General features: G+C 38.6%; 57 protein-coding genes, 1 tRNA gene, 3 pseudogenes, 1 riboswitch and 1 other annotated feature. Of the genes and pseudogenes, 46 read left to right on the forward strand and 15 right to left on the reverse strand.

Going from position 1 to position 56,548, the window contains the following annotated elements:
• Positions 1 to 518: pseudogene (locus tag BN2425_RS03950) on the forward strand (transposase); the annotation flags it as partial.
• 141 nt (positions 519 to 659) lie between these two features.
• On the opposite strand, the gene BN2425_RS03955 reads toward BN2425_RS03950, so the two are convergent.
• Positions 660 to 1,352 carry a Crp/Fnr family transcriptional regulator gene (locus BN2425_RS03955; RefSeq protein WP_042455254.1) on the reverse strand — a complete coding sequence of 231 codons (693 nt, stop codon included), beginning with the start codon at positions 1,350 to 1,352 and terminating at the stop codon, positions 660 to 662.
• A 260-nt stretch (positions 1,353 to 1,612) separates the two neighbouring features.
• Between BN2425_RS03955 and BN2425_RS03960 the strand changes: the two genes are divergently transcribed.
• A complete protein-coding gene (locus tag BN2425_RS03960; RefSeq protein ID WP_042455395.1) occupies positions 1,613 to 1,792 on the forward strand; it encodes a YjzC family protein in 180 nt (59 codons plus the stop codon).
• A 164-nt stretch (positions 1,793 to 1,956) separates the two neighbouring features.
• A complete protein-coding gene (gene clpB, locus BN2425_RS03965) occupies positions 1,957 to 4,554 on the forward strand; it encodes an ATP-dependent chaperone ClpB (RefSeq protein ID WP_042455256.1) in 2,598 nt (865 codons plus the stop codon).
• Positions 4,555 to 4,607: 53 nt separating this feature from the next.
• On the opposite strand, the gene BN2425_RS03970 is transcribed toward clpB, so the two are convergent.
• A complete protein-coding gene (locus BN2425_RS03970) occupies positions 4,608 to 4,790 on the reverse strand; it encodes a YjzD family protein (protein ID WP_042455259.1) in 183 nt (60 codons plus the stop codon).
• Between the two features lie 164 nt (positions 4,791 to 4,954).
• Here BN2425_RS03970 and BN2425_RS03975 point away from each other — a divergent pair, with 164 nt between their 5' ends.
• Positions 4,955 to 5,677 carry a lipase family protein gene (locus BN2425_RS03975; RefSeq protein ID WP_042455262.1) on the forward strand — a complete coding sequence of 241 codons (723 nt, stop codon included), beginning with the start codon at positions 4,955 to 4,957 and terminating at the stop codon, positions 5,675 to 5,677.
• Positions 5,678 to 5,755: 78 nt separating this feature from the next.
• Positions 5,756 to 6,571, forward strand: a complete 816-nt coding sequence (locus BN2425_RS03980; protein WP_042455264.1) for a Rossmann-fold NAD(P)-binding domain-containing protein — start codon at positions 5,756 to 5,758, stop codon at positions 6,569 to 6,571.
• A 60-nt stretch (positions 6,572 to 6,631) separates the two neighbouring features.
• Here the strand turns inward: BN2425_RS03980 and BN2425_RS03985 are convergent, their stop codons facing one another.
• The gene (locus BN2425_RS03985) at positions 6,632 to 6,949 is read right to left on the reverse strand and encodes a hypothetical protein (RefSeq protein ID WP_042455267.1); all 318 of its coding nucleotides are present in this window, start codon (positions 6,947 to 6,949) and stop codon (positions 6,632 to 6,634) included.
• Positions 6,950 to 7,145: 196 nt separating this feature from the next.
• On the opposite strand from BN2425_RS03985, the gene BN2425_RS03990 reads away from it, so the two are divergent.
• From BN2425_RS03990 to BN2425_RS04005, 4 genes are all read left to right on the forward strand, one after another.
• A complete protein-coding gene (locus BN2425_RS03990) occupies positions 7,146 to 8,078 on the forward strand; it encodes a beta-ketoacyl-ACP synthase III (protein ID WP_042455270.1) in 933 nt (310 codons plus the stop codon).
• Between the two features lie 61 nt (positions 8,079 to 8,139).
• Positions 8,140 to 9,378, forward strand: coding sequence for a beta-ketoacyl-ACP synthase II (fabF, locus tag BN2425_RS03995; RefSeq protein ID WP_042455272.1), 1,239 nt, complete (start codon positions 8,140 to 8,142; stop codon positions 9,376 to 9,378).
• 122 nt (positions 9,379 to 9,500) lie between these two features.
• On the forward strand, positions 9,501 to 10,280 hold the full coding sequence (locus BN2425_RS04000; RefSeq protein ID WP_042455275.1) for a DUF2268 domain-containing protein: 780 nt from the start codon (positions 9,501 to 9,503) through the stop codon (positions 10,278 to 10,280).
• Between the two features lie 173 nt (positions 10,281 to 10,453).
• Positions 10,454 to 11,200, forward strand: a complete 747-nt coding sequence (locus BN2425_RS04005; protein WP_042455278.1) for a YjbA family protein — start codon at positions 10,454 to 10,456, stop codon at positions 11,198 to 11,200.
• A gap of 58 nt (positions 11,201 to 11,258) precedes the next feature.
• Here BN2425_RS04005 and trpS read toward each other — a convergent pair whose 3' ends face one another.
• Both trpS and BN2425_RS04015 read right to left on the reverse strand, forming a co-directional pair.
• Complete coding sequence (trpS, locus tag BN2425_RS04010) at positions 11,259 to 12,248, reverse strand: tryptophan--tRNA ligase (protein WP_042455281.1); 990 nt, start codon at positions 12,246 to 12,248, stop codon at positions 11,259 to 11,261.
• Positions 12,249 to 12,380: 132 nt separating this feature from the next.
• Positions 12,381 to 12,635, reverse strand: a binding site (T-box leader).
• Between the two features lie 51 nt (positions 12,636 to 12,686).
• Entirely contained in the window at positions 12,687 to 13,043 is a 357-nt protein-coding gene (locus tag BN2425_RS04015; RefSeq protein ID WP_042455285.1) for a DUF3899 domain-containing protein, read from the reverse strand.
• A gap of 211 nt (positions 13,044 to 13,254) precedes the next feature.
• Between BN2425_RS04015 and BN2425_RS04020 the strand changes: the two genes are divergently transcribed.
• The 5 genes from BN2425_RS04020 to BN2425_RS04040 all read left to right on the forward strand — a co-directional run bounded on the left by BN2425_RS04020 (position 13,255) and on the right by BN2425_RS04040 (position 19,021).
• Entirely contained in the window at positions 13,255 to 14,949 is a 1,695-nt protein-coding gene (locus tag BN2425_RS04020) for a peptide ABC transporter substrate-binding protein (protein ID WP_042455287.1), read from the forward strand.
• 113 nt (positions 14,950 to 15,062) lie between these two features.
• Complete coding sequence (gene opp3b, locus BN2425_RS04025; RefSeq protein ID WP_042455289.1) at positions 15,063 to 15,992, forward strand: oligopeptide ABC transporter permease; 930 nt, start codon at positions 15,063 to 15,065, stop codon at positions 15,990 to 15,992.
• A complete protein-coding gene (opp3C, locus tag BN2425_RS04030) occupies positions 15,993 to 17,021 on the forward strand; it encodes an oligopeptide ABC transporter permease (protein ID WP_042455292.1) in 1,029 nt (342 codons plus the stop codon).
• Positions 17,022 to 17,038: 17 nt separating this feature from the next.
• Positions 17,039 to 18,082 carry an ABC transporter ATP-binding protein gene (locus tag BN2425_RS04035; protein ID WP_042455294.1) on the forward strand — a complete coding sequence of 348 codons (1,044 nt, stop codon included), beginning with the start codon at positions 17,039 to 17,041 and terminating at the stop codon, positions 18,080 to 18,082.
• Complete coding sequence (locus tag BN2425_RS04040; protein WP_042455295.1) at positions 18,083 to 19,021, forward strand: ABC transporter ATP-binding protein; 939 nt, start codon at positions 18,083 to 18,085, stop codon at positions 19,019 to 19,021.
• Positions 19,022 to 19,108: 87 nt separating this feature from the next.
• Here the strand turns inward: BN2425_RS04040 and BN2425_RS04045 are convergent, their stop codons facing one another.
• Complete coding sequence (locus tag BN2425_RS04045; protein ID WP_042455298.1) at positions 19,109 to 19,294, reverse strand: hypothetical protein; 186 nt, start codon at positions 19,292 to 19,294, stop codon at positions 19,109 to 19,111.
• Positions 19,295 to 19,843: 549 nt separating this feature from the next.
• Between BN2425_RS04045 and spxA the strand changes: the two genes are divergently transcribed.
• The 5 genes from spxA (at position 19,844) to pepF (ending at position 26,112) form a co-directional block, all read left to right on the forward strand.
• Entirely contained in the window at positions 19,844 to 20,239 is a 396-nt protein-coding gene (gene spxA, locus BN2425_RS04050) for a transcriptional regulator SpxA (RefSeq protein WP_042455300.1), read from the forward strand.
• A 349-nt stretch (positions 20,240 to 20,588) separates the two neighbouring features.
• Positions 20,589 to 21,257: an adaptor protein MecA gene (gene mecA / locus BN2425_RS04055; protein WP_042455303.1), complete on the forward strand. Its 669-nt coding sequence runs from the start codon at positions 20,589 to 20,591 to the stop codon at positions 21,255 to 21,257.
• 82 nt (positions 21,258 to 21,339) lie between these two features.
• Positions 21,340 to 22,851, forward strand: a complete 1,512-nt coding sequence (gene cls / locus BN2425_RS04060) for a cardiolipin synthase (protein WP_042455305.1) — start codon at positions 21,340 to 21,342, stop codon at positions 22,849 to 22,851.
• 106 nt (positions 22,852 to 22,957) lie between these two features.
• Positions 22,958 to 24,166, forward strand: coding sequence for a competence protein CoiA (locus BN2425_RS04065; RefSeq protein WP_042455308.1), 1,209 nt, complete (start codon positions 22,958 to 22,960; stop codon positions 24,164 to 24,166).
• 128 nt (positions 24,167 to 24,294) lie between these two features.
• Positions 24,295 to 26,112, forward strand: a complete 1,818-nt coding sequence (gene pepF / locus BN2425_RS04070; RefSeq protein WP_042455311.1) for an oligoendopeptidase F — start codon at positions 24,295 to 24,297, stop codon at positions 26,110 to 26,112.
• Between the two features lie 897 nt (positions 26,113 to 27,009).
• Here pepF and BN2425_RS04075 read toward each other — a convergent pair.
• From BN2425_RS04075 to BN2425_RS04085, 3 genes are all read right to left on the reverse strand, one after another.
• A complete protein-coding gene (locus BN2425_RS04075; protein WP_042455314.1) occupies positions 27,010 to 27,879 on the reverse strand; it encodes a ClpXP adapter SpxH family protein in 870 nt (289 codons plus the stop codon).
• A complete protein-coding gene (locus BN2425_RS04080; RefSeq protein WP_042455316.1) occupies positions 27,876 to 28,283 on the reverse strand; it encodes a globin domain-containing protein in 408 nt (135 codons plus the stop codon). Before BN2425_RS04080 ends, BN2425_RS04075 begins: the two co-directional genes overlap by 4 nt.
• A gap of 255 nt (positions 28,284 to 28,538) precedes the next feature.
• Complete coding sequence (locus tag BN2425_RS04085; RefSeq protein ID WP_042455319.1) at positions 28,539 to 29,147, reverse strand: CYTH domain-containing protein; 609 nt, start codon at positions 29,145 to 29,147, stop codon at positions 28,539 to 28,541.
• An 85-nt stretch (positions 29,148 to 29,232) separates the two neighbouring features.
• Here BN2425_RS04085 and BN2425_RS04090 point away from each other — a divergent pair, with 85 nt between their 5' ends.
• The 4 genes from BN2425_RS04090 to BN2425_RS04105 are packed head-to-tail and all read left to right on the forward strand — an operon-like array spanning position 29,233 to position 32,019.
• Positions 29,233 to 29,598, forward strand: coding sequence for a UPF0738 family protein (locus BN2425_RS04090; protein ID WP_042455322.1), 366 nt, complete (start codon positions 29,233 to 29,235; stop codon positions 29,596 to 29,598).
• A gap of 24 nt (positions 29,599 to 29,622) precedes the next feature.
• The gene (locus tag BN2425_RS04095) at positions 29,623 to 30,261 is read left to right on the forward strand and encodes a GTP pyrophosphokinase (protein WP_042455325.1); all 639 of its coding nucleotides are present in this window, start codon (positions 29,623 to 29,625) and stop codon (positions 30,259 to 30,261) included.
• A gap of 46 nt (positions 30,262 to 30,307) precedes the next feature.
• A complete protein-coding gene (locus BN2425_RS04100) occupies positions 30,308 to 31,102 on the forward strand; it encodes an NAD kinase (RefSeq protein ID WP_042455327.1) in 795 nt (264 codons plus the stop codon).
• 17 nt (positions 31,103 to 31,119) lie between these two features.
• Entirely contained in the window at positions 31,120 to 32,019 is a 900-nt protein-coding gene (locus BN2425_RS04105; protein ID WP_042455330.1) for an RluA family pseudouridine synthase, read from the forward strand.
• Between the two features lie 23 nt (positions 32,020 to 32,042).
• Here BN2425_RS04105 and prpE read toward each other — a convergent pair whose 3' ends face one another.
• Positions 32,043 to 32,783 carry a bis(5'-nucleosyl)-tetraphosphatase PrpE gene (gene prpE / locus BN2425_RS04110; protein WP_042455332.1) on the reverse strand — a complete coding sequence of 247 codons (741 nt, stop codon included), beginning with the start codon at positions 32,781 to 32,783 and terminating at the stop codon, positions 32,043 to 32,045.
• A 47-nt stretch (positions 32,784 to 32,830) separates the two neighbouring features.
• On the opposite strand from prpE, the gene BN2425_RS04115 reads away from it, so the two are divergent.
• From BN2425_RS04115 to BN2425_RS04125, 3 genes are all read left to right on the forward strand, one after another.
• Entirely contained in the window at positions 32,831 to 34,705 is a 1,875-nt protein-coding gene (locus tag BN2425_RS04115) for a monovalent cation:proton antiporter family protein (protein ID WP_042455336.1), read from the forward strand.
• Between the two features lie 86 nt (positions 34,706 to 34,791).
• Entirely contained in the window at positions 34,792 to 35,562 is a 771-nt protein-coding gene (gene fabI, locus BN2425_RS04120; protein WP_042455339.1) for an enoyl-ACP reductase FabI, read from the forward strand.
• A gap of 122 nt (positions 35,563 to 35,684) precedes the next feature.
• Complete coding sequence (locus BN2425_RS04125; RefSeq protein ID WP_042455341.1) at positions 35,685 to 36,284, forward strand: CotO family spore coat protein; 600 nt, start codon at positions 35,685 to 35,687, stop codon at positions 36,282 to 36,284.
• 65 nt (positions 36,285 to 36,349) lie between these two features.
• On the opposite strand, the gene BN2425_RS04130 is transcribed toward BN2425_RS04125, so the two are convergent.
• Positions 36,350 to 36,859 carry a CotY/CotZ family spore coat protein gene (locus tag BN2425_RS04130; protein WP_042455344.1) on the reverse strand — a complete coding sequence of 170 codons (510 nt, stop codon included), beginning with the start codon at positions 36,857 to 36,859 and terminating at the stop codon, positions 36,350 to 36,352.
• Between the two features lie 140 nt (positions 36,860 to 36,999).
• On the opposite strand from BN2425_RS04130, the gene BN2425_RS04135 reads away from it, so the two are divergent.
• From BN2425_RS04135 to BN2425_RS04165, 7 genes are all read left to right on the forward strand, one after another.
• Positions 37,000 to 37,356 carry a DUF1360 domain-containing protein gene (locus BN2425_RS04135; RefSeq protein WP_042455347.1) on the forward strand — a complete coding sequence of 119 codons (357 nt, stop codon included), beginning with the start codon at positions 37,000 to 37,002 and terminating at the stop codon, positions 37,354 to 37,356.
• Positions 37,357 to 37,670: 314 nt separating this feature from the next.
• The gene (locus BN2425_RS04140; protein WP_052352769.1) at positions 37,671 to 38,138 is read left to right on the forward strand and encodes a YhcN/YlaJ family sporulation lipoprotein; all 468 of its coding nucleotides are present in this window, start codon (positions 37,671 to 37,673) and stop codon (positions 38,136 to 38,138) included.
• A gap of 15 nt (positions 38,139 to 38,153) precedes the next feature.
• Positions 38,154 to 38,627 carry a stage V sporulation protein AC gene (spoVAC, locus tag BN2425_RS04145; protein WP_042455350.1) on the forward strand — a complete coding sequence of 158 codons (474 nt, stop codon included), beginning with the start codon at positions 38,154 to 38,156 and terminating at the stop codon, positions 38,625 to 38,627.
• Positions 38,628 to 39,644 (forward strand): stage V sporulation protein AD, encoded by a 1,017-nt coding sequence (gene spoVAD, locus BN2425_RS04150; RefSeq protein ID WP_042455353.1) that lies wholly within the window; start codon positions 38,628 to 38,630, stop codon positions 39,642 to 39,644.
• A gap of 14 nt (positions 39,645 to 39,658) precedes the next feature.
• Positions 39,659 to 40,015: a stage V sporulation protein AE gene (gene spoVAE / locus BN2425_RS04155; protein WP_042455356.1), complete on the forward strand. Its 357-nt coding sequence runs from the start codon at positions 39,659 to 39,661 to the stop codon at positions 40,013 to 40,015.
• A gap of 108 nt (positions 40,016 to 40,123) precedes the next feature.
• The gene (locus BN2425_RS04160; protein ID WP_074433003.1) at positions 40,124 to 40,246 is read left to right on the forward strand and encodes a YjcZ family sporulation protein; all 123 of its coding nucleotides are present in this window, start codon (positions 40,124 to 40,126) and stop codon (positions 40,244 to 40,246) included.
• 110 nt (positions 40,247 to 40,356) lie between these two features.
• A complete protein-coding gene (locus BN2425_RS04165; protein WP_042455358.1) occupies positions 40,357 to 40,611 on the forward strand; it encodes a stage VI sporulation protein F in 255 nt (84 codons plus the stop codon).
• Between the two features lie 96 nt (positions 40,612 to 40,707).
• On the opposite strand, the gene BN2425_RS04170 is transcribed toward BN2425_RS04165, so the two are convergent.
• From BN2425_RS04170 to BN2425_RS04185, 4 genes are all read right to left on the reverse strand, one after another.
• The gene (locus BN2425_RS04170) at positions 40,708 to 41,130 is read right to left on the reverse strand and encodes a GNAT family N-acetyltransferase (RefSeq protein WP_042455361.1); all 423 of its coding nucleotides are present in this window, start codon (positions 41,128 to 41,130) and stop codon (positions 40,708 to 40,710) included.
• Between the two features lie 6 nt (positions 41,131 to 41,136).
• Positions 41,137 to 41,649, reverse strand: coding sequence for a YjcG family protein (locus BN2425_RS04175; protein WP_042455364.1), 513 nt, complete (start codon positions 41,647 to 41,649; stop codon positions 41,137 to 41,139).
• Between the two features lie 108 nt (positions 41,650 to 41,757).
• Positions 41,758 to 42,486 carry an alpha/beta hydrolase gene (locus BN2425_RS04180; RefSeq protein WP_042455367.1) on the reverse strand — a complete coding sequence of 243 codons (729 nt, stop codon included), beginning with the start codon at positions 42,484 to 42,486 and terminating at the stop codon, positions 41,758 to 41,760.
• Positions 42,487 to 42,577: 91 nt separating this feature from the next.
• A complete protein-coding gene (locus BN2425_RS04185) occupies positions 42,578 to 42,802 on the reverse strand; it encodes a WYL domain-containing protein (protein WP_042455371.1) in 225 nt (74 codons plus the stop codon).
• A gap of 182 nt (positions 42,803 to 42,984) precedes the next feature.
• Between BN2425_RS04185 and BN2425_RS04190 the strand changes: the two genes are divergently transcribed.
• The 13 genes and pseudogenes from BN2425_RS04190 to BN2425_RS04250 all read left to right on the forward strand — a co-directional run bounded on the left by BN2425_RS04190 (position 42,985) and on the right by BN2425_RS04250 (position 56,448).
• Positions 42,985 to 43,057 (forward strand) — tRNA-Val (locus tag BN2425_RS04190).
• A 509-nt stretch (positions 43,058 to 43,566) separates the two neighbouring features.
• On the forward strand, positions 43,567 to 44,826 hold the full coding sequence (locus BN2425_RS04195; protein ID WP_042455373.1) for an L-lactate MFS transporter: 1,260 nt from the start codon (positions 43,567 to 43,569) through the stop codon (positions 44,824 to 44,826).
• Between the two features lie 68 nt (positions 44,827 to 44,894).
• A complete protein-coding gene (gene fdhD / locus BN2425_RS04200) occupies positions 44,895 to 45,689 on the forward strand; it encodes a formate dehydrogenase accessory sulfurtransferase FdhD (protein WP_042455375.1) in 795 nt (264 codons plus the stop codon).
• A 59-nt stretch (positions 45,690 to 45,748) separates the two neighbouring features.
• Positions 45,749 to 45,904 (forward strand): annotated as a pseudogene (locus tag BN2425_RS23495) (hypothetical protein); the annotation flags it as partial.
• Between the two features lie 3 nt (positions 45,905 to 45,907).
• Positions 45,908 to 47,818 (forward strand): formate dehydrogenase subunit alpha, encoded by a 1,911-nt coding sequence (gene fdhF / locus BN2425_RS23500; protein WP_406603184.1) that lies wholly within the window; start codon positions 45,908 to 45,910, stop codon positions 47,816 to 47,818.
• A gap of 147 nt (positions 47,819 to 47,965) precedes the next feature.
• Positions 47,966 to 48,562: pseudogene (locus BN2425_RS04215) on the forward strand (TetR family transcriptional regulator C-terminal domain-containing protein).
• Position 48,563: 1 nt separating this feature from the next.
• The gene (locus BN2425_RS04220; RefSeq protein WP_052352770.1) at positions 48,564 to 49,073 is read left to right on the forward strand and encodes an SDR family NAD(P)-dependent oxidoreductase; all 510 of its coding nucleotides are present in this window, start codon (positions 48,564 to 48,566) and stop codon (positions 49,071 to 49,073) included.
• Between the two features lie 142 nt (positions 49,074 to 49,215).
• Positions 49,216 to 50,142, forward strand: a complete 927-nt coding sequence (locus tag BN2425_RS04225) for an aldo/keto reductase (protein WP_042455406.1) — start codon at positions 49,216 to 49,218, stop codon at positions 50,140 to 50,142.
• A gap of 292 nt (positions 50,143 to 50,434) precedes the next feature.
• The gene (locus tag BN2425_RS04230; RefSeq protein ID WP_195891897.1) at positions 50,435 to 51,691 is read left to right on the forward strand and encodes an ABC transporter substrate-binding protein; all 1,257 of its coding nucleotides are present in this window, start codon (positions 50,435 to 50,437) and stop codon (positions 51,689 to 51,691) included.
• A gap of 154 nt (positions 51,692 to 51,845) precedes the next feature.
• Positions 51,846 to 52,808: a carbohydrate ABC transporter permease gene (locus BN2425_RS04235; RefSeq protein ID WP_081797997.1), complete on the forward strand. Its 963-nt coding sequence runs from the start codon at positions 51,846 to 51,848 to the stop codon at positions 52,806 to 52,808.
• An 11-nt stretch (positions 52,809 to 52,819) separates the two neighbouring features.
• Complete coding sequence (locus BN2425_RS04240) at positions 52,820 to 53,644, forward strand: carbohydrate ABC transporter permease (RefSeq protein ID WP_042455384.1); 825 nt, start codon at positions 52,820 to 52,822, stop codon at positions 53,642 to 53,644.
• A complete protein-coding gene (locus BN2425_RS04245; RefSeq protein ID WP_042455386.1) occupies positions 53,644 to 54,411 on the forward strand; it encodes an HAD family hydrolase in 768 nt (255 codons plus the stop codon). Before BN2425_RS04240 ends, BN2425_RS04245 begins: the two co-directional genes overlap by 1 nt.
• A 142-nt stretch (positions 54,412 to 54,553) precedes the next feature.
• Positions 54,554 to 54,658: riboswitch (SAM riboswitch) on the forward strand.
• Between the two features lie 161 nt (positions 54,659 to 54,819).
• On the forward strand, positions 54,820 to 56,448 hold the full coding sequence (locus BN2425_RS04250) for a peptide ABC transporter substrate-binding protein (protein WP_042455387.1): 1,629 nt from the start codon (positions 54,820 to 54,822) through the stop codon (positions 56,446 to 56,448).
• The last annotated feature ends 100 nt before the right edge of the window (positions 56,449 to 56,548 follow it).

The following is a 56,548-nucleotide window of genomic DNA, read 5'->3' on the forward strand; positions in this document are numbered from 1 at the left end:
GTCTTCGCGCCTTCCGCTCCAATGCTGCGGACGCTGGATACAAAACGCCTGCTATTGCTCAATACTTAATTGAAAAAGAGATTCGCCCCGCTTTACCTTATACACGCCTTGTACAAAGGATGGTTATCTAAGAAAACGGACAAGTTCTTGAATATAGGACAACTACTAAGGTAGGTTATCGGCAGTACTTTTCAAATCCTGCAAAGTGTAAGGATTGCCCACTTCTATCTCAATGTACTCAAAGCCAAAAGCATCAAAAGCTCATCCAACGGCATGTTTGGGAAGAGTATCTTGAAGAAGCAGATCACCTTCGCCATACAGATGAGAATAAATTGATATATGCACGTCGTAAAGAATCAATTGAACGTGTATTTGCAGATGCAAAAGAAAAGCATGGTATGCGATGGACAACTTTAAGGGGCCTTAAAAAATTGTCCATGCAGGCGATGCTTACTTTTGCTGCCATGAATTTAAAAAAGATGGCGACATGGATTTGGGATAAACCAAAAATGGCATAAAAATTGACCCCGGAGGGGTCAGTTTGAATACAAAACTATAGTAAAAAAGGTCATAATTAGAAAAAGGCACCCGAATGTGGAACCTCGTAATGCCTTTTGTCTATAATCTGAATCGGTTTTATTAACCGATTTTTTTATTAGCTAATTTACTTTGCATATTTCAATTGGACAGTCTTCACAATCAATTTCCCTGCGTAAAAAGTGGATATCATGAATGGTAATCATACCTTTATCAATCGAAATTATTTCAGATTTCCGAAGCTCACTTAGCAAACGGTTCACGACTTCTCGTGAAGTGCCGCAGAAATTAGCCAATTCTTGGTTTGTTAACGGCAAATCAATGATAATTCCTTTATTGGTTTTTATTCCGTAGCTGTTACTGATTCGGATTAAAGTGGAATACAACGCTCCTTTTTTACCATGTAATACTAGGTCACGAAATTTTGTCTGCGTTTTGAGATATTGTTGGTTCATCCATTGAATTAATTCAAAAGCAAGCGGAAGATTTAGCGAGAGTTTTTCCTCAAGTTCACTTTTCATAATGACAGCCACTTCACCGTTTTCAATTACTCGGCCGCTTAACAGGTATTTTGATGCAGGTGAAAATAGGTTGATTTCTCCCAAAAAGTCTCCACTTGAACACATTCTTAATGTCAATTCTCGTCCATCCGGAATGATTTTGCTTAGCTGAACTATTCCGTTTTGAACTATATATAGTTCATCCGCCGGCATCCCTTCCTGGAACAAAAAAGTACCTTTTTTCAATTTTCTTGTGTGGTGGACCGTTTCAAATAAATGGGATAATGTGACGGGAAGTTCTTTGGTTAATTGCATGTAAATGACCACCTTTAGGCATAATTGTCAGAGCTTAACAAGTTGTAGCATACTTTGGGATATCTCTAGAAATTACTATAATTATATTGATAATGAAGAATAATTCGCAATATATGTGAAATAAGTTCATATAATCGTCAAAATTATGGTTTTTATTTCTTAGGAAATAATTATTGTCGAATAATGAAAATGCAAGAACTTCCTTTTATGGACTGGGCACAAACGGAAATAATATGGATGTAAGCAAAGGAGGGAATGGAATGGGTCAAAATCGTCAATTTCGGTCGGGACAAAAAGCGCCTAATAATGGCATTTATGTTGAAATAGGTGACACTGGGAGCCCTGTTGTTAATCCAAAAAGGCTTAAGTTAAAAGCTGGTGACCGTTTTCCTGAAACATCTAATGACGAACGCCTTTGGACATACGCACGAAAACCATAAAGAAAAAGTCATCCATTTGGATGGCTTTTTATATGAATCAGTCCAATGAAAGAGTGTTGATCTTAAGATCTATGTTGATTAGGCAATAAACCAAAATTTACAAGTAATCTTTCATTGGTTTATAATAATAATAGGTCAAAATAGGTCAAAGCAGGTGATGAACATTGGATTTAAATCGAATGACAGAGCGGATGCAATCAGGGATATTGGAGGCTCAAGCATTAGCAATCAAAAATAATCATCAGGAAATTGACGAACCTCATTTATTCTTATCATTAATAAGGCAAGAGGATAGTTTGATCACAGCGATTTTACAAAGAATAGGCCTGTCTTCGACACAGGTGGAAGATAAATTGACTGAACTTCTTAAAAAGAAACCACAAGTAACAGGAGGGGGTGCTGAACAAGGAAAACTATATATAACCGGTAAACTCCAAAAGCTACTCGTCAAAGCAGAGGAAATCATGAAGAGTTTTTCCGATGAATATCTTTCGGTCGAACATACCCTCTTGGCAGCGACCCAAACGAATGAATCTGAAATGTACCAGATTATCAGGTCTTACGGGGTAACAACAGATGACGTATTAAAGGTGATAAAGGAAATAAGGGGGAATCAAAGGGTGACTACTCAAAACCCTGAAGCAGGATATGATGCTCTTAAAAAATATGGGAGAGACCTTGTGGCTGAAGTTAAACTTGGAAAAGTTGACCCTGTTATCGGCAGGGATGCGGAAATTCGCAATGTAATTAGGATCCTTTCCCGAAAAACAAAGAATAACCCAGTGTTAATCGGAGAACCTGGGGTAGGGAAAACAGCCATTGTGGAAGGGCTCGCCCAGCGGATTGTTCGAAAAGATGTTCCAGAAGGACTAAAGGATAAAACAATCTTTTCACTGGATATGAGCTCCTTGATTGCAGGAGCCAAATTTAGGGGAGAATTTGAAGAAAGATTAAAAGCAGTCCTCAATGAAATTAAAAAAAGTGAAGGACAAATCATATTATTCATTGATGAAATACACACGATTGTAGGTGCAGGAAGAACAGAGGGGGCTATGGATGCGGGGAATATGTTAAAGCCGATGCTAGCCCGGGGTGAACTCCACTGTATTGGTGCAACTACACTCGATGAGCATAGGAAGTATATTGAAAAGGACCCAGCATTAGAACGACGGTTTCAACAGGTCCTTGTGCAAGAGCCAAACGTAGAAGATACTATATCCATCTTACGTGGATTAAAAGAACGTTTTGAAGTTCATCACGGAGTAAAAATACATGATCAAGCATTGGTAGCAGCAGCAACTCTATCTGATAGATATATTACTGATCGGTTTTTACCAGATAAAGCAATTGATTTGGTGGACGAAGCTTGTGCGATGATCCGGACGGAAATTGATTCTATGCCGACTGAACTGGATGAAGTAACCAGAAAAGTTATGCAACTCGAAATTGAAGAGGCAGCACTGCTAAAAGAACAGGATGATGTTAGCAAGCAACGATTGGTAGTACTTCAAAAAGAGCTAGCTGACCTTAGGGAGCAGGCAAATGCCATGAAAGCTAAATGGCTTGGCGAGAAGCAAATGATTCAAAAATTGCAGGAAAAAAGAGAACAATTGGAAAAATTAAGACGTGAGCTTCAGCAAGCAGAAGATAAATATGATTTAAACAGAGCAGCTGAACTTCGGCATGGCTTGATTCCAGTCGCAGAAAAGGAAATGAAGGAACTTGAAAAAACTGCTGAACAAGATAATCGGCTTCTACGTGAGGAAGTTACCGGAGAAGAAATCTCAGCTATCGTCTCTAGGTGGACAGGAATTCCTCTCGCCAAACTTGTAGAAGGTGAGCGGCAGAAATTATTGCGTCTGGAGTCCATCCTCCATGAGAGAGTAATTGGTCAAAATGAAGCTGTCAATTTGGTTTCCGATGCCGTCCTTCGCGCCCGAGCCGGAATCAAAGATCCAAAACGCCCAATTGGCTCGTTCCTGTTTTTGGGACCAACGGGAGTTGGTAAGACCGAACTTGCCAAAGCATTAGCAGAGGCATTGTTTGACAGCGAAGATCATATCATTCGGATTGACATGTCGGAGTATATGGAAAAACACGCGGTTTCCCGGTTAATTGGTGCCCCTCCTGGTTATGTGGGGTATGAGGAGGGAGGACAACTGACAGAAGCTGTCAGACGACAGCCATATTCCGTCATTTTAATGGATGAAATTGAAAAGGCACATCCTGAAGTGTTCAATATCCTTCTTCAAGCGTTAGACGATGGAAGAATCACAGACTCTCAAGGCAGGGTTGTTGATTTTAAAAATACGGTTATTATTATGACGTCTAATATCGGGTCCCAATTCATGCTCGAGCACTTTGAAAATGGAGTAGATATTTCTGAGACAGCACGGGAAAAGGTGCTTAGTCAATTAAGAGCCCACTTTCGTCCTGAGTTTTTAAATCGAATCGATGAAACCATTTTGTTTAAACCATTATCATTAGATGAAATTAAAAACATTGTTGTAAAAATGTTAAAAGAATTGCAAAGTCGATTAAGCGAACAGCAAATTACGATAATGGTAGCTGAAGATGCAAAAGAATTTATCGCCGAGAATGGTTTTGATCCAATATATGGTGCAAGACCTCTGAAGCGTTATATTCAAAGAAATATTGAGACAAAGCTTGCCCGTGAAATCATTGCCGGTAAAGTGTATGACGGCTCAACCGTGTATATTGCTGTAGTGAACGGTCAATTAGATTTAACCATTCAATCCTGACCACAAGAAAAAGGTCTTCCCATTGACAATAGGGAAGACCTCTTTCAACACTTTTAATGTTTTTGTACTGGTTCGTTAGGAATAATTGCAGTGACAACGAAAATTAAGACGGTCACAACAACAGAAAGAATAGCGCCTGTAACTAGGTTAACTTCAACACCTGACATTGAACTAACTACATATGTAAGCATTTCCGTCAAAAGAAAAGTCCAAAAAAATGTCCAAAAAACCCGCATATGATTTCACCTGCCTATTATACTCCTTATAATATTACCATAAGAAGTTGAAATAATAAAACAATTAAATGCAGTATCTGAGGAAAAATAGGCAAATTCCCTTTCAACTTAACGGATTGCGCATACGATATATGGTGAGGAAATATGTAAAAGGAGATATACCAATGGAAAGTCGGAGTTTTCTGATCGGAAACCAATGGAATATAATCTATTATCCTGAAAAACCAACTGGGTTTGGGGTTTTGGTAATTGGCGATGAAAGGCATTTTGTGGACGAGAATAAATGTTTTTGGACTCAAAATGAAGGAAAACTGGCGATTATTAACGAGTTAAAGGAGAAAGGGTACACGATATTTTCCTCCAATTTATATGGGCGCAGTTGGGGAAGCGATGCAGCAGTGGAACTGGCGGAGCGATTATACCACCATGTCATAAGAAGCGAAATTCTGAATAATAAGATTCATATCTTAGCAGAAGGAATGGGAGCTTTAACCGCAGTAAGGTTAATGGAGAGACTAGAGGGAAATATCCGTTCCGTCATATTCCTTAATCCAATCCTTTCATTAAAATATCATCTTGAACAAGAAAAAGAGCATAAATTTTTTTATAAAAAGTTAATGCGCGAACTTGTGGAAGCTTATCAAACGGAAAAGTATACACTTGAAAGCACCATTCTTAATGCAGAGGATACAGTTTCCTTAGATGGAAAAATACCTATTCAAATCATACATGTATTATCAGGAGGCAGGTTGTATAACCAGTCTAAACAATATCAAAAGATTCTCAAAAATACTGATGTTAGCCCATACTTTATTTTGCCGGAAAAAAAACCGCATTTGGGAAATATCTGTACTAAATTTTTTTCCAGTCATGAGGCGATTTTATAACCTCCTTTCTTCTCCTAGAAATAATTCCTTCAAACAACGCATAGGATGGGTTTATGGAGGTACGGGGAGGAAATGCTTATGGACAAGGCAGTTATTATTGATGGATTTGACTTTTTGAGTTTTCATCTATGTAAAGCAATATTAGGTAAAGGCTTTGAAGTGGAAGGGATTAATATCCAGGCACATCATCGTACTCAATTCTTGGAGGAAAAAAGACTCGAAGTGGGAAGAAATGCAAACTTTAGTGATTATTCCTTTGCTGATTGGGGGAAGTCCTCCATTAATAACAGTAACACTACTATGATTATCTCTATCTATGATTTCTTTACTTTACGAAAAGAGTCCATTTTAGCTGAGTTAGACTTTCATTCTGTCTTGAAGGCTGTAGAGAAAAATAAAAACCCTTTAGTGATTTTGGCACCCATACAAATGGTAACAGATTCTGATAACAAGGGAATTTCCGCTTTTTCACATCAGGCAGAGGACCTGGTAAAGGATTTGAAAATCGTTTATCTGCCAACAGTATATGGTCCATGGCAGCCAGTCGATTTTTTATTTCAACGAGTCATCTCTGAACAAATCAAAAACAATATACAGCCATCTAATCGCGAATGGACGGGAGATGCGATATTCGTGGAGGATGCGGCAGAGTCAATTATGCATATAATTGAAGCTGAACAGCCCGGTCAGTATATTCTTGAAAGCGGAAGGGAAAATGCATGGGAAGAATGTGCCCGACAGTTAGGGGTAGAACAATCAAATTGGCAGTCTTCCATTTATGATGTACCAGAAACTGTAACTAGAATCCCATTGAAAAAACGTACTAACATAACAGAAGCTCTTGTCAGGCTAAGAGACCACACTAATCGAGTCTCATATACGAGCGATTATTAGTGAAACTCTCTATAAAAGTGAAAACATTAGTAAAAGAGCTGCGGCATTGGAAGCCCAGCTCTATTTTTTGCTCAATACCTTCTGAATATAGGGATAAGCTTTTTTAAATAATGGCTTTAACCCATTAACAGATTCCACTAGCGTATCAATGTGGTATATTAGCCTTTCCAGGTCAATTCCCGATTGATTATAGGACCTGTTTTGTAACGAATTTCTTACAGGGAATAAATTGATTTGCGGCCTTGTCGATCGATGCTGTTGGCCAAACATTAGTGCAGTAAAGGGATCTATGTTTTGCCCTTCTTCTATATCTCCGGATTCCTCGTTTTCGAAGATACCCTCTTGATCATTTTGTATTGGTGCTTCTGTCTCCTCCACTTCAATCAAACCTCCAAGGAACTATTTTCTAATTTAGCATATGAATATTTCCCTAAAAGGAATGGATATTAGCGGATAGTATGAATTGTTACAGTTGCTAAAAGTAGCTTGAATTTGATAAAATTAGTACCAAGTCATAATATTTGATATTAGTATTTGAATTAATATGCTGAGTCAATCTAAAGGAGATGGCATGATGAAAGCTGGTATTGTTGGTATTGGAAGGTATTTACCTGAAAAGGTACTTACAAACTTTGATTTAGAGAAAATGATGGATACATCAGATGAGTGGATTCGAACTAGGACGGGAATTGAAGAAAGACGGATTGCTGCAGATGATGTAGATACTTCTGATATGGCCTTTGCTGCAGCACAGAAAGCTATACAAGATGCTGGGATTACACCAGAGCAGATTGACTTAATACTAGTTGCAACCGTTACGCCAGACACACCATTCCCTTCGGTTTCCTGTAAAATTCAAGAACGATTAGGGGCATGGAAGGCAGCTGCAATGGATATTAGTGCTGCATGTGCTGGTTTTATGTATGGGGTAGTAACGGCTAAACAATTTATTGAGTCACAATGTTATAAATATGTCCTAGTGGTCGGAGTGGAAAAGCTGTCGAAAATTACTGACTGGAATGACCGAAATACCGCTGTTCTATTTGGTGATGGAGCTGGTGCAGCTATTATTGGTCCAGTTTCGGAAAATCGCGGCATTCTCTCCTTTGAATTAGGTGCCGACGGGACTGGAGGAAAACACCTGTACCAGGACGAATATATCATTATGAACGGACGAGAAGTATTTAAATTTGCAGTAAGGCAAATGGGAGAAAGCTGTATTCACGTTCTAGAAAAAGCAGGATTAAAGAAAGAAGATGTCGACTTTCTGATTCCACATCAGGCAAACATTCGGATTATGGAGGCTTCAAGGCAGAGATTAGATCTCCAGCCTGAGAAAATGTCAAAAACGGTTCATAAATATGGAAACACCTCAGCAGCTTCCATTCCGATTTCAATTGTCGAAGAACTTGAAGCAGGAAAAATTAAAGACGACGATATAATTGTTATGGTTGGATTTGGCGGCGGCCTAACTTGGGGAGCGATTGCAATCCGCTGGGGCAAATAATCGGTATTGAAGAGAATATAAAAATGCATAATTTTAATAATAGATTGAAGGAGATGTGGGCATGGAAAAACGAAGGGTTGTCGTAACAGGCGTTGGGGCAGTCACGCCGCTTGGAAACGATGTTGAAACAACTTGGAAAGGGATTTTAGAAGGGAAATCCGGAATTGGTCCATTAACAAGAGTAAATGCTGACGAATATCCAGCAAAAGTTGCTGCAGAAGTGAAGGAATTTAATCCTGAACTATTTATGGATAGGAAGGATGCCAGAAAAATGGACCGGTTTACTCAGTTTGCAGTTGCGAGTGCACTCATGGCTGTAAAGGATGCAAATCTGACCATTGATGAAGAAAATTCCCATCGTGTCGGGGTTTGGATTGGATCTGGAATCGGTGGAATGGAGACATTTGAACAGCAATTCGAAATCTTTCAAAAGCGTGGATATAAGCGGGTAAGTCCGTTTTTCGTGCCGATGCTAATTCCAGATATGGCAACAGGGCAGGTATCAATTATTCTAGGTGCTAGGGGATTTAATTCCTGTACAGTAACAGCCTGCGCAACGGGAACCAATTCGATAGGTGATGCATTTAAAGTCATTCAACGCGGTGATGCTGACGTAATGGTGTCGGGGGGAGCAGAAGCTCCTATAACCAGAATGGCAGTTGCCGGCTTCTGTGCCAATACGGCTCTGTCAACAAATCCAGATCCTAAAACAGCCAGCCGTCCCTTCGATAAAGACCGCGATGGCTTTGTCATCGGTGAAGGGGCCGGGATTGTTGTTTTGGAAGAATTAGAGCATGCATTGGCCAGAGGGGCGAAAATATACGCCGAAATTGTAGGATACGGCGCAACCGGTGATGCTTACCATATTACAGCACCGGCACCAGGAGGTGAAGGTGGGGCTAGAGCGATGAAAATGGCCATCCAGGATGCAGGAATGAGCCCAAGTGATATTGATTATGTGAATGCCCATGGCACAAGCACGGAATACAATGATAAGTTTGAAACCTTAGCTGTGAAAGAAGTATTTGGGGACCATGCCTATCAATTAGCGATGAGTTCAACCAAATCTATGACAGGGCATTTGCTTGGTGCAGCAGGAGGTATTGAAGCTATATTTACGGTTTTAGCGATGAGAGACAGTATCCTGCCGCCAACGATGAACTATCAGACCCCAGATCCTGAGTGTGACTTAGATTACGTCAGTAATGCAGCCCGGAAAAAAGAAGTAAATGCAGCAATGAGCAACTCATTAGGTTTCGGCGGTCACAATGCGACAATCGTATTTAAAAAATATCAATAATCATGAAGGACCAAGTCACAAACTTGGTCTTTTTTTTTTCTAAAAGAGGAATATTCCGAACCCCATAACAGGCATTACATAATATGATGTAAAGCAGTATGACTTTAAAGTGAGGTGCAAAAATGGGGATCGTCCGTACAGACCAATGGTTGAAAGATAATTTTAGTCGCCCACTTAAAATCTGTGAGAAACTGAAACCGTATTTTAGTAAGAAAAGTCCGGATGAAATTTATAACGAACTGTTACATTTCGGAATGTATAGGCCTTCCTTTGGTTCAAGAAATCACCTTAACAGAATGTTGGATTTTAAGGTGTGGGATCGGGTGGAACTCTTGTTTAATAAATACAAACAGAAATGGTCTGGACCTGATATTCCAGTTTTTTTATTTCCGTTAAATCAGCGGGGTGGACTATTTTCATGGAAGGATGATAAAAAGAAAGGCGGAGTCTCATTTGCAGATAAAATGTTTCTTTTTCTATCAGATCATAATGACGAGAAAGAAATCGAAGCACTGCTTGTCCATGAATATCACCATGTTTGCAGACTTCAGAAATCAACTAAAAAATATGAACACTACACATTACTTGACTCCATTATAATAGAAGGTCTTGCTGAGTATGCGGTATTAAAACATTGTGGTGACCAATATCTGGCTGAATGGTGTAATAGGTATTCAGAGGCTGAATTAAATTTATTTTGGGATCGGTTTATAAAAGACCACCTTACCGTAAAAAAGCATGAAAAAGTTCACGATGATTTGTTATTCGGAGGCAGAAGCGTTCCTCCCTTGCTGGGTTATGCATTAGGATATCAGCTTGTAAATAAGTTTTTTGACAATCAGAACTACTCTGTCATACGAAGTTTTAAAATCCCCTCATCCCAATTTTTAGACAATGAGTAATTTGGACTAAAATAAAGGGTATACATTACATTTGAACTATAAGAGACAAGAGATACAAATAGGATTAATTTACCAAATTCACAACATTTGGAGCAAAATATACAGAAAGGAATAATTTAACTGACGTCTGCCCATACTGATTGACAAACAGTACCATTGAAGTGAGGGATAATATGTTATATCTTCATGATGTTTGGGTGAATTGGTTTGAAGGGGAAGAGAACGGGTATAATGTTTGCCACTTTCATGAATGGCGGAAAGATGATGGTGTAGAACTGCTGGACCAAGTTCCACTTTTAAAGGTTGATTCAGAATTGTTCCACTATATTGAAAATGATCTGTCTGAATTGCCTCCACAACTATTGGACGACGTATATCAAAAAGCTTACCTGCGTAAAAATCACGAGAGAATCCAGCTTGAATATTGTTTTGTTGTTACTGATGGAGTCGGCATTTTAGCAGTTGATACCATCGGTTACACGATACCAATTCGAAAAAGCAGGTTAATACCAAGACAAGAACAACTTGTTTACGAAATGATCAGTACACATGAACCAAAAGATTATCCATTCCTACCGCAAGTGAAAGAAAAAGAATTCCATATCCTTTCTCCAGAGCCAGAGTTAATGCTGGGTCTAACAAGGAAGGAAAGACAGTTGAAGCAGCTGTTGTTTATGGCACTAGATCAATTGTTTTCTTCCAACAATGAAGCCGAAATCCGTTACTGGTTTACTGAGTGGTGTCCAGAGCGCTATTCTAGTATTCAGGAATTAAATTTTGCAGAAGCATGGGAACAGTTATATGAAGAGATCAAGTTCGGGTGGTCAAAGCGGCACGAATTGTTCTGTGAAAATATTATTAAAGGACAACCGTTTTTTGAAAAGCTATGGGAAATGGAACATGGTCCTAAAGTAAATTAAAAGCCTGGCCCTGAAGGTATGAAATTCATACTTTTAGGGAGTCAGGCTTTTGTTTTTATTACCGTCTTTTTCGGCCTAGGCCCATTGCATTTTCCATTTTCTTTAGCGTCTTATTTGCAACTTGATTAGCCCGTTCGGCACCGCGGTCCAAAATGGCGTCAAGTTCACTTGATTCAATTAAATGATAATATCTTTCTTGTATCGGTTTAAATACGTTTACAACGACTTCAGCAAGATCGCCTTTGAATTCTCCATAGCCCTTGCCTTGGTATAATTCCTCTAATTCCGAGATGGATTTTTTGCCCAATATAGAATAAATGGATAATAGGTTAGAGACCCCTGGCTTATGTTCCATATCATATTTAACAATTCCCTCTGAATCAGTTACAGCACTTTTAATCTTTTTAATAATTTGATTTGGCTCATCCAATGGAGTGATAAAGGCCTTGTTATTCGGATCGGACTTGCTCATTTTTTTTGTTGGTTCCTGCAAGGACATAATTCTTGCTCCGATTTTTGGAAGGCGAATATCAGGAATCGTCAACACTTCTCTGTATTTTTTATTAAATCTCTCAGCCAGGTCGCGGGTTAATTCCATATGCTGCTTCTGGTCTTCCCCTACAGGTACAACATCTGTGTTATAAAGAAGGATATCAGCTGCCATTAAAGGCGGATAAGTCAACAAGCTAGCTGACACTGCTTCTTTACCGGCAGATTTATCTTTAAATTGTGTCATTCTTTCGAGTTCACCTATATAGGAAACACATTGCATAATCCATCCAGCTTGGGCATGTGCTGGTACTTCGGATTGAATAAATAAGGTTGCCTTGTCAGGATCAATTCCCACTGCAATATATAATGCTGCAAGGCTTCGAATGTTCTTCCGGAGTGTCGCCGGGTCCTGAGGGACTGTAATAGCGTGTTGGTCAACAATACAAAAGAAACAATTATATTCATCCTGGAGTTCGACAAATTGCATCATCGCTCCAATGTAGTTTCCAATTGTAATTGTGCCACTAGGCTGAATGCCTGAAAAAATTGTTTTCATCCTAATTTCCTCCTTAATAATTAGGCTGTGTTATACTATTTTATGATTTTTCCGCTCCAATCAACTGGTTTACATAAATCAATATGAACCTTTAACACAGCCAAAAATAAAAAGCCATCCATCCCAAAAAAATATAGGGACGAATGGCTCGCGGTACCACCCTAATTACTCATGAAGAGTCTCTTAACTCCGATGGCTGTAAAAATATAAATTAGCCCTATCGGATTCCTTTTAACGCAAGGTTACGTCCTTTCCTACTAGCTATTGTTTAGGATTCAGAAAGAAGCTTCGAAGTCCATTCCGTAAAGTGTTCGTGTTTGTTTCCACCAGCCACAAACTCTCTGCATCGAATCGTCAATACGTACTACTCTTCGTCAACGCTTTATTTAAGTTATGCTAATGGTATTATAATGAATTACATATTTACTTTCAAGTTCGTTAACTATAATAAACAAACAAAGCAATAAGCATTAATCCTCCTGTCACGATCCCATATAGAAGGAGAGGCTTATATGGGATGGTCACGATCTCGGATAAAGATGGAATTTCATCAAACCTTCTTTTGGCATGTCCTCTTGAGAAAGCAAAATTAAAGGATTTGCCAATGACATCAAAAAAACCGCCTTGAATCGTAAAAATTAGTAAAGAGAGTAACAAGAAGAAAAATGCAAAGTAAAAAGATATATTGATATAGCTCAATACTGATATATTATGGTAAAAAAGGAATGAAAAGAATAATATCAGAACTTGTATTAACGTTAAGATAATGAAATTTTTCTTATGCTGCTTTTTCACAAAAGTACCTCCAAAACGCTGATATAACAGGGGAAAACAAAGAAAAAAAGCTTTATAAGAGTAAATTATAACACAATTAATGGTAATCTAAACATTATCTTTGTTGCTATTATGTAAATTAATTTTAAAAAAGTAATGTACAACAGAATTAAAATATGTATAATAGAGAATGTAGTAATTTTTCAGAATAATAGAAAAGGGAGGTCTATAAGTGAAGAAATCAAAACTTTCACTACTTCTAGTATTGTCACTAGTTCTTAGCATGTTCCTTGCAGCATGTTCTGGCGGTGATAAAAACGAAGGAAAAGACAAAGACGGTGGAAAAGCCGGAGAAGAAAAACTTGCTGCAAAGCAAGAACTTAATGTTCTTGAATCAGCTGAAATTCCTACTATGGATACTGTCATGGGTCAAGACGTACTTACTTTTACAACGGCCAATGCAGTAAATGAAGGTTTATATCGTTTAGACCCTGATCAAAAGGTAATTCCAGGTGTAGCTCAAGATATGCCATCATACAATGATGACAAAACTGTTTTAACCATCAAATTGAAGAAAGATACAAAATGGTCAAACGGTGACCCTGTTACTGCTAAAGACTTTGTTTATGCATGGCAACGTGCTATTGATCCAAGAGTAGCTGCTCCATATGGTGCATACTTCATGGAAGGTAAAATTAAAGGCGCTAGCGAAATTGTTGAAAAAGCCGATAAAGTAACAGATGCAGATTTACAAAGCTTAGGAATTAAAGCAGTGGATGATTATACATTGGAAATCACGTTAGAAAGAGAAATTCCTTATATTGAGTCTTATCTAACATTCCCACTGTTCTTCCCACAAAACCAAAAGTATGTTGAATCACAAGGTGCAGATTATGCGAAGGATTCTGAACACTTGATCTACAACGGTCCATTCAAATTGGCCAAATGGGATGGTCCTACTGGTTCATCTTGGGTTTATGAAAAGAATGCAGATTACTGGGATGCAAAAAATGTTACTTTAGAGAAAATCAACTTTAACGTATCTAAAGATCCTCAAGCTTCTGCAAATGCCTTCACTGCTGGTGAAGCAGACATTACGCCTAAACTAGCACAAGCTGCTATTCTTTCTCAGTTCGAAGGAACTGATGAGTTATTGAGTTACCAAGAGCCATCCATCTGGTGGTTAAAAATGAACGAAAAGAACCCTGCTTTAGCAAATAAAAACATCCGTAAAGCAATTGCTTTAGCAACTGATAAAAAAGCATTAGTTGATGATGTATTAGCAAACGGTTCTATCGTTGCTGACTTCCTAGTTCCAAAAGGATTCTCTTTTGACGAAGACGGAAAAGACTTCCGTGATACTGCTGGAACTTATTTGAAAGCTGATAAGAAAAAAGCTAAAGAACTTTGGGAAAAAGGTCTTGCTGAAACTGGTTTAAAAGAAGTAACATTTACTTACGTTGGTCAAGATACTGAAACAGCTAAAGTAACTGATGCCTTTATTAAAGATCAATTAGAAACAACACTTCCAGGTTTAAAAATAAACATTGAAAGTGTGCCGTTCAAAATTCGTATCGCTCGTGAAGATGCTGAAGATTACGATTTGTTAATGGGCGGCTGGGGTCCTGACTATGCTGACCCAATGACTTATATGGATTTATGGGTAACTGGCGGTGGACAGAACCATATGAGCTACGGCAATCCAGAATTCGATAAGTTAATTAAAGCAGCTAATGAAGAACTTCAAGGCAAAGAGCGCTGGAAGGCTCTACAAGATGCAGAGAAAATCTTGTTAGAAGACGATGCAGCCATTGCTCCACTTTATCAACGTTCTGTTAATATTTTAATTAACCCTAAAGTCAAGGGCTTTGCACACCATGCCTTTGGTCCTGACTATAGCTATCAATGGATTAAAATTACAGAATAGTAACTATTGCTAACCAAATAAAAAAGAGAGTATATTTAGATATACTCTCTTTTTACCTGTAAGAGAATTGTCGAAAAACGGCGAATTTTATATTAAATTAGGAGGTGCAGGTGATGGCAAAATATATTTTACAACGGATTATTTACATGATTATCACTTTATTTATTGTTGCATCCGTTACTTTTTTCCTCATGAAACTAATCCCAGGAAGCCCGTTTAATAATTTTGAAAAACTCTCAGAAGTCCAACGAAATATTTTGCTTGATAAATATGGGTTGAATGACCCCGTTCCTGTTCAGTATGCAACTTATATGAAGAATATGGTTCAAGGAGATTTGGGAGTTTCCTTTCAGTTTGATAATACCCCGGTTACTGACCTGTTAGCCAAGCGTGTCGGACCTTCCGCTATATTAGGAATAGAAGCTATGATTTTTGGCGGATTGCTTGGCATACTACTAGGAGTTATCGCAGCACTAAAGCAAAATAGCTGGGTTGACTATACTTCTACTTTTATTGCAGTAGTAGGGAAATCAATCCCATCATTTATCTTTGCAGGTCTGTTGCAATACTACGTTGCGGTAAAATTGGGCTGGCTGCCAGTTATGTTTTGGAAGGGTCCTGAATACACAATTCTGCCTTCTATAGCTTTAGCAATGTTTCCATTATCAATTGCTGCTCGTTTTATGCGGACTGAAATGGTCGAAGTATTAGGTTCTGATTATATTACTTTGGCTAGAGCAAAAGGTGCCAGTTATTGGCAAATTAGTATTAAACATGCGTTAAGAAATGCCTTAATTCCTGTTGTTACAGTTTTAGGACCATTGGCTGTAAGCTTAATGACAGGTTCACTTGTTATTGAACAAATTTTTGGTATTCCAGGAATAGGGGAACAATTTGTAAAATCAATTAATATGAACGATTACCCGGTTATTATGGGAACCAATATTTTGTTTGCTGTCTTATTTGTAGTCGTCACATTAGTAGTTGATATTCTGTACGGAATTATTGACCCACGTATTCGACTATCTGGGGGGGGAAACTAAATGACAAATAAAGATATTGTAATTTCAAAAGATCTGTTTGAACCTGCCCATGTAGATCCGTCAAAGAGTGAAAAAATTGCAAAGGCCAGTTTGAACTTCTGGCAAGATTCTTGGCTGAGGATTCGCAAGAATAAAGGTGCAGTTATTAGTATGATTATTCTCATCCTGCTAATTATCATGGCATTTGTTGGACCGTTCCTTACACCTTATGAGTATGACACACAAAATACAAAACACAATAATTTGCCGCCAAGGATTCAAGGCCTTGAAAACGTTCATTGGCTGCCTTTTGACGGTACATTATCCAGGAGAGATGGTACGGAATATAATGCTTATGAAACGCGTAAAGTGGATGCATATTACTGGTTTGGTACCGATAACTTGGGCCGTGATTTATTTGCCCGTGTTTGGAAAGGTACTCAAGTTTCATTATTCATCGCTTTCATGGCAGCATTAATTGATATGCTCATTGGGGTAAGCTATGGTGCTGTTTCAGGGTATATTGGTGGAAAAACTGATAGTATCATGCAGCGGATTATCGAAGTAATCGTTGGTATTCCTAACTTAATTATAGTGGTATTAATGATACTTGTATTGAAACCAGGGATCGTTCCTATTATTGTAGCTTTGACCATTACCGGCTGGACAAGCATGGCACGTGTGGTTCGGGCTCAAGTATTGAAATTTAAAGCGCAAGAGTTTGTATTAGCCTCAAAAACCTTAGGGGCTTCTAATGTTTCTATTATTTTCAAACACATGATTCCGAATATGTTCGGTATCATTATTATCAATACGATGTTTTCAATTCCAAACGCAATATTCTTTGAAGCGTTTTTAAGCTTTATCGGTCTTGGTCTTCAAGAGCCGCATGCTTCATTGGGTACATTGGTAGAGTCTGGTTATAAATCGATGATTGCTTTTCCATATCAAATGATTATTCCATCGATAATGATTGCTTTAATTATGGTATGTTTTAACCTAGTAGCAGATGGTTTACGTGACGCGCTAGATCCTAAAATGCGTGATTAGAAGAGAGGTGAGTGGCAGTGGAGAAAATTTTAGAGGTTAAAGATTTAAATATATCGTTTCATACGTTTTCTGGGGAAGTTAAAGCAATTCGAGGTATTAGTTTTGATTTATTTAAAGGTGAAACTTTAGCCATAGTTGGAGAATCTGGGTCAGGAAAATCCGTTACAACAAAAGCAATTATGCGTCTGCTTCCTGAACATAATTCAGAGATTAAAGGTGGAGAAATTCTCTTTGATGGCAAAGATTTGACGAAATTACACGATAAACAAATGCAAAAGATTCGTGGACATGATATATCGATGATATTCCAAGACCCAATGACATCCTTGAACCCAACGATGAAAATTGGAAATCAAATTATGGAGCCATTAATCAAACATCAAAATATGAGTAAGCACGCCGCAAAGGAAAGGGCGATTGAACTACTAAAACTGGTTGGGATACCAAAGCCTGAAATACGTGTTAACCAATATCCGCACCAGTTTTCCGGAGGAATGAGACAACGGGTAGTAATCGCGATTGCATTGGCTTGTAATCCTAAAATTTTGATTGCCGATGAGCCAACGACAGCACTAGATGTAACGATACAGGCGCAAATACTTGAATTAATGAAAGATTTACAAAAGAAAATTGATACTTCGATTATTTTTATTACCCATGACCTCGGTGTTGTAGCTAACGTAGCTGACCGGGTTGCTGTCATGTATGGTGGGAAAATTGTTGAAATTGGAACGGCAGATGAAATTTTCTATAATCCACAGCATCCATATACATGGGGACTCATTAGTTCCATGCCAGATATGGATACAGATGATGAGGAACTATATTCTATTCCAGGGACACCACCAGACCTATTAGATCCTCCGAAAGGTGATGCATTCGCACCACGGAACCCTTATGTTATGAAAATTGATTTGGAGCAGGAGCCTCCGTTCTTTAAGGTTTCCGATACGCACTATGCTGCAACATGGCTGCTTCACCCAGATGCACCAAAGGTAGAGCCGCCGGAAGCAGTTAAGAGACGGCAAAATCAATACGTTGGCACAAAGGGGGGAAAATAAATGGCTGAAAAACAAAAACTATTGGAAATAAAAAACTTAAAGCAATATTTTAATGTAGGCAAACCAAATGAGGTTCGGGCAGTTGATAATGTATCGTTCGATATCTATAAAGGCGAAGTGATGGGGCTTGTAGGTGAATCAGGCTGCGGCAAGTCAACCACTGGCCGGACGATTATCCGCCTGTATAACGCAACAGGCGGAGAGGTATTGTATGATGGAGTTAATGTTCATGGAAAAAAGTCTAAGCGACAATTAAAAGATTTTAATCGAAAAATGCAAATGATTTTCCAGGATCCTTACGCTTCTTTGAACCCTCGTCTAAAAATTGCCGATGTGATTGCTGAGGGAATAGACATTCATGGCTTAGCAAAATCAAAACAAGAGCGGATGGAGAGGGTTTATGAGCTCCTTGAAACTGTTGGATTAAATAAGGAACACGCTAACCGTTATCCACATGAGTTTTCAGGAGGTCAAAGACAAAGGATTGGAATCGCCCGAGCCTTGGCTGTGCAGCCAGAATTTATCATTGCGGATGAACCAATTTCTGCATTGGACGTTTCAATCCAGGCACAAGTTGTTAACCTCATGAAGCAGCTCCAAAAGGAGAAGCAGTTAACATATCTATTTATTGCCCATGACTTGTCAATGGTAAAATACATTAGTGACCGAATCGGTGTTATGTATTTTGGTAAAATGGTTGAGCTTGCGCCTGCGGATGAACTATATAAGAATCCGCTCCACCCTTATACTCAGTCATTATTATCTGCGATTCCATCTCCTGATCCAATAAGTGAGAGAACGAGGAAGCGTAGAAATTACGACCCAGCAAGTCATCATTATGAAGATAATGAACCAATTGAATTTAGAGAAGTAACTCCTGGTCACTTTGTACTTTGTTCCGAAAAAGAGTATAAACTATATCAAGCACAATCTAGGTAATAAAAAAAACGATCTCAAGTAGAGATCGTTTTTTGTTTTTTACATTAAACTAAAGCCAGAAAGATGTAAAAAAACTCCGTGTTTAGCTTATTTTTTTTTGCCGCCAACCATTTTCCAACCGGTTTGGAATTTTGCTGTTTGGTCAACAAATTCACTGCGGCGGCTTCTGGCAAATACTGCTTTTCCAATCCCATTAGTCAGTACACCCATTATAGCGGTAATTCCGATGATTAACACAGCAACAACAAGTAAATCAGTTATGTAACCAGCCATAAATACTCCCTCACTTTTTTCTAAATAATTCTTGTAATTATAGAACTTCCCCTTACCTATATTTTAAAAGAACTTTCTCCTGATGGAAAGGGGAAAACAGAAAACCGAGGATACGTTTCTAAAGTTTTTTTGAATGCGTTTTCATTAAGGCAACTTAATTGATAATCAGGATTACTTTCTTATTATTATATTCTCTTGATTGGTTATAAACAACCTTATTGGAATGGAATAAATATGCTTACCGAAAAAAGGGGAAAAAAACGAATAATTTAAAAAAATGGCTTATCTCCTTTATTTACGAGATAAATAATCGAAAATTTATGAAACCTTTTGAACAATTATTCGTCTAAATATTGTAGAAATTAAATTTATCTGATATTTTTGTTCATATGATTATTTTAAAAAAAGCATATCTTTTTTTGAAACAGTGGTGTATAATTTATGATATAAATTCCTTATTTATAATTATTTTAATTAATAAAAGATATTCAAATTATACGTGTCTAATATATTGCAAGCATCGTAAAATTTAGAGGAGTGTGAAGATGGATGGTAACACTATACACCTCACCAAGTTGTACATCATGTCGGAAAGCAAAATCATGGTTAGAAGAGCATGAGATTCCATACAAAGAAAGAAATATCTTTTCTGAACCTTTGTCAATGGAAGAGATCAAGGAAATTCTTCGGATGACCGAGGATGGAACCGACGAAATTATCTCCACCAGATCTAAGACTTTTCAAAAATTAGATGTTAATCTAGATACAATGCCGCTTCAAGATTTATTCAAATTGATTAAAGAAAATCCTGGATTGTTGCGTCGTCCCATTATTATTGATGAAAAGCGACTGCAGGTTGGCTATAATGAAGATGAAATACGTCGTTTCTTGCCAAGAAAAGTAAGAACTTATCAATTACGTGAAGCACAACGAATGGTAAATTAGTTGAAAAATTTGGACTTCCATAAGGGAGTCTTTTTTTGTAGAAATAATTTGTGATTTTACCTTGACTTTGGTATAATTAAAGGAATATTTACAATGGTTACAATTCTCATGTGTTTTGTAATTGACTATAAATCCTTTCGTGGTTTTAGGATAAATGATTGTTTTTGTGTTTTTGGACTTTTTTATTTCCCTATTTACTTCTTTTGTCATAAAATAAAGTACAAGAGTATTTATTCATAAAAAAGGGTAGTTCAAGAATAAACTTTTTTATAAGAGTAAATGCTATAGGCATTATCTGCTTGGGGGTATTTAGTCCCTTCAATATGGACAATGGAAGGGAGAGGTTGAGATGGATATCGAACGTATCAATGAAAATACTGTAAAATTTTATATTTCCTATGTTGATATAGAAGAAAGAGGCTTTGATCGCGAGGAAATCTGGTACAATCGTGAAAGAAGTGAAGAACTGTTTTGGGAAATGATGGATGAAGTCCATGGCGAAGAAGAATTTGCAGTCGAGGGACCGCTTTGGATTCAAGTTCAAGCTCTTGATAAAGGACTTGAAATCCTTGTGACCAAGGCACAACTTTCAAAGGATGGACAGAAATTTGAACTTCCGGTTCCGAATGAAAAGTTAAAAGATCTGCCGGGTGATGAAAAAATTGAGGAACTTTTGGATCAGCATTTTCATCCCAGTTATTCAGAGGATGATATTCTTCTTGAAGAAGAAACATTGGAATTTATCCTAGCATTTAAAGACTTTGAGGATGTTATCATGCTGTCTAAACGGCCAGGTCTAGACGACTTATTGACAAAATTATATTTCTTTGAAGGAAAATATTATCTATATACTGAATTTCCAGAAGATTTATTTAGCGAAGATGAAATAGACGATATTTTAAGTATTCTCCTTGAATTTGGCTATGAAACCCAAGTGACAATTCATCGAATTCAAGAATACGGCAAAGAAATAATTTCTGATAATGTTTTTGTTGAATTACGAAAACACTTTAGCTAATTAACGTACCGATTTCTGTTGAAATCGGTTTTTTGTTTAATTGGATATCATTGTTAAAACTTTGTCTGGCAGGTGATGAACACTGAAAAACACTGTAAGGGTTATTCTCTATTTATTGGTGCTTACCGTTCTTTTGTTTTTGTTTAAGGATCGCCTGGAGAGTGGCATTCTTGGATTTTTAAGTGTATTGATAACGCTTTCGGTGATGTTTATTGGGTTTGTCATATTTTTAGAAAACCGTCACCCCACACAAACCATTACATGGCTTGTTGTACTTGGGAGTTTTCCGTTAGTTGGTTTTATTTTTTATTTATTATTTGGTAGAAATTATCGGAAAGAGAGAATGTTTCGAAAGAAGTATTTTCTTGATAAACAGGCATTTTTAACAGTTGAGGGAGAAGATGATCCAAGAGGTGATGAAAAGCTTCGGTTAATGAGGGCGCATCAAGGAAAGCTTTTTATCCTGGCTCAAAGACTGGGAAACAGCCCTATATCATTCGATACAGAAACAAAGGTATTAACAAATGGAGAGGAAACCTTTAGCCATATCTTATCGGAATTAAAACGTGCACGGCATCATATCCACATGGAATATTATATTGTGCGTCACGACCAAATTGGCCAGGAAATTAAAGACATATTAATTGAGAAAGCACGTGAGGGAGTTAAGGTCCGGTTTATGTATGATGCGGTGGGATCTTGGCAGCTTTCTAAAGCCTATATTCATGAATTAAAAAGTGCAGGTGTAGAAACAGTCTTGTTTGGACCTGTAAGACTTCCTTTTTTAAATAATAAGTTTAATTTTCGCAATCATCGTAAAATAATTGTGATCGATGGAAATATTGGATTTGTCGGCGGCTTAAATATTGGCGATGAGTATCTTGGCAGGAGTCCAGAATTTGGGTTTTGGAGGGATACCCATTTGATGCTGAAAGGGGAAGCCGTCCGAACTTTACAGCTGATTTTTTTGCAAGATTGGTATTATATGACTAATCATAGTTTTTTAACTGCGGAATATTTATCACCCCAAATCAAACACGAAACCCATGGTGGGGTTCAATTGATTGCAGGAGGACCGGATAACGAATGGAGCGTCATTAAGAATATTTTCTTTTCGATGATTAGTTCTGCTAAGAAGTCAGTTTGGATTGCTTCTCCATACTTTATTCCGGATGAAGATATTTTTTCTGCTATTAAAATTGCCGCATTAAGCGGAATAGATGTAAGATTACTTGTGCCAAATCGTCCGGATAAACGGATTGTTTTTCACGCCTCCAGGTCCTATTTTCCCGAGCTTTTGGAAGCTGGGGTAAAAGTATATCAGTATGAGCGGGGGTTTATGCATAGTAAAATTGTGATTGTCGATGGGGAGCTTGCGTCCATTGGTACTTCAAATATGGATATGAGGAGCTTTCATTTGAATTTTGAGGTGAATGCGTTTTTGTTTCGAACAAAAAGCACTGAAAAGTTGGTGGCCGAATATTTGCGTGATCTCGAATTTTCTATCCAGCTTGATTTAAAAACATTTCAAGAAAGACATCTTGGGTATCGATTACTTGAGTCTACAGCAAGGCTATTGTCACCACTTCTATAAAATTATTACAGTTTAAAAAACTCGTCATCTGACGGGTTTTTATTTTTTCAAAAAGGATTTTGGGTTTGCTTCGAGAAATTAATAGTAGAAAGGGAGGAGATAAGCATTGTTAACTGCAAAAACTAAATCCGGTAACTTAATTTGTCTCGGATTGGACTACAAAAAGGAAACACTTTTAGAACTTCGGAAGAAAGAGGAATTTCTATGCCCGGTTTGTGGGGAAAGTGTTATGCTAAAATTAGGAGAACAGCGGATTTTTCATTTTGCCCATAAACAAGGGGAAACTTGTTCTCTGGGGCTAGAGGGAGAAACCGTCCGCCATTTGGAAGGAAAACGTCAGCTATATCAATGGCTTATCAGGCAACGGATTCCAAGTGTTTTAGAGTATTATGACAGGGAGATTCAGCAGCGACCTGATGTTATGTTTCAGTATAAAGGCAAAAAATATGCTTTGGAATATCAGTGTTCCACAATTCCTGAAAAGGATTTTATCAAACGGACTAACTGTTATCTAAAACATGCTTATGTACCGCTTTGGATAGTCTCGAGTGATCATTTAAAACTTGGACAAGGTCATTTTGCAACGCTCTCAAGCTTTAACTATTTATTTTTACGAAATACTACCTCGGGAGACCTTTTTATTCCTGCATATTGCCCCGAAAATCAGCTTTTTCATCTTGTATCCTCTATAACACCTTACTCCATAAAGAATTCCTTTGCCAGCCACTCTATTTTCCCGCTAAAAAATATAAACTTGGATGGGTTATTAGAACCACAACTTATAGACAATCAGTTGGTGTTATCTCAATGGTTTAAAAACCTGGAGCGGACAAAATTCATGTTGTCCGTTCATGCGAATGCGAAAAGCAGCCCATTTCTATCAGAGATTTACCGTCATTATCTTAATCTATTCTTGCTGCCCCCCGAAATTGGCCTGCCAGTACCCCATGCCCTCAATATTCAAACGCCTCCACTTATATGGCAGACATATCTTTTCATTGACATCATTAAATATAAACAGCTTGGTGACATCATTACCCTTGAAGAGTTAAATACGCATTTTTATAGGCGAGTCAACCGGAAGGAGATCATCCTCAGACATTTGCCTCAAATTAAAGAAACAGAAACTCCTCTTAAGCCATTATTGGAATACCTTCATATATTAGTTTGGTTAGATATATTGGGCTTTAATAAATCCTCTAACGCTTTTTATTTAAAACAGCAGATGGTCATACCCGAGACAAATCGCCAATATGAGGTAAGAAGGATTGATTTTTATAACAAATACAGATGTATCTTGAAATACCATAAATGAAAAGATAAGTTTGGGCATAATATAGGGAGAATAAAAAACATAAGCATAAAAGAGGAAAATGGCGGGATATAAAGAATAAAATGGTATGGTAGTGCATACAATTAAAATTTGGACTGGAGGATGAAAACATGGCGAATGAAGCTGCCGTAAAATCTCTTCCTGCTAGGAGTGACATTCCTGCAGAAGAAACATGGAAATTAGAGGATATTTTTGCGGATGATCAGGAGTGGGAAAAAGAATTTCAAGAGGTAAGCAAGTTAATCCCTGGCGTTAAGGAATTTGAAGGAAAATTAGATGAAAGTGCCGATACTCTATATTCTGCACTAAAATATCAAGATCAGCTTTTGGAACGGTTAGGAATTCTTTATACATATGCCCATATGAGGTATGACCAAGATACCACCAATTCGTTTTATCAAGGATTAGACAGCCGAATCCAAAACCTATATACACAAGCGGCAAGCCAGCTTGCGTTCATTGTACCTGAACTTCTATCCATTGAGGAAAGTAAGGTTAACGGCTTTTTAAAAGAAAAACCAGAGCTAAAGCTTTATGAACATGCCTTAGAGGAAATCAATCTGCAAAAACCCCATGTGCTATCAGCGGAGCAAGAGTCTCTTTTGGCTGAAGCCGGCGAGGTAATGGATGCGTCGAGTAATACGTTTGGGATGTTAAACAATGCGGATATTGAGTTTCCTTCCATTACAGATGAAAAAGGTGAAGAAGTTGAAATTACCCATGGCCGATACATCCGATTTTTAGAAAGTAAAGACCAGCGAGTCAGACGTGATGCCTTTAAAGCTGTTTACAAAACGTATGGACAGTTTAAAAATACATTTGCTAGCACCTTAAGCGGAAATGTCAAAAAGGATAATTTCTTTGCCAGGGTCCGGAAATACAATTCCGCTAGACATGCGGCACTTTCAGCTAATAACATTCCGGAAACTGTTTATGATAACCTTGTAAAAACAGTGAATGAAAATCTGCACTTATTGCACCGGTATGTAAAACTTCGTAAAAAGGTCTTGGGGCTTGATGAGCTTCATATGTACGATTTATATACACCGCTCGTGAAAAATGTCGAGATGGAAATTAAATATGATGAAGCAAAGGAATTGGTTCTAAAGGGACTTGCCCCCATGGGCGAAGAATACTTGAACATCTTAAAAGAAGGGTTTGAGAACCGTTGGGTGGACGTCCATGAAAATAAAGGAAAACGCAGCGGGGCCTATTCTTCCGGGTCCTATGGCACTCATCCGTATATCTTGTTGAACTGGCAGGATAATGTAAACAATTTATTTACCCTGGCTCATGAATTTGGACATTCGGTTCACAGCTACTATACACGCAAAAACCAGCCGTTCCCATACGGAAATTATTCCATCTTCGTTGCAGAGGTGGCGTCCACATGCAATGAGGCATTGTTAAATGATTATTTACTCAAAACCATTGACGATGAGCAAAAACGCATTTATTTGTTAAATCATTATTTGGAAGGCTTTAGGGGAACCGTGTTCCGCCAGACGATGTTTGCTGAATTTGAGCACATGATCCATCAGAAAGCTCAAAATAATGAAGCGTTAACTGCCGATTCGTTAACAAGTATGTATTATGAATTAAACAAAAAGTATTTTGGTGAAGAAGACATCGTGATTGATGAGGAAATTGGATTAGAATGGGCGAGAATACCGCATTTCTATTACAACTACTATGTATATCAATACGCGACAGGTTTCAGTGCCGCTACTGCCTTAAGTAAGCAAATCCTCGAAGAAGGGGAGCCTGCTGTGAAACGCTACATTGAATATTTAAGTGCCGGCAGCTCTGATTATCCAATTGAGGTCCTAAAAAAAGCTGGGGTTGACATGACCAGTGCAGAGCCAATTAAAAATGCATGTAAGGAATTTGAAGAAAAACTAAACGAATTAGAACAGTTATTATCTTAACTCTAAAGGGATGGCTCGTGACCATCCCTTTAAAATCCTTTAAAACGCCTCTTATCATTGAAAGTGAAAACAATGGCAAAAATGGCCAAAAATAATAGGGGAAAACTAATGATCCACGGAAAAATTTTGAGTAAGGCCAGAATTTGCAAAAAAAAGGCAGCAAGGAAAAACAGCACTATTAATAATATTGAAAATCGCCGCAATGTAACCTTCCTTCCTAGACTTTTACTCCTCTAATAAATTCTATTATTGATTTATGAAACTATGATAATTTGACAATTATGTGAAATAAGGCACATACTTATTGTCAGTCTCTTGTAAGCATGGTATATTAAATATGTGAAGTTGATCACAACAAACATATACCCCTTTGTTTGACCGTGAAAAATTTCTCCCATCCCCTTTGTTCGTATTAATAGAAAAATGCCTTGCAGATCCCCTGCAAGGCATTTTCATTTTTATCAGGAGATATTTAAATATAAGGATCTGTTAAACGATATGTTGTTTTTTTAAACTCTGTTGATTGGAGCTGAAGGTGAAGGCACTCAATTCCTCGAAAATCCTCAATTATGCTATCACATAATTTCGTGCATGGGCGGGTTCGAGGATGAATTTGTGTCCTGCGGGAGTACGGGGCTGGGGAGACCCCGCAGGTGCTCTCATCGCCGAGGAGGCTCCCGTTATGCTATCACATAATTTCGTGCATGGGCGGGTTCGAGGATGAATTTGTGTCCTGCGGGAGTACGGGGCTGGGGAGACCCCGCAGGTGCTCTCATCGCCGAGGAGGCTCCCGGCACGCCCACGGGTTCGCTTAAGCGACTGGAGCGGAAATCAATAGCCAATTAAACAGAGCCAAATATAAAAAAACCAATGCCAGATTTTTTTCTGGACATTGGCCTATTCAGCGATATATCTCCAATAGGTGCCATACCTAGCAGGAATTTGTTCCACCATTTGCTTCAAAATTAATTTCTTCATTTCCCGTTCAATTTGTGAGATTGGCATGTTATAAATTAAAGCAATCTCCTTTGAGGTAACAAATTTATAAATTTTTATAAATGTTTCTAACGGTGGAGGTGAAGACTTAACGGGCCTTTCAGTCAACATTTCCTCAAGGATTTCAACATAAACCTCATAGGGATATGTTCCAGTAATTTTAATGCCTTCATCCTCTACGTTTTCATTAAAAAATACTAGGGTAGGGATTTCAGTGACATCCATTTCAACAGTTATTTTTAAGTCACATTGAAATGCTCTTGCTGCACTTTCTGAATGTATATCGTTTGAAAACTCTTGGACATCGAGACCCGCCCTTTTTGCACAATCAATTAAAGTTTGAATATCAGTGATATTTTGTCTTTCAACAAATAAAACCTCTTGTAAGGAGCGCATGTAACGAATTCCTGCTCTTCTTCCCTGAAGTTCTGCTGCCTTTAATGCAATGGAAACATAATATGGTGTGGTCACTGAATTTTCAAATAATAAATCCTTGTCATAGGCTAAACCCGATTTGCTTGCTACTTTATCCCAAACTTCGGTAATACTCTCGAAAGTTTTTTTCTTGCTGTGATTTAAATTTGATAATCTCCCAATTAATACATGTTTAAGTGAAAAATAGCGTCCATATTCGATTCTAAGCTTCTTTAATACCGGTTCGAGAGACCAGCAATCAAGACTCAGGGGATCAATAAACATATAAATCTCAATTGGTTTTATATCACTGCCATGACACGAATGTTTATGGTTTTCCGATGATAGATGATTCACGAGTAATCACCAGAGTTTTGATCACTGTCCGGCGTATTAATCATATGCTGGGCAGTTAAATAGAGCCTGGAATAAAAGTCGTCTCTTAGCGGCCCTTTTAGACCTAAAGTATCCATTGCTTGTCTCATACAGGAAAGCCAGGCATCTGCACGTTTTGGGGTGACCGGAAACTTTAGATGCCGGGCACGCAACATCGGATGTCCATGCTCATTTGTATAAAGGGATGGTCCACCTAGATACTGAGTTAAAAATTGTTTTTGTTTCCGGGCTGTTTCCGAAAGATCCTTTGGGAAAATGGGAGCAAGATCAGGATGTTGTGCAACTAGGCCATAAAACGTGTCCACAAGCTGGTGAAGAGTTTGTTCCCCGATGGCCTCAAATGGTGTTTGCGTGTTCTCAATCATGTTGACAACTCCTCTAACTTTCAATTAATCGCTAGACATAAGCCACTGATAAAACCCCAATCGTTCAAACTGGTTAGAATTAACCTGTAACTAATGGACTAGATAATCATGTGTTTTCTTTATTTTATCAATGGTGATTTCATATCACAAATGAATTGCACCGCAATACTAACATTATGATTTTATCTACATTATTTAATGTATACATGGAACAACATCTTTTAAAAAAAAACGGTGCTAAAGAAACCAGTTTTATTATGTAGAAGTCAATGGGTATTTACGATTATAAAAACGCTGGATTTTGTTTACTGTTTTTCGTTCAGGTATCCCAAAACTTTGTAAAATTTCAAAAAAACTCTTTTTACCTATGTCGTAATCGTTTACTTCAAATTCTAATTCGTAATCCTCATGGTCTAAATAAATACTATGGTCGATCACGATTAATCCTTGTTTGTAAGAAATCTCTGCCCGCCGGGTAACTAGTGATCCAAAATATTGGATATCTGAAAGAACTATACCACTTTTTTTAATTATTTCACTAATGTTGCCAGATGGAAGCCTGCCGGTTTGGATAGCTTGCTTTGCTTCTTCGCTGCTTAATACTTGATTGGTTTCTAATAGCCCCACAGCTGCAGGCTGTTTCAGGGTCATTTCAAAGGAATTAACTTTTCTTCTAATTCTTAAGGCGCAACCTTGCCTTTTTAAAGCAAAATCCTCTGTGTCAAAATAATGGTTTTCCTGAGAAAATATTTTTTTCTCATCCAAGTTAAATTTTTTTAATAAAACTTCGTATTCATGTTTGGTAAGCATGTTTTTAAATTCGATTTCAATAGATTGCGACAATCCTACCACCCTTTCATTCATTCATATAACACTCTGTTGCTATTCTTGGGAGAATTTCTTGAATTATGCTAAAATATATAAGTAACTTATGGAGGGTAAATTGTATATGAAGAAGAGTATTTTAATTATAAACGCAGACAACAGACATAATAAAGTTTTATTACAAGCTGCTGAGCCGATTAAAGGGTTCGTCCCTAGTGGACAAATACTTGTCGATTCGGAGCATTTTTCGTTCATTTATTTGATGGAAGACCAAGCTGATTATACATACATTGTTTTAACTGAAGCAATTTGGCCACTTTTAAAGCTTGCGATGGAACAAAATCTCCCAGTTTATATTGAACATGGTGAAGTCCAAGTTGAACTCGAGTGTTTTCGTGATGAGATGGATTATTTAATTACAAATATAAAAGGCAATAGTAACTATGGAAACGAGATGGTTTCCAAGGTGGAAGCAGTATTTTTAGCATAATTCGTCGTACTGAGGTGGGCATACATGAAACACTGGGAAAAATTTTTAGCGCCCTATAAACAAACTGTAAATGAACTGAAAGTTAAACTAAAGGGAATGAGGGGACAGTTTGAACTGGACTCCACCCATACACCAGTTGAATTTGTAACGGGCAGAGTAAAGCCAATTGCAAGTATTCTTGATAAAGCAAACCAAAAGGGTATTCCATTAGATAAGTTAGAAACTGAAATGCAGGACATAGCGGGCCTAAGAATCATGTGCCAGTTTGTAGAAGATATTTACCGGGTTGTGGAGCTGTTAAGGAATCGGAACGATTTTGAAATTGTGGAGGAAAGAGACTACATTTCCCATGAAAAGACGAGCGGTTATAGGTCTTATCATGTTGTCATCCGTTATCCAGTACAAACAATCCATGGAGAAAAGAAAATCCTTGCTGAGATTCAGATTAGGACATTGGCAATGAATTTTTGGGCAACCATTGAACATTCCCTGAATTACAAGTATAAAGGAGCCTTTCCGGAAGATATTAGGCTGCGGTTACAGCGTGCAGCTGAAGCAGCTTTTCGGCTTGATGAAGAAATGTCACTCATACGTGGTGAAATTAAGGAAGCCCAGGCTTTTTTTACGAGAAAAAAAGAAGCGGCACAGGAAGAGAATAGTTAAACATTTGACTATTGATTAAAGTACTCTAGTACAAGGAGAAACCATTATGAAATTTGCCATTACCTCAAAAGGTGATCAAAACTCAAATATACTCATGCATAAAATGAGGACCTATTTACTTGATTTTGATCTAAAATACGATGAGGACCAGCCGGATATTGTCATTTCCATTGGCGGAGATGGCACACTGCTCTATGCTTTTCATCGGTATAGCAGCCGGTTAAGTAAAACTGCATTTGTTGGGATTCATACTGGACATCTTGGATTTTATGCCGATTGGACACCTGATGAAATTGAAAAGCTGGTAATCGCTATAGCGAAAACGCCTTTTCAGGTAGTGGAATATCCCTTGCTTGAAGTGATTATCCGATACTCCCATGCCGGGAAAGAATCCACATATCTCGCATTAAATGAATCAACTGTTAAAAGTGTCGAAGGAACATTGGTCATGGACGTAGAAATCCGCGGGCAGCATTTTGAACGTTTTCGGGGTGATGGCTTATGTGTTTCGACCCCTTCAGGGAGTACCGCATATAACAAAGCACTAGGCGGAGCCATTATCCATCCGTCCATCTCCGCAATCCAAATTGCTGAAATGGCGTCAATCAATAACAAGGTGTTTAGAACGGTGGGTTCGCCGTTAATCCTGCCAGCCCACCATACCTGTATGTTGAAGCCAGTGAATCGAACCGACTTCCAAGTGACGGTCGATCACTTAACCATGCTACATAAGGATGTCAAGTCGATTCAATATCGGGTATCTGAAGAAAAAATCCGCTTTGCCCGCTTTCGACCATTTCCATTCTGGAAAAGAGTACATGATTCGTTTATTTCTGATTGAGCCTGGGGGAGGAACAAATGTCATCACGTTTTCAACTGCAATGGGTGATTGATGAAAGGGATGCAGGGCTAATCATCCGTGATTTTTTAAAAAGTAACGATATCTCCCGCACAGCTTTGACAGATATAAAATTTAAGGGTGGGAATATTCTTGTCAATGGGGATGCTGTTACGGTTCGTTATCAGTTAAAGGAACGGGATTTATTGACAATCATTTTTCCAACTGAAGAACCGAGTGCAGGTATTTCAAGCGAGGATATACCTTTAGACATCCTATTTGAAGATGAGTATCTTTTAATTGTTAATAAACCGGCTTATATGAATACCATTCCTTCACGTGAACACCCGGATGGTAGTTTGGCGAATGCCTTGATTGGTTACTACGGTAAGATAGGTTTACCGGCAACTTCACATATTGTGACTAGGCTTGATCGAAATACTTCAGGAATGGTTTTGATTGCCAAGCATCGCCATATTCATCATTTGTTTAGCATGATGCAGCGCAGCCATACGGTGAAAAGAACGTATGAGGCTTTTGCCGAAGGGGACATTCACGATGATGCAGGTGTAATTACCGCACCCATTGGCAGGAAAGAACAAAGTATTATCGAGCGGGAGGTACGTCCAGACGGCCAATTTGCTCGTACACATTATCGGGTGGTTAATAGGCATCGTCAGTTTACTCAACTTGAATTACAATTAGAAACCGGACGTACCCATCAAATTCGAGTACATATGTCCTACTTGGGTCACCCGCTGCTTGGAGATGATCTTTATGGAGGCAATACAGCCTTAATCAAGCGGCAGGCTTTGCATTGTAAAAAAATATGCTTCACACATCCAATTACACTTCAGGAAATGACGTTTACCGCAGAACTTCCTATAGATATGAAAAATGTATTAGAGGCTGAACTTTGAAAAGTTCAGCCTCTATTCGTCTTTCAATCAAATTGCTTAAATTTTTCTTCTACGTATGGCATAGTAGAGGGAACAGAGAAAACTTCCATTTCTGGATACCGTAAGGCAGTGAGCTTCCCTCCAAAAACTGCTCCAGTATCTATGTTATACGTATTATTTACAATTCTTGGCTTTTTGACAGGGGTATGTCCATAAACAATACAAGACTCACCATGATAATGAATGGCCCAATCTCTCCTTACGGGAGAACCGTCGGGGTGTTTTTCTCCTGTTATATCACCATAGAGTACGAATGTTTTCACTTTTTTATCTGTCCTGCCAATATAGTCCTGACGAATACCAGCATGGGCAATTATGAGCCTTTGTTGGTCTAATACCAAATAAAGTGGTGCACTTTCATATAACTCTATAAACTTCCTGCGAATGATTTGTTGTTCTTTTTTGTCTAAATCTTCATATTCTTCAACAGTGGTTTCTAGGCCATGACTGATTTGAACTTTATTGCCTAGAAAGTATCGATAAAGCTTATTACAATGGTTACCTGGGGTATAGTAGGCCTGTTTCTTTTCCAAGACTAATCGCCAGACAAGGTCAATGACTTTTAGCGATTGTGGTCCTCGATCAGTGAGGTCACCAACAAAGCCAAGGATTCGGCCTTCTGGATGGGTAGGAATCCCATCTGACCAACTATAACCCAATTTTAAGGTGAGTTCTACTACTTCATTGTAACAACCGTGTATATCGCCAATAATGTCTATCTTCATAAAAACACCCCGTTTGCTGAATAATGGAATAAAGGGAGGAACGCGTATTGGAGCATCAAGTATCTGTTACATCCTTAGTTATTGTGGTCACGATGGCATTTTTAACCCCTATCATTCTGCATCGGCTTAAATTAAACTTCATCCCGGTTGTCGTTGCAGAAATAATTGTGGGGTTATTCATAGGGAAGAGTGGGCTAAATATTGTCCATGATTATACATGGCTTTCTACGTTATCCACACTTGGCTTCATTTTTCTCATGTTTTTAAGTGGACTGGAAATTGATTTCTCAGCTTTTTCTCGCGGAAAGAAACGCGAAACGTTATCAAACGGCAAGAAGGAACCCAATTCATTTATCGTTTCATTTGCCATATTCATTGGAATATTTATCATTTCCTTAGGATTATCGTATCTGTTTGTTGTTGCAGGATTTATTGACAATGCGTTTTTAATGACTTTAATCATTTCTACCATTTCGTTAGGTGTTGTTGTTCCGACCCTAAAAGAAGCTCATTTGATGAAATCAGGTATAGGACAAATTATTTTGTTGATAGCGGTTATTGCCGATTTGGTCACCATGATCTTGCTGGCTGTTTTTGTATCTGTATATGAAGAGGGCCATAGCAGTACTTGGCTTTTATTGATTTTACTAGCTGCGGGATTGATTCTGTACTTTATTGGCAAACGGTTTAAAAGTAGAACCATTATGGAAACATTGTCCACAGGAACTGTTCAAATTGGTACAAGAGCAGTTTTCACACTTATTATCGTTTTAGTTGGTTTATCGGAAACGGTAGGAGCTGAAAATATTTTAGGCGCTTTTATCGCGGGAGTGCTTGTTTCATTATTATCTCCCAACCAGGAGCTTATCCACAAACTCGACTCATTTGGTTATGGATTTTTAATTCCAATCTTTTTTGTGATGATTGGAGTAGAATTGGATATTTGGTCGCTGCTCAGTAATCGGAAAATGCTGTTATTAATTCCACTATTATTACTAAGCTTATTGTTCTCAAAGCTTGTTCCTGTTTATCTATTGAAAATTTGGTATGATACAAAGACTGTTGCAGCATCAGGGTTTTTATTAACGTCCACTCTTTCTTTAGTGATTGCAGCTGCTACCATTGGTGAACGAATTGAGGTTATATCGGAACAAATGAAAGGAACATTTATTTTGGTAGCAGTCCTAACATCAATTTTTACGCCAATTGTTTTTAAAAAGCTATTTCCCCGCGAGATGGTGTTAAATAAAAAGATTCCTATTGCCTTTCTTGGCGCCAACCAAATCTCTCTTCCAGTATCAAGAGAATTGAAGTCAGGGCTTTATGAACCAGTCATATATCACCCGAAAATGGAAAAAGGTGAAACGCCGGCTTCCGATTCCCTTTTTGACATTGAAGAAATTAGTGATTTCTCTATAGAAACCATTAGCCAAACGAAAGCTTTTCAATCGGAAATTGTAGTTATTTCAACTGGGGACGAAAAGCTGAATGCATCTCTTGCTTCAGCAGCAAAAGACAAAGGGATCCCGAGAGTTATTGCTAGGATTGAAAGCCCGATTTTGGAGCATGACTTGCGTCAAAAGGAAATTGAAGTTTTTTCTTCCTTTATGTCAACCAGAGTTTTATTGCGGGCTCTTATTGAATCGCCTGCCGTGATAAATATTTTAACTAATCAGGATACTGGGTTATATGAAATCGTTTTGAAAAATAACCAATTTGATGGCATTTCACTACGGAGCTTCCCATTTACTGGGGATGTGATATTTGTAAGGATATTTCGCGGTAAAGACTCGATTATCCCGCATGGAGATACAGAACTGCAAATAAATGATCGACTAATCGTAACAGGAAGCAAGGAGTATGTAGACGAACTGATTCAGGAATTGGAGTTTAATAAAACCCCGGATCACCATTTTTATTAATGAGCGCGCTTTTCATTTTTTTAGAAATAGTGTAAAATTAGCACCAAGTACTAATATCTTGTTATGATAGTAGGAGGAAATATACCATGAATCTTTCATTAGCTGGTAAAACATTTGTAGTAATGGGCGTTGCTAATAAACGCAGTATTGCTTGGGGGATTGCCCGATCACTTCACAATTTTGGAGCCCGCCTCATTTTTACGTATGCCGGGGAACGGATTGAAAGTAGTGTCCGTGAATTGGCAGATTCATTGGGGGCAGAAGGAACACTGGTGCTTCCATGTGATGTGACAAGTGACGAAGCAATCACAAATTGTTTTGCAGAAATTAAAAAAGAAGTGGGAACTATACATGGTGTTGCCCATTGTATTGCATTTGCCAAGACTGAGGATTTAAAAGGCGAGTACCTTAACGTAACACGGGACGGTTTCTTGTTGGCGCATAATATTAGCTCCTATTCATTAACAGCAGTGGCGAAGGAAGCAAGAGGGCTAATGACCGAGGGTGGAAGTATTGTTACTTTAACTTATTTGGGTGGTGAACGGACTATTCCGAATTACAATGTCATGGGAGTTGCCAAGGCTTCCCTAGATGCCAGTGTCCGCTATTTGGCTTCTGACCTTGGAAAGGACAATATCCGTGTTAATTCCATTTCGGCCGGACCAATTAGGACTCTTTCAGCGAAGGCAATAGGTGAATTTAATTCGGTTTTAAGGGAAATAGAAGAAAATGCCCCATTGCGTAGAACCACTACTCCTGAGGAAGTTGGGGATACAGCTGTATTTCTTTTTAGTGATTTATCCCGAGGGATCACCGGTGAAAATATCCATGTCGATTCCGGCTATCATATTCTGTAATTTCTCGAAGAGGCTGACAAAGTTGTCAGCCTCTTTTTCAATGAATAAAAATAACAGTTAACGCTAATGGGCGTTTCGCATACATATATAGAGTGAAGGGCCAGGTAAAGGAGGTGCCGTGTATGTCCAGTAATAAGGAGCAGGGACCGCTGTTATATATTCAACAGCCTTTTGTTAGAATTCCACAAAATTTCCACATGCAAGAAGTGTATACAAGCAGGCAGAAAAAGACACAAACAGAGGATGTGCCGATAGAAGCGGAAGCTATTGAACCTGATCAAGTGATGGAGCTTGAACAGATGATGGAGCCGCAGCAAGGGATGGAGCCTGAACAGGTGATAGAGCTGGAGCAAGTGATGGAACCTGAGCAAGTGACGGAACCTGAGAGGGTAGAGAGCCCAGTATCAATTGAATTATCGAACCATGAAAGGCCGGATCAGACACAAATGACACAGAGCTTTGCAAAAAGGCGCTCCTCATTAAACAAGGTCAAACCGTTTAAAGAAATGAGTTTAACCGAACGAATTGACTACTTGTTGGATTTTCCGAAAGTTCTTCCCCCTGTCCAGTGCGTCTTTTATACAAATAGCGCTAAATATTTGGGTGTTTTAACTGGATATGAAGAGAATCAAGTTGTCATACTTGTACCAAATCAGACTGATACAATAACTATACCGGTGAAAGAATTAAAAAACATTATTATGATTGGGATTAGAAGATAAATTATCTCGCAGGGTTTATAGCGAAAAAATAAAAAAGGCCAGCCGATATCCGACTGGCTTATTTTTTAATCGCAGATTCCTAAGTCTACATCGGCAATACATTGGATAGCACAGAAACAGCTCAAGTCAACTGTTACACAATCATCAGATGCCTCGAAATCAGTTACCTCACAAACCTTTGAAAGGTTAATGCAGCACTTATCGCCGCCTACCAAGTTAATTGGCATAAAGTGTCCAGCAGAATCCGTTGTGCCAGGGATTAAAACACGAAGTGTAGCGCAGCAGTTATCAAATACATCTTCAACTCGGAAATAGATGGATACACAAGAACTGATGCCCTCTTCGTGGAAGAATGCATGAAACGGTGAACCATCGGCTGCTTTTAACACGAATACGCGTGTATCCGGTGTTGTTTTAGTTGGAGAAACAAGATTACCAAGCGGCTCGTTGAAACAGCTGGTACATGGCTGGCATTCTTCTTCGACAGCTGCATTTTGTATATCTAGGATTGCACGTACTACTTCGCACACACAATTTCCGCCGTGAAAGTCGTCACGATGTTTTCCACAACCCATTTGTTTTTTCCTCCTTAACCCGTAATGTATCTTACATTACTAACATATTTCGCTAAGCCCTTATGGGTTACGGACAATTGCCTTTTTTAATAAAATTAGGCGGGTTCTATACATTAGGCAAAAAAAGGGGACATGGCACAATGGAGATAAGCATATTAAATTTGTTAATTTTATCTCTCGCAAGTTTTCGGCTTACAAGATTGGTGGTTTATGATAAAATCACCGAATTTATTCGTGCTCCGTTTTTTGATGAAATCGAAGAGGAAAATGAAGAAGGTGAAAGGGAAATTTTTTATATACCCAAAAAAGTAGGTATCCAACATTTTTTTGGGGAACTGTTGAGCTGTTATTGGTGTACTGGAATATGGACGACTGGAGCCATAATCTTTTTTCACTATCAATTTCCAAGCTGGTCAGGGCCTGTTATCTTGATTTTGGCTGTTGCGGGCATGGCTGCGATTTTAGAAACCATTGTCCAGCGTTTTCTTGAAAATTGAGGGTGTTTGCTGAGACAAGACTGGCTCTTCTCTCATATTCTAAGTAGTAGCTATAGAATTTTTATTTGGAAGGAGAGAAGATGATGACAAGAAATCAAAGGAAGTTGTCATCTACACAGGTGAGGCAAACAGCTAAACCAACAAAGAAAAAAGGGTGCGGCTGCAGTAAAAAGAGAAAAAGATAGGTCACGAAACTGCTGGACACACCAGCAGTTTTTTTATTCTCTCCGGGCTTGCTAACTCATAATTTGCATCAAATCAGAAAAAACTACACTTAGTTAATAAATGAAAATACATAAAGGGATGAAAAAGACATGTACTGGATTCGTATTATTATGGCACTGTTTGTTTTAGTCTGCCTTACATCGTGTGCCGAGAAACAGCAAATGAAGGACAGTCAATTGGCACTGATAAAGGCCACTGATCCGAAGCCCGTTGTCACCGACGGAAAAAAAGGAAGTGAACAGGCAGAAGATATAAAACATGATGTTAGCTCGTTTCCCGAGATTTATGATGTCGCAGTGGTCAAAGGGAAAAACGGGGCTCTAGTTGTTTATAAAGTCAAACATATGCAGCGGTTTAACATGAAAAAAATTGAAAGTAAAGTTACCAAAAAACTTGAGGGGAAGTACCCGAAGGAGAAATTTACAGTTTCAAGTGATTATAAAATATTTCTTGAAGTTGTCAGGTTGAATGAAAAAATGCGTGCGGGGACCATTTCGAATCAAAACGCAGATAAACGATTCAAGGAAATTGTAAAAATGACCGAAGACATGAAATAGAAAGGAAGATTCCATATGGCGGGTAAAAAAAACACCACTCCTGAACAGCAGCAATATCAACAACTCCAGCAAAAACACGAGAAAAAAAGACCAGTATTGAAAAACTGCATTAAGGCCTTTTTTATAGGTGGGTTGATTTGCACAATTGGACAGGCGATTAGTTATTTTTATATATATTTCTTTAATTTCACAGAACAAAGTGTTGGAAATCCAACTGTTGCCACGATGGTTTTTCTTTCCATGCTGCTTACCGGCTTTGGGGTATATGACCGGCTTGGCCAGTTTGCCGGGGCAGGAAGTGCAGTTCCTGTTACTGGCTTTGGAAATGCAGTGATTTCTGCAGCCATTGAGCATCGAACAGAAGGGTTCGTACTCGGTGTTGGGGGTAATATGTTTAAACTTGCGGGTTCTGTCCTCCTTTTTGGGGTATTTGCAGCCTTTGTGGTTGCACTCATTAAAACGCTGCTTGGTATATGGGGGGGAATATAATTGTTAAAGGGACAGCAGTCTTGGGTTTTTACTAACCGTCCGATGATTACCTCGACGGGTGTAACGGGTGGACCGTTTGAAGCGAATGGAAACCTAGCAGAGGATTTTGATCGCTTATACGAGGATTTATGGCTTGAACAGGATTCATATGAGAAGGCCCAAAGGGTATTGTTAGAGGATGCTATTGATATCGCTTTAAAAAAGGCAAATCTAAACAAGGAACAGATTGATTTTTTATTTGCAGGTGACTTAATTAATCAGATTACTCCGTCAAGCTTTGCCGCAAGAACGGCCCAGATCCCATACTTTGGTTTATTCGGAGCCTGCTCCACCTCTATGGAGGGGCTGGCATTAGCCTCTTTTGTTATAAATAACCAAGGGGCTAAGAAGGTACTCACAGGTGCTTCGAGCCATAATGCGGCAACTGAAAAGCAGTTTCGTTATCCGACAGAGTATGGAGGCCAAAAACCGCCTACCGCACAATGGACGGTTACCGGTGCAGGTGTGGCGCTGGTTCAAGAGAATCAGCCTGGACAGAAAAATCCGGTGATAACATCAGCAACGATCGGGAAAGTGGTGGATATGGGGTTGTCTGACCCGTTTAATATGGGAGGTGCGATGGCTCCGGCTGCAGCTGACACCATAACTGCTCATTTCCGTGATTTGGAGATAGACCCGTCCCATTATGACCTAATTATAACTGGTGATTTGGGCAGGATTGGCCACGATACCTTAGCAGAATTATTGAAAAAAAGTGGTTTGAATATCCAGAAAGGACAACTAGCAGATTGTGGGTTATTAATTTATAAGGAAGATCAGCCTGTACAAGCTGGTGCGAGTGGAGCGGGCTGCTCAGCCACAGTACTTTACGGGCATTTGCTCAATCAGTTGAAACAAGGTAAGTATAAACGGATTTTACTAGCAGCAACAGGGGCATTGTTATCTCCCCTTAGTTTTCAGCAAAAAGAGTCGATTCCCTGCATTGCCCATGCGGTTGCTATTGAAATGAATAATTAACAGGAGGGACAATTATGTTAGCAATGTTTTTTTGGGCTTTTGTCATTGGTGGACTTATTTGTGTAATTGGACAGCTTTTATTCGATGTAGCCAAGTTGACTCCTGGGCACACTTTAAGCTTGTTAGTGGTCATTGGCGCTGTTCTGGCAGGTTTTGGCCTCTATGAGCCGCTAATTAATTTTGCGGGAGCCGGCGCATCTATTCCCATTACAAGCTTTGGCAATTCGTTAGTAAATGGTGCACTTCAGGATGCCAATAATCATGGACTGATTGGCGTTTTAACGGGGATGTTCCAGGTCACAAGTTCGGGGGTTTCAGCAGCGATTATTTTCGGATTTATCGGAGCTTTAGTCTTTAAGCCTAAAGGATAATTTGCTCATTTTTTATTGTATTGCCGTTCATGCTTGATAGTGCCTATACACTTTCTTTACTTGTTTCATATCTTATAGTGAAACTGGTAAAGCGAGGTGAATTAACTTATGTGCTTTGGCTACGGAGGCTTCGGTGGCTACGGTTATGGCGGATTTGGCGGCGGTTCTACATTCGTGTTAATCGTAGTATTGTTTATTCTTTTAATCATCGTTGGTGCAAGCTGGTATTAATACTAGCCAAACCATGGAGGGGTTGGTCAAAAAATGGCCAGCCCTTTCTATTCACCATTTTCTCTGCTCTTCATAAAATAAAGTAGTTTATGAAGGAGTGTGAAAATGACGTGGACAATGGTTTTTTTAAGAACATAGAAAAGAAAACTGGAGTCAATATGCAGGATATTTTTGAATTAGCCAATTCATTACAGAACGCTAACTTTAGTGACGAGAAAACAGTTCGGGGGGTCATTCGCAAAGTTTCAAAGCTTGCTCAAAAACCCGTTAGCAAAGACTTAGAGGATCAGATTGTTAGAACCATTATAAAGGATGGAAAGAGCTTAGATTTTAATACCATTTCGAATATGATTAATAAAAGATAAGTAAAAAGGCCGTTTTCCTTTACGGAAACAGGCCTTTTTACTTGTGAACTGTGCTAAGTTTGTTTTTTTTAAAATCCCCATTAACGTTTACTATCATTAAATCTCTTTAATCATTGTTTTATGCGGTATACCGGCATCTAAAAATTCTTCTGAATCCACCTGGTATCCAAGTTTGGCATAAAAAGGAATTGCGTGAGTTTGGGCATTTAGTTTTAACTTATGGAGTCCGTTATCTTTGGCGTAAGCTTCAATCTTATTCATAATCGCTTTTCCTGCCCCAATTTTTCGAGCGTCTTTTAAAACACAAATGCGCTCTACTTTGCCATATCCATCTAAATTGCGGAAACGTCCTGCGGCGAGTGGCACGCCGTTGTCATACATGACAAAATGGATAGCTTCCTCTTCATATTGGTCAATCTCCTCTTCAAGCGGAACATTTTGTTCTTCGACAAAAACGGTTTTTCTGATGAAAAAAGCATCTGCAAGCTCTGTTGAATTTTCTACAATTTTGACTGTCACAATTCATTATTCCTTTCCAAGACGAAATGTTTCGAATACTGTCCAAGATTCGTTTTCTAATTGGTATAGCAGGTGATAGCGGTCGATTGTTTCTTCATGGTCAAATTTTGTCATCCGAAGTGAACCATAAACATCAGAATGTTCATCATTTGAAAGTTTTTGGCCAATAGTGATATGTGGAACAAAAGCATAGTCCGGGTTTTGACTAGAAAACTCATGATTGATTAGTTTCTCTAAGTTGTTAAGTTCACTCGTTGGCTCTACTTTAAAATAAATCACATTATTCACAGGGTAAAAAGAACTGACTTTTGAAGTTTTTAATAAAAATGGACTGGTGTCTTGGGCGATTTTCCGAAGTTTATCAGCAAATATATTAGCTTCCTCCTCCGTAGCTTCAAAAGCGCTTTTTAAGGTAAGGTGGGGAGGGATTAGCGAGTAGTGCGGGTCATAGCGCTTACGATAGGAATTAGCTATATCCTGAAGCTTTTTTGACGGGAAAATCACAACTCCAAATTTCATAGGGTTACCTCCGTATTGTTTAGCTTTTGGTATTAACAATCCTCGACAAGACAATAGACAGTTTTCATATTATTATATCAAATTTTCTCAATTGATGAAATTATCAGCTTAGTTTTGGAATGCTCTTTTTATGGCACGTCTCAAATCTGGCTGCCAATAAGTCCAGGTGTGATCACCAGGAAATTCCTCATAAAAATAAGTAAAAGGCTTGGTTGCCAGGATTTTGGATAGCTCCCGGTTTGGCGTTAAGAAATCACTTGTTCCTCCATTTCCCATAGGTACCTTCGTTTCTAGAGTGCCAACCACATGATAAATTTCCAATCCAAGATTTTTCAAAAAGTTAGCGGCTAACTGTATAATAGTATGATTGACATAGGGGGATTGCATTATCACTTTCCCAAACGTGTTTGGGTACTGGAGAGTGGCCATGAACGAAACAGTTGCTGCCAAGGAGTCTCCAATCAGCGCTCTGGTAGAACCTATTTGATAGGTAGGATACTCACCATCTAAAAAGGGAACTAATTCATGGGCAAGAAACCTAATATATTTCTGATTTGAGGCACCACTTGGATGATATTTTTTTCGGCGTTCTTCCACATCTTTATAGGGTACCCCAACAATAATTAAATTTTCTATTTCATTGTTAAAAAGGTACTCGTCTGCTATACGTCCAATACGGCCGAGTTGAAAATAGTCAAGGCCATCCTGGGCGATCAATATGGAATATTTATATAATGGAGAATAGTTAGCTGGCAGGTAAATGAGAAGCTGCAGTTCTTCACTTAATTCATTACTGTGGAAAGATATTTCCTTTAATGAGCCTTTCGGTATTTCCATTTGAATTCCCCCTATAATGACCAACTACAAGTGCATTTTAACATATTGAATATAGGAGTTGCGAATAGGACGGTCGGTAGAGGGGAGGAGTTCAGTGGAGGTATCGCCGCTTCGAGTATTGCTCAGGCATAATGGCTAAAATATTCTCGCGTTTAAAAGTCCTTACTTCTTTTCTCAGCAAACAATAAGCTCGGATATATTTATCATTCACTTCCATAACAATTAGTTTACGTTGGGAAATTTGTTGGTTATCGGCAAGATAAATCATTTCTAACCGTGTATGTTCTGCCATAGACCGTGTAATTAGATTATCCATATTGATCGCACCTTTCCTTGTTCTTACTTTTTATTATAGACGAACATTTGTTCTTTATTCAAGATATTTAGGAACGTGCGTTCTATTTCCAAAAAAGTTTTATAAACTAAGAAAAATCATATTGACTTTTTTAGCTTTTTTAATATAATTATATTTGTAGCAAGCAAGTAATAATTTTAAATGATCTGTTAGCTCAGTTGGGAGAGCATCACCTTGACAGGGTGGGGGTCGGGGGTTCAAGTCCCTCACAGGTCACTAGTAAAAAACCTCGATAACCTTTGTGTTGTCGAGGTTTTTTATTTATAAAATGAAATTTATTGTGAAAGTAATACCCTTGATTGGTGGCAATATGGAGGCAAATTCTAAAGTTAAAATCATGCCCCAATTCCCTTATATACAGAAATAAAGTCTATCATAGCCCTACTGAGAAGGGCTATTTTTAAAGTAGGCTCTGTTAAACGATAATGTTGATTTTATTAACTCTGTTGATTGGAGCGGTAATCAACAGCCAAATTTAACAGAGCCTTAATTTAAACAGTTTTTTCTTTAAGTCCAGTATTAGATATAACTTTATTCATATTGAAAATGGAAAAAAATGTGTGTTACTATTATTTAAATAGTCAAAAATATCTGACTAAATGTTGATTGAACTCTGGATGCAATACGGTTAGATAAAGGAGTGAATGCCTGACGATTGATGATTGATGATTGATGTAGCTGCTTGACAAGTGAGTGACAAAAAGTATAAAAGGAGGATTTGCTGTATGGCAGAAACAAAAAAGAATCGTTGGCTAATTGCGGCATCGGCTGTAGGAATCCACATTTCCATCGGATCCGTATATGCATGGAGTAATTTTACTGTCCCACTAAAAAATATGTTTGGCTGGTCAGATTCCGAAGTAGCGTTAACATTTAGTATTGCGATTCTCTTTCTGGGTTTATCAGCAGCCTTTTTAGGGCATTTTGTCGAAAAGCATGGACCCAGAAAATCTGGATTACTGGCAGCAGCCTTTTTTGGGATAGGTATTGCAGGGTCAGGTGTTGCGGTATTAGTAGGATCGAAATCGCTGCTATATCTTTTTTATGGAGTATTGGGTGGAATTGGACTTGGTGTTGGTTATATTGCTCCGGTATCAACATTAGTAAAATGGTTCCCAGATCGCCGCGGTCTTGCTACCGGTCTCGCTATTATGGGTTTTGGCTTCGCTGCAGCTGTGGCCAGTCCCATTATGAATAGTTTAATTGCAAGTGTCGGGGTAGCAAATACTTTCTTTATTTTAGGAAGCGCTTACTTCTTGATGATGACTGCATCCTCGCTGTATCTAGAAAGACCACCAGAAGGATGGGCACCAAAAGGATACAAGGAAAAAGTGCAATCGGGTGCAGCCAAACCAAGTTTAGAATTATCACAACTGACAGCAAATGAAGCTGTGAAAACAAGCAGGTTTTGGTACTTGTGGCTAATGCTGTTTATTAATGTAACCTGTGGTATAGCTATTTTGGCTGTGGCAAAACCATTGGCGATGGAGACAATCGGTATCGATGCTACAGCAGCTGCGGCCCTTGTCGGTGCGATTGGGATATTTAATGGGTTAGGACGTATTGGCTGGGCCTCCACATCTGATTACATTGGCCGTCCCAATACGTACACTACATTTTTTATTTTGCAGATCGGCTTATTTTTCTTGTTGCCGCATACGACAAATGTACTTTTATTCCAAGTGATGCTGGCTGTTATTTATACCTGTTATGGTGGAGGATTTGCATCAATTCCGGCCTATATTGGTGATTTATTCGGAACAAAACAACTTGGCGCGATTCATGGTTATATCTTAACAGCTTGGGCTGCAGCAGGCCTAGTAGGCCCAATGTTTGCAGCTTATATTAAAGATACAACCGGTACTTACGCAGGAAGCTTAAACATCTTTGCCGGATTATTCGTTGTTGCCTTCATTATTTCATTGTTAATTCGAGTGGACATTATAAAGCTTCGAAAACAAAAAGAGTCTGGTATAACAGCTTAAAACAAAGTACATGGCGTTCGGTTCTTAAAACTGCATATTATGATAATACGGGGAGGAGGCAGGCAGAGATGAAGAATACGACTATTAAACGAACCATTACCCGTTATTCACATGGAAACATTATAGAACAAGAAGATTCTATTGTTACCGAACATCCAATCACAATCAAATTAAATCAAAATGAATTCGCCACACTTGTCTGTACCCCGGAACACATTGAGGATATGGTCATCGGTTTTTTAGCCTCTGAAGGGGTGATAAGAGGGTTTGAAGATATAGACGATATATGGATTCAAGCAAAAGAAGGATTTGCCCATGTGAAAACAAACTATCTCAATCATTTCTACGAAAAATTTCATTCCAAACGCTATATTACCTCTTGCTGCGGAAAAAGCAGACAAGGTTTCGTTTTTTTCAATGATGCGAGAATGTCACACTATTTTAATGATGTGAACGTAAAATTAACGTATGAAGAATGTTTTCGCTTAATGGATGAAATGCAAACAAGCTCGAGTGTGTTTTTAAAAACAGGCGGTGTTCACAATGCCGCTTTGTGCAACAAAGATGGAATGATCCTTTCCCGTGTCGATATTGGAAGACATAATGCACTGGATAAAATATACGGTTATTGTTTGCGTAATCAAATATCCTTAAAAGATAAAGTGCTTGTCTTTAGCGGTCGGATTTCCTCAGAAATATTAACGAAAGTGGCAAAGATTGGATGTGAGGTTGTTCTATCCAAATCGGCGCCTACTGATTTAGCACTTGAACTTGCTGAAGAACTAGGCATTACAACGGTTGGCTTTATACGAAATAACTCGCTTAATGTCTATACACGAAGCGATAGGATTGTTGAATCCTAAAGAAATAATGTTTTGCATAATAATTCGCTAGATAGCTAGATAAGGAGGAGTATTTTCACATGGAAAACCAAGTCGAAACCATTTGCAGCTTCTGTGGCACGGGGTGTGGTCTTGTCGTTGAGGTGGAAAATGACAAGGTCAGTAAAGTAAAAGGACATAAAGAAAATCCGTCCAGCCATGGGGAAACCTGTGTCAAAGGGGCGCTTGGCTGGGAATATATCAATAGTGACCGAAGACTAACCGAACCGTTGATTCGTAAAAATGGAAAGCTCACCCCTGCAAGTTGGGATGAAGCATTAACACTGATTGCCGAAAAATTTTCAACTCTAAAAGATAAACATGGTCCAGATGCATTTGGATGCTTTAGCTCATCAAGGTCTACCAATGAACTAAATTTTCTTGCCGGGAAATTTATGAGGACGGTCATTGGCACGAATAATATCGACAGCTGCAACCGAACGTGACATGCTCCCAGTGTCACCGGTCTGGTGACTGTGTTTGGAACGGGTGCAGCAACAGGTTCCTACGATGAGTTAGAAAATACCGATGTCATTCTTGTCTGGGGAAGCAATACACAGGAATGTCACCCGATTATCTTTAACCATATGCGTCGCGGAATTAAAAATGGTGCCAAAATGGTTGTGATTGACCCCCGCCGTATCGACCAAACTAAACTTGCTTATAAATATCTGCCTGTTCGTGTAGGGACAGATATTGCGCTTGCCAACGCCATGGGCCATGTCATAATCGAAGAGAATCTTGTTCATCAAGAGTTTATTCAAAATGCAACCGAGCAATTTGAATTATATAAAAAAGCTGTCCAATCCTATACGCCGGAATATGCTGAAAAAATCACCGGCATTCCCGCAGAGGATATTCGTGAAATTGCCCGCCTTTATGCAACGGCTTACAAAGCAACCATCTGCTGGACGTTAGGTATAACCGAACATCATAATGGAACGGAAAATGTCTTTTCATTAATAAATTTAGCCTTGCTGACCGGTCATATTGGAAAATATGGTTCTGGTCTTAATCCGTTGCGCGGCCAAAATAATGTACAAGGCGGCGGAGATATGGGTGCCTTGCCGAATCGCCTGGTCGGCGGCTGGAATGTGGATGACCCCGAAGGCAGAAAGCTCCATGAACAGGTATGGGGCGTATCGGTTCCTGAAAAGATTGGCAAGCATCAGACTTTAATGCTCGATGCGATGGAACAGAAAGAAATTAAAGCCCTTTATGTGATTGGCGAAAATCCTGTCCAATCAGATGCAGATGGAAATCATGTCCAAAGGTTATTTGAAAGTCTTGAATTTTTGGTTGTTCAAGATATCCTGATGACGAAAACGGCGATGCTCGCTGATGTGGTCCTTCCGGCAACAGGCTGGGCTGAAAACGATGGGACACTGGTTAATTCTGAAAGGCGTATCCAACGGGTTCGTCCAGCCATAAAAGGACCAGGTATATCCCGTCATGATCATGAAATTATCCAGGATATTGCCAATAAAATGGGGGCTAATTGGAAGTATCAGTCAGCAGAGGATATTTGGGAAGAAATTCGCCTGCTTGCACCTAATTTTGCCGGTGTAACGTACAAGCGGATCGATGAAGAGGGAGGCCTGCAATGGCCATGTCCTGATGAAAGCCATAAAGGGACCCCATTCCTTCATGGCCGTCTATGGTCAAAAGATGTGGGCATGAAAGCGAAATTTGTGCCTACCGATTACCAGCCGCCTGCGGAGGTGCCTGATCAAGAGTATCCGTTGATGCTGACAACAGGACGCCGGCTGCAATTTTATAATACCGGGGTGCAAACGAGTAATTATAAAAAGGTAAAGAATGCGGAGGAAGGACTAGAAATTCATCCGGATGACGCCGCTCAACATGGTCTCAATGACGGTGATCCGGTGAGGGTAAGTTCCAGAAGGGGAAGTGTGGTCACGAAAATAAGAATAAGCAATAAACAGCCAAGGGGCTTAGTGTTTATGACTTTTCATTTTCCAGACCAGGTCAGTACGAATGTATTAACCAATCATGCTACCGATCCACTTGCCGGTACAGCCGAGTTTAAAGCATGTGCCGTCAAAATTGGAAAACACGAGGAAGAATATCCTCTTACTGAAGCACAGTAATCAATTGCACAGAGGGTCCTAACTAATAAAAATTAGTTAGGCTTTTTTTTATGCAAAGGATTTAAATAAGTTAATTTTACTTATTTAGAATGAATTATATGTATTATTACATTAGAACTGTTGTTCAATTTAGAAAGGAGCTTATCCATGAACAAAAGAAGATATGACAGCGAAAGTGCTAAGAAGAATATCATGCATCAAGCAACCCTTTTGTTCTCCGAAAAAGACTATAATCTGACCTCATTTGAGGATATTTCAAAAGCATCTGGATACAGCAAAAGTCATATTTATTATCACTTCAAGAATAAAGAATCACTTTTTGTTCTATTAGCACAAAAAACCATGCAAGATTGGCACGAGAAATGGATTGAAAAAGAACCTGCTTTCTTAACAGCAGCTGATAAATTGTACGGGATGGGAAAACATGTCCTCTATCATTAACAAGAACCCTTATTAAAATCTGGCCAGGAGTTAGCTTCGAACCCAAACTCCAGTCCGGAATCTGTCCAGCAATTATACGATTTAGCTTTGTTTCCGATGAATGCTTATCGGTCAATCTTTCTAGAAGGAATTAATAAAGGCGAATTTAAGGGTGGAAATCTAGATGAATCGACTGTTTTATTCAGCACATGGCTAGGGGGGCTGTGCCAGCTCACCATGACCCAAGATTTAAAAAGCCTTGAGCCGCTTTTTCGTCAAGCTATTTCCATCTTTTTAAAAGAAATAAAAGAAGGCGGAACATGATATGCAAGGGAAGGAAATGATGGATCTAAATGTATGGGGAGTGATTCATGGGACCAAAATTGGATCCAAAATCATGAAACAGCAAGGGTTTGGACATATCATAAACACTGCCTCAGCCGCAGGACTGGGACCAGCTCCGATAGCAACAGCCTATTCCTCCACTAAATATGCCGTTGTAGGATTAACGACCTCCCTTCATTATGAAGCAGAAAAGTTTGGAATTAAGGTGAGCTGTCATTGTCCGGCATTCACGGATACACCTATTTTTGATAAAGCGAAAGGCATTAACATTGAGCGTTCTGTCTTGACCAGACAATTGAAAAAGCAAAAGCTGATGAAGCCTCAACAACTAGCAAAAATGACTTTCGATGCAGCACATAAAAATAAACTTCTTATAGCTCCTCTCCCAATGTGTAGAACCACTGATGTCATATTTACAGTTTTTCCATCTTTGCACAAAGGCTTAATGAGATTAGTATGCAAGGCTAGCCGGGAAGCCCGCTTAACATAGGGGCAGGTAGCTGTCTGTCCACGCTGCGCCCCATCTCTTGAGTAAGGAGATGGGTAAATCTTTATTGTTAAAATATTTTCAGAAACAGGATATCATAATTATGATAAGCTTAGAAGGAGATAACCCGAAAGGAAGGATATTCTTGAAATACATAAACATTGCCAATACCGAGTTGAATGCTTCAAACATTATTATGGGAAATATGCGAATTAACCAGTTGTCTGCAGGTGAAGCGGAAAAACTAATCCGTACCGCACTGGACGAAGGTATCAATTACTTTGACCATGCCGATATATATGGCAAGGGTCAATGCGAAGAATTGTTCTCTGAGGCTATTCAAATGAATCCGGATATCCGGGAAAAGATGATTATTCAGAGCAAATGCGGCATTCGCCCTGATCTCGGATGCTTTGATTTTTCCGAGGAGCATATTATCAACTCTGTTAACGGGATATTAAAGCGATTAAAAACAGACTATCTTGACGTCTTGCTGCTGCACCGCCCTGATCCGTTAATGGAACCCGAAGAAGTGGCCACGGCATTTGAGAAACTGCATACAAGCGGTAAAGTGAAGTATTTTGGTGTATCTAATTTTAATCCCGCTCAAATTGAACTGCTGCAGAAAACATTGCCTTACAAACTTGTGATTAACCAACTTCAATTTGGGATTGCCCATACGCCGATGATTGATTCTGGCATTACCTTAAACATGAAGGTGGACCAATCGATTAACCGTGACAGCAGTATCTTGGAGTATTGCCGTTTGCATGATATTACCATCCAAGCATGGTCACCGTTCCAGCACGGATTTTTTGAGGGGGTATTCCTTGGTGATTACGAAAAGTTCCCGGAATTAAATAACACAATAGACAAGATGGCTGAGAAATACGGTGTCACCAGTACAGCCATCGCGGTTGCTTGGATTACAAGACATCCAGCGAATATGCAGGTGGTTCTTGGCACAACAAAACAGCAGCGTCTAAAAGATTCTTGTCAGGGGTCAGATATAAGATTGACCAGACAGGAATGGTATCAAATATACAAAGCGGCTGGAAATATGGTGCCGTAAATTAAATATCATGTTTTGGAATTAAGAGAACGGAAAAGGCTGACGACTTGGTCAGCTTTTTTTTTTTGCTCCAAGGCCCTTGCAAATTTTTATTACTATCAATATCTATTGGAACAGAAATAAAATTAAAATATTATTTTAAAAATATTATCACTATTTTGAAATTAAATGTTGACATAAGTGTGACATTATTTTACAGTTTTATTATCAGATAATTTGAAAATTACAGAAAAATAAAAAAGAAAGGGTTGATTAAATGAAAGTTAAGCAGTTTTTAATATGGGGGGTTCTTTTGATTCTAAGCTTGGCCATTGTTGGCTGTAGTAGTAAAGAAACCAGTAAAGAAGAAACCAATAACGAAGGTAAAACAGGAGAAAAGACAGCTGAGAAAGTGGAGTTAACCATGTACAGCTGGAGGCCTGAAGATCGTGATATGTATGAAAAAGCAATTAAAAAATTCCAAGCAAAGCATCCTGAAATCAGTATCGATTTTCAGCCGTACGAATCAACGGAATACAACACCATCTTATCAAATGCTCTTGTTTCAGGAGATGGTCCAGATATTCTGCAGCTCCGGCCTTATTCGGGTGCCAAGACAATTGCTGATAGTAATTATTTACTCCCGCTAGACGATTTAAAGGAAATTGGAAACATTAATCAAGAATATCTTGAGGCTGCAAAAGGCAGTGATGGAAAGGTCTATGGGGTGCCACTTTCATTAAATTCAGGTGTAATTTTTTATAATAAAGAAATATTTGATAAGCAAGGGATTAAGGTACCGAAAACCTGGGACGAGTTTTTAGCCGTATGTGAAAAGTTAAAGAAAAATAATATCACTCCAATCGCTCAATCCGGAAGAGCTGCCTATCTATTATCCATGACCCATGCAGTCATTGGACCAGATGCCTATGGGCACAATGATTTCGTTGATAAAGTAACGTCGGGAAATACCAACCTGAAGGATCCAAATTTTGTGGAGACTGTTCAGCGGATGAAAGATTTAGAGAAGTTTTTCCCGAAGGATTTTATCGCTCTTGAAGATAACGATGCCCAAACTTTATTTTATACAGGTCAGGCAGCCATGTACATCAATGGGGATTACCGTCTGGCGACCATCGAAGGAACAGCGCCTGATATGAAGATTGGGGTTATTCCTGGTTTTGCGTCTAAAGATGGCGGTGAGCCGGTTGTAACTACTTGGGTAGACGGTTCCTATGCGGCTGCAAAAAATACCAAACATCCAGAACAAGCTAAGCTTTTCATGGAATTTTTAGCATCAAAAGATTTTGGTCAAATATTTACAGAAGAATCCAATCGGTTAAGTGCTGTTAATGGTGTTACTCCAAAACATCCAATCGTAAAAGAAATCGCGGCCGCTGCTGCCAAAAATTCAACCCCTTATTTAATGTTAGTTCATTTTGGCGAAGGGGAGCCGACAACTAAAACGACGTTTGAAAATGCGCTGCAAGGAATGTATTTAGGTAAATTAACCGTTGATGGTGTTGTTGATGAGGCACAGAAAAACGCGGAAAGAGCTGCAAAAAAATAATAGCAGAAAAAACGAGTAAAGAGGCTGACTCAAAAAAATGGAGTAGGACTTTACAGGACAATATCAAATGGCTATTTTGATATTGTATGAATTGTGAAGTTTGACCCTGTGTCAATATGGGTCAGCCTCTCCTTTAACACAAGGAGGGATCTTCATGCCTGAATTAAAGACAGTACCTTTAGCGGAAGTATCTGCCAAACCAAAGAAAAAACCATTTAACGTCAGAAAACATTTAGCCCATTTATTCCTATTACCTGCTGCTATACTATATGGAACTTTTCAGTTATTTCCTCTTATAACAGCAGTGATTAATAGCTTTTATTCTTGGGATGGTTTCAGCCGCGACACATTTATCGGCCTTCAGAATTTTGTTACTTTATTTACCGAGTCTCCCTTTAAAGAGACATTTGTCAATGCCTTTAAACATAACTGGACCTTTTTCTTCGTTAACGTGTGTACCGAATTAGTTACTGCCTATATTTTAGCTTTAATTATCCATAGTAGAATCAGAGGAAAGGAATTCTTCAAGACCATCTTCTTTCTTCCAAAGCTGCTTTCCGTTATTGTTATTGGATTCCTCTTTAGTCTTATCTTAAATCCTACATCTGGGGCCCTGAACCTTTTTCTAAAATCAGTAGGGCTGGATTTTCTGGCACAGCCGTGGTTAGGAAGTACAGATACAGCACTTCTTACCATTATTTTAATAAATGGCTGGGCTGGTGTTGGTTTCTCAATGCTGATTTTTCTTGCCAGTTTGCAGTCAATCGATAAAGAAATATTTGAAGCTGCAAAAATTGATGGGGCTTCTAATTTTAAAATAATCTTCACTATTACAATTCCAATGACAATGAATGCGATTATGACCATGACCATATTAACTTTTATTGGATGCTTTGAAACGTTTGAGCTTATCTATGCCATGCAGGGCTCTTCAGGGGGACCATATTACTCAACAGACGTGTTAGGAACATATTTTTATAGATTGGCATTTGGTTCTGTAGAGGGTGGACAATCAATTGGATTAGGTTCAGCCATTGCAGTGGTATTGTTTTTAATCATTGCTTTATCAACAGCGATTTTAATGATTTACTTCAAACGTAAAGATTTTGAAAGATAGGTGGTGTTTATATGGGGACAAAATGGCCTGTTCAGACCCTCAAATACATGATTTTAGCGTTTATGACAATTATTATCTCGTATCCTATTTTATTAATGATTAACTCTTCTTTTAAATCTAAACTCGAAATTATGATTTCGCCGTTTAACCTGCCCAAAAGTTTCTCGTTGGAAAATTATCGTATTGTCTGGGAAAAAGTAAATTTCTCCGGATATATATGGAATAGTATAATTGTTAGTGCAGTATCGGTATTTGTCGTAATCTTTGTTTCCTCTCTAGCAGCCTATTATTTATCCAGGTATTCGTTTAAATGGAATCCGTTTGTCCTCTTCTTTTTTATGATTGGACTTATGCTTCCTATGAAACTGGCCATTATTCCACTCTACTTAATTATGAGAAATTTCCATTTGCTAAACACGCATTTTTCTCTCATTGCTGTATACGTAGCGGGAGGAATTCCGTTTGCAGTATTCTTATTTTATGGCTTTTTTAGAACGTTGCCGAAAGACCTGGAACAATCTGCACGTTTAGACGGATGCAATGACTTCCAAGTATATTATAAGATTATGCTGCCAATCATGAAGCCGCCGATTGCGATTGTTGGAATCGTCAATTTAGTCAACGTTTGGAATGACTTTTTTTACCCGTTAATATTTATCAAATCAGATGAACTAAGAACCATACCCCTTGGAATGCTCACTCTCTTTGGGGAATATGATACGGAGTGGAATTTATTATTTGCCGGTTTGACTATTTCATCACTGCCTTTATTAATTGCTTTTATTTTTGCTTCCCGGATGTTTATCGAAGGCTTAACGTCAGGAGCGTTGAAATAATGGATACGAGATGGATTACATTTGATTTAGACGGAACGTTGATGCAAAATCCGTTTGGAAACTGGGTTTTTCCGGAAATTGGTGAATTAATTTCTCAAAACACGAATAAAAAGTTAGATGTCCGAACCGTAATGATAGAAGAACATAACCTGCGGATGAAACAAAACAGATTGATCGAAGCCTATAATTGGGATGAAATTTTATGCAAAATTCTTAGGGATTATCAACTCGATTTAGAAATCCGTATCGAAGATCTTGTAAAAAAACATTCTGTTTCTCCAAAAATCTACTTACTTGAGGATCATCTCCTTGAATCATTGACTCGAATAAAAAGCAAAGGCATCCGTCTGGCAATTGTTACGAATGGTTATCGAAAATACCAGCAGCCTGTTGTAGAAGCATTGAAGCTTAGCGGATTATTTGATTATTTTATTACTCCTGATCAAATAGGTTATGCTAAACCGGATGAACGGATTCTATCGGAGCTATTAAACCAAGGAACGGTTTTGGCACATGTTGGGGATCGAATCGATCACGATGTCTATCTAGCTAATAAACTAAATATTTGTTCAGTGTTCATTTCCAGAAAACTTCCTCAAGAAGTACTTACTCTTCCTCCTATGCAGAGAATGGAGCACCCTTTGTTTATCGGATTTTATCAACAGAAATGGATGAAAGAGACAGGGCAATTGTTTGACCATGAAAATCAATTAGGCTTGCCAAAAGTAGTAATTCAATCAATAGAAGAACTTAGCTTCTTATTTTAGTCAAAGCCCAGGGAGACGGTTCTCCTGGATCCGTTATCATGAATATTTTGAATCTATACACAAAATTATTTTTTTAGAAAAATATATTGACGGTTTACTAGAAAAGTATTATTCTTACTTTGTGATAAGTACATAGTGAAATCTCTTATCGAGAGAGACGGAGGGAAATGGCCCTATGAAGTCTCGGCAGCGGGTTCTTTGGAACACTGTGCCAATTCCATCAGGATTTTTTCCTGATAGATAAGAAGAGTATTGCATAATTTAGTATGTAAAAATCCTCTTCCTATCTAGAAAGAGGATTTTTTTTGTTGTTAGTTGGTTTGAAGGTGAAAATATTATTATATAAATAATTTTTTGATTCTTCACACTCAAATAAAAAATAAATATAGCACCATGGGGGGAAACAACATGAAAAAAGTTTTACTTGTAATAACTGTAGCCATTTTGATTACAGTAACCGGACTTGTCGGCTGTGGCAAACAAGAGGCTGGTCAAGCTTCAGACAAAGCGGCCAAAAACATTAAGCAGGAAATTACGACAAACCTTGCAGGTGAACCATATACCTTAGACCCTGCTTTTGCTTCAGACACAACTTCCTTTTGGGTCATTGACCACCTATATGAAGGTTTGTATACCTATGATAAGAAAGGCAATATCGTTGAAGGTGCGGCAAGCAAAATTGAGACTTCTGAAGATGGAAAAATCTATACCTTTACGATCCGTGATGGTGCGAAATGGTCCAATGGGGACCCAGTGACTGCAAAAGACTTTGAATATTCTTGGAAACGGGTATTGAATCCAGAAACGGGTGCCTATGATGCTTCATCATTATATTATATTAAGGGAGCACAAGCCTACAATACTGGAAGTGGTTCTGTAGACGAAGTCGGCATTAAGGCAGTAGATGATAAAACATTGGTGGTTGAACTAACCAACCCACTTAAATTCTTCCCGAAAATTATGATGGCTGAAGCTTATCTGCCAGTTAACCCCAAAGTAGTAGATGCCAATAAAGACTGGGCAGCGGAAGCGGCAGGCATAGTAACAAATGGCGCTTTTACCGTAAAAGAATGGAAACATGATGCAGAGCTTTCCCTTACTAAGAGCCAAACCTATTGGAATGCGAAAGAAATTACCATGGATGACATCCACTTTAAAATGGTGGCGGATGCAACTACTTACTATCAAATGTTTAAAACTGGCGAGTTGGACTTAATCAAACAGCTCCCAATTGACTCGATTGAGCAGGAGAAGAGCACGCCAGAATTCGTTTCACATCCACAATTTAGCGTTTATACGTATACCTTTAATGTCAATGAAAAGCCATTTAACAATAAAAAAATCAGACAAGCCTTCTCTTATGCGATTGACCGAAAGGCGATCACCGAGAGCGTATCAAAAGCAGGCGAAATACCTGCATATGGGTATGTACCAGACGGTGTTAAAACAGATTCAGGCAAGGATTTCCGTGATGAAGCAGACAAATACTACCAATTTGATCCGAAAAAGGCTAAGCAATTATTAAAAGAAGGCCTGGAAGAGGAAGGCCTAACCGAATTACCGCCTGTTACATTTAAATATAATACGGCTGATAACCATAAGAAGATTGTTGAAGCCATTCAGGAAATGTTAAAACAAAACTTAGGCGTAGAAGTGAAGCTAGAAAATCAGGAATGGAAGACTTTTATTGATACTTTCAAGCAAAAGAACTTCCAAGCAGCACGGATGGGCTGGGTCGGAGACTTTTTAGATCCGATTGGGGTACTCCACCACTATACTTCAACCGACTCCAATAATTTCACTAACTGGAGCAATGCAGAGTATGATTCATTGATGGAAAAAGCGACAGTTGAACAGGATGAAGCTAAACGCTATGAGCTTCTTCATCAAGCTGAAGACATCTTGATGGATGAACTGCCAATTCTGCCGATTTACTATTCAGCTCAAAATGCTCTTGTCAGCAAAAAGTTTGAAGGAATCCGTTTTGCTGAGCTATCGGAACCGGATCTTCGTTATGCTAAAAAAATAGCAGAATAATAGAAACAACAAAAAAGTGCAGATAATCCGCACTTCAGGCTGTCGAAAAACCCTTCGGCAGCCTCTTATTACATCTAATTACTTTAACAGTTCACCGCGT

Source organism: Neobacillus dielmonensis (assembly GCF_000612665.1).
Lineage (GTDB): Bacteria > Bacillota > Bacilli > Bacillales > Cytobacillaceae > Neobacillus > Neobacillus dielmonensis.

Bases quoted from the DNA above. Each gene is read 5' to 3' on its own strand.
- BN2425_RS03955 (WP_042455254.1), bottom strand. From the start codon at position 1,352: ATGCAATTAACCAAAGAACTTCCCGTCACATTATCCCATTTATTTGAA.
- BN2425_RS03960 (WP_042455395.1), top strand. From the start codon at position 1,613: ATGGGTCAAAATCGTCAATTTCGGTCGGGACAAAAAGCGCCTAATAAT.
- BN2425_RS03970 (WP_042455259.1), bottom strand. From the start codon at position 4,790: ATGCGGGTTTTTTGGACATTTTTTTGGACTTTTCTTTTGACGGAAATG.
- BN2425_RS03975 (WP_042455262.1), top strand. From the start codon at position 4,955: ATGGAAAGTCGGAGTTTTCTGATCGGAAACCAATGGAATATAATCTAT.
- BN2425_RS03980 (WP_042455264.1), top strand. From the start codon at position 5,756: ATGGACAAGGCAGTTATTATTGATGGATTTGACTTTTTGAGTTTTCAT.
- BN2425_RS03990 (WP_042455270.1), top strand. From the start codon at position 7,146: ATGAAAGCTGGTATTGTTGGTATTGGAAGGTATTTACCTGAAAAGGTA.
- fabF (WP_042455272.1), top strand. From the start codon at position 8,140: ATGGAAAAACGAAGGGTTGTCGTAACAGGCGTTGGGGCAGTCACGCCG.
- BN2425_RS04000 (WP_042455275.1), top strand. From the start codon at position 9,501: ATGGGGATCGTCCGTACAGACCAATGGTTGAAAGATAATTTTAGTCGC.
- BN2425_RS04005 (WP_042455278.1), top strand. From the start codon at position 10,454: ATGTTATATCTTCATGATGTTTGGGTGAATTGGTTTGAAGGGGAAGAG.
- trpS (WP_042455281.1), bottom strand. From the start codon at position 12,248: ATGAAAACAATTTTTTCAGGCATTCAGCCTAGTGGCACAATTACAATT.
- opp3b (WP_042455289.1), top strand. From the start codon at position 15,063: ATGGCAAAATATATTTTACAACGGATTATTTACATGATTATCACTTTA.
- opp3C (WP_042455292.1), top strand. From the start codon at position 15,993: ATGACAAATAAAGATATTGTAATTTCAAAAGATCTGTTTGAACCTGCC.
- BN2425_RS04040 (WP_042455295.1), top strand. From the start codon at position 18,083: ATGGCTGAAAAACAAAAACTATTGGAAATAAAAAACTTAAAGCAATAT.
- BN2425_RS04045 (WP_042455298.1), bottom strand. From the start codon at position 19,294: ATGGCTGGTTACATAACTGATTTACTTGTTGTTGCTGTGTTAATCATC.
- spxA (WP_042455300.1), top strand. From the start codon at position 19,844: ATGGTAACACTATACACCTCACCAAGTTGTACATCATGTCGGAAAGCA.
- mecA (WP_042455303.1), top strand. From the start codon at position 20,589: ATGGATATCGAACGTATCAATGAAAATACTGTAAAATTTTATATTTCC.
- pepF (WP_042455311.1), top strand. From the start codon at position 24,295: ATGGCGAATGAAGCTGCCGTAAAATCTCTTCCTGCTAGGAGTGACATT.
- BN2425_RS04080 (WP_042455316.1), bottom strand. From the start codon at position 28,283: ATGATTGAGAACACGCAAACACCATTTGAGGCCATCGGGGAACAAACT.
- BN2425_RS04085 (WP_042455319.1), bottom strand. From the start codon at position 29,147: ATGAATGAAAGGGTGGTAGGATTGTCGCAATCTATTGAAATCGAATTT.
- BN2425_RS04090 (WP_042455322.1), top strand. From the start codon at position 29,233: ATGAAGAAGAGTATTTTAATTATAAACGCAGACAACAGACATAATAAA.
- BN2425_RS04095 (WP_042455325.1), top strand. From the start codon at position 29,623: ATGAAACACTGGGAAAAATTTTTAGCGCCCTATAAACAAACTGTAAAT.
- BN2425_RS04100 (WP_042455327.1), top strand. From the start codon at position 30,308: ATGAAATTTGCCATTACCTCAAAAGGTGATCAAAACTCAAATATACTC.
- BN2425_RS04105 (WP_042455330.1), top strand. From the start codon at position 31,120: ATGTCATCACGTTTTCAACTGCAATGGGTGATTGATGAAAGGGATGCA.
- prpE (WP_042455332.1), bottom strand. From the start codon at position 32,783: ATGAAGATAGACATTATTGGCGATATACACGGTTGTTACAATGAAGTA.
- fabI (WP_042455339.1), top strand. From the start codon at position 34,792: ATGAATCTTTCATTAGCTGGTAAAACATTTGTAGTAATGGGCGTTGCT.
- BN2425_RS04125 (WP_042455341.1), top strand. From the start codon at position 35,685: ATGTCCAGTAATAAGGAGCAGGGACCGCTGTTATATATTCAACAGCCT.
- BN2425_RS04130 (WP_042455344.1), bottom strand. From the start codon at position 36,859: ATGGGTTGTGGAAAACATCGTGACGACTTTCACGGCGGAAATTGTGTG.
- BN2425_RS04135 (WP_042455347.1), top strand. From the start codon at position 37,000: ATGGAGATAAGCATATTAAATTTGTTAATTTTATCTCTCGCAAGTTTT.
- BN2425_RS04140 (WP_052352769.1), top strand. From the start codon at position 37,671: ATGTACTGGATTCGTATTATTATGGCACTGTTTGTTTTAGTCTGCCTT.
- spoVAC (WP_042455350.1), top strand. From the start codon at position 38,154: ATGGCGGGTAAAAAAAACACCACTCCTGAACAGCAGCAATATCAACAA.
- spoVAE (WP_042455356.1), top strand. From the start codon at position 39,659: ATGTTAGCAATGTTTTTTTGGGCTTTTGTCATTGGTGGACTTATTTGT.
- BN2425_RS04160 (WP_074433003.1), top strand. From the start codon at position 40,124: ATGTGCTTTGGCTACGGAGGCTTCGGTGGCTACGGTTATGGCGGATTT.
- BN2425_RS04175 (WP_042455364.1), bottom strand. From the start codon at position 41,649: ATGAAATTTGGAGTTGTGATTTTCCCGTCAAAAAAGCTTCAGGATATA.
- BN2425_RS04180 (WP_042455367.1), bottom strand. From the start codon at position 42,486: ATGGAAATACCGAAAGGCTCATTAAAGGAAATATCTTTCCACAGTAAT.
- BN2425_RS04185 (WP_042455371.1), bottom strand. From the start codon at position 42,802: ATGGATAATCTAATTACACGGTCTATGGCAGAACATACACGGTTAGAA.
- BN2425_RS04195 (WP_042455373.1), top strand. From the start codon at position 43,567: ATGGCAGAAACAAAAAAGAATCGTTGGCTAATTGCGGCATCGGCTGTA.
- fdhD (WP_042455375.1), top strand. From the start codon at position 44,895: ATGAAGAATACGACTATTAAACGAACCATTACCCGTTATTCACATGGA.
- BN2425_RS04220 (WP_052352770.1), top strand. From the start codon at position 48,564: ATGCAAGGGAAGGAAATGATGGATCTAAATGTATGGGGAGTGATTCAT.
- BN2425_RS04235 (WP_081797997.1), top strand. From the start codon at position 51,846: ATGCCTGAATTAAAGACAGTACCTTTAGCGGAAGTATCTGCCAAACCA.
- BN2425_RS04240 (WP_042455384.1), top strand. From the start codon at position 52,820: ATGGGGACAAAATGGCCTGTTCAGACCCTCAAATACATGATTTTAGCG.
- BN2425_RS04245 (WP_042455386.1), top strand. From the start codon at position 53,644: ATGGATACGAGATGGATTACATTTGATTTAGACGGAACGTTGATGCAA.
- BN2425_RS04250 (WP_042455387.1), top strand. From the start codon at position 54,820: ATGAAAAAAGTTTTACTTGTAATAACTGTAGCCATTTTGATTACAGTA.